This window comes from Seonamhaeicola maritimus (assembly GCF_008056315.1).
In the GTDB taxonomy this organism is placed as follows: Bacteria; Bacteroidota; Bacteroidia; order Flavobacteriales; family Flavobacteriaceae; genus Seonamhaeicola; species Seonamhaeicola maritimus.
In genome coordinates this window covers 1,788,059-1,845,729 of the sequence record NZ_VRKQ01000008.1, presented here as the reverse complement: position 1 = coordinate 1,845,729, position 57,671 = coordinate 1,788,059, and the positions used below count along the sequence as shown (strand labels likewise).

General features: G+C 32.5%; 58 protein-coding genes and 1 pseudogene (2 of these 59 running past the window's edge). 26 read left to right on the top strand and 33 right to left on the bottom strand.

Translation table 11 applies throughout. The features are described 5' to 3' along the window. From FUA22_RS07725 to hisIE, 10 genes and pseudogenes are all read left to right on the top strand, one after another. Positions 1 to 1,073: the 3' portion of a VWA domain-containing protein gene (locus tag FUA22_RS07725; RefSeq protein ID WP_241664784.1), read on the top strand. 841 nt of this gene lie to the left of the window's left edge; only the last 1,073 of its 1,914 coding nucleotides appear in the window; the start codon falls outside the window, past its left edge; it ends in the stop codon at positions 1,071 to 1,073. A 13-nt stretch (positions 1,074 to 1,086) separates the two neighbouring features. Next, a complete protein-coding gene (locus FUA22_RS07720) occupies positions 1,087 to 1,902 on the top strand; it encodes a prohibitin family protein (RefSeq protein ID WP_147767315.1) in 816 nt (271 codons plus the stop codon). Positions 1,903 to 2,212: 310 nt separating this feature from the next. Further along, positions 2,213 to 3,070 (top strand): ATP phosphoribosyltransferase, encoded by an 858-nt coding sequence (gene hisG, locus FUA22_RS07715; protein WP_147767314.1) that lies wholly within the window; start codon positions 2,213 to 2,215, stop codon positions 3,068 to 3,070. A gap of 1 nt (position 3,071) precedes the next feature. Beyond that, entirely contained in the window at positions 3,072 to 4,355 is a 1,284-nt protein-coding gene (hisD, locus tag FUA22_RS07710) for a histidinol dehydrogenase (RefSeq protein ID WP_147767313.1), read from the top strand. Beyond that, entirely contained in the window at positions 4,355 to 5,389 is a 1,035-nt protein-coding gene (gene hisC / locus FUA22_RS07705) for a histidinol-phosphate transaminase (protein WP_147767312.1), read from the top strand. The genes hisD and hisC overlap by 1 nt, the downstream gene beginning before the upstream one ends. Beyond that, complete coding sequence (gene hisB, locus FUA22_RS07700) at positions 5,389 to 6,525, top strand: bifunctional histidinol-phosphatase/imidazoleglycerol-phosphate dehydratase HisB (protein WP_147767311.1); 1,137 nt, start codon at positions 5,389 to 5,391, stop codon at positions 6,523 to 6,525. Before hisC ends, hisB begins: the two co-directional genes overlap by 1 nt. Positions 6,526 to 6,576: 51 nt before the next feature. Further along, positions 6,577 to 7,158: an imidazole glycerol phosphate synthase subunit HisH gene (gene hisH / locus FUA22_RS07695; protein ID WP_147767310.1), complete on the top strand. Its 582-nt coding sequence runs from the start codon at positions 6,577 to 6,579 to the stop codon at positions 7,156 to 7,158. Positions 7,159 to 7,176: 18 nt separating this feature from the next. Further along, positions 7,177 to 7,911, top strand: coding sequence for a 1-(5-phosphoribosyl)-5-[(5-phosphoribosylamino)methylideneamino]imidazole-4-carboxamide isomerase (gene hisA / locus FUA22_RS07690; RefSeq protein WP_147767309.1), 735 nt, complete (start codon positions 7,177 to 7,179; stop codon positions 7,909 to 7,911). Continuing rightward, complete coding sequence (gene hisF, locus FUA22_RS07685; RefSeq protein WP_147767308.1) at positions 7,911 to 8,666, top strand: imidazole glycerol phosphate synthase subunit HisF; 756 nt, start codon at positions 7,911 to 7,913, stop codon at positions 8,664 to 8,666. Before hisA ends, hisF begins: the two co-directional genes overlap by 1 nt. 64 nt (positions 8,667 to 8,730) lie before the next feature. Next, positions 8,731 to 9,327, top strand: a pseudogene (gene hisIE, locus FUA22_RS07680) (bifunctional phosphoribosyl-AMP cyclohydrolase/phosphoribosyl-ATP diphosphatase HisIE); the annotation flags it as partial. A gap of 55 nt (positions 9,328 to 9,382) precedes the next feature. Here the strand turns inward: hisIE and FUA22_RS07675 are convergent. Beyond that, on the bottom strand, positions 9,383 to 9,802 hold the full coding sequence (locus FUA22_RS07675) for a hypothetical protein (protein ID WP_147767306.1): 420 nt from the start codon (positions 9,800 to 9,802) through the stop codon (positions 9,383 to 9,385). Positions 9,803 to 9,900: 98 nt separating this feature from the next. Here FUA22_RS07675 and FUA22_RS07670 point away from each other — a divergent pair, with 98 nt between their 5' ends. Further along, positions 9,901 to 10,677 carry a tRNA pseudouridine synthase A gene (locus FUA22_RS07670; protein ID WP_147767305.1) on the top strand — a complete coding sequence of 259 codons (777 nt, stop codon included), beginning with the start codon at positions 9,901 to 9,903 and terminating at the stop codon, positions 10,675 to 10,677. A gap of 80 nt (positions 10,678 to 10,757) precedes the next feature. Next, a complete protein-coding gene (locus FUA22_RS07665; protein ID WP_147767304.1) occupies positions 10,758 to 11,441 on the top strand; it encodes a DUF2461 domain-containing protein in 684 nt (227 codons plus the stop codon). Here the strand turns inward: FUA22_RS07665 and FUA22_RS07660 are convergent. Beyond that, a complete protein-coding gene (locus FUA22_RS07660; protein ID WP_147767303.1) occupies positions 11,438 to 11,854 on the bottom strand; it encodes a glyoxalase in 417 nt (138 codons plus the stop codon). The genes FUA22_RS07665 and FUA22_RS07660 overlap by 4 nt on opposite strands. A gap of 169 nt (positions 11,855 to 12,023) precedes the next feature. Between FUA22_RS07660 and FUA22_RS07655 the strand changes: the two genes are divergently transcribed. The 5 genes from FUA22_RS07655 (at position 12,024) to leuB (ending at position 17,770) form a co-directional block, all read left to right on the top strand. Next, complete coding sequence (locus tag FUA22_RS07655; protein WP_147767302.1) at positions 12,024 to 12,896, top strand: DUF72 domain-containing protein; 873 nt, start codon at positions 12,024 to 12,026, stop codon at positions 12,894 to 12,896. A 239-nt stretch (positions 12,897 to 13,135) separates the two neighbouring features. Beyond that, positions 13,136 to 14,536: a 3-isopropylmalate dehydratase large subunit gene (gene leuC / locus FUA22_RS07650; RefSeq protein ID WP_147767301.1), complete on the top strand. Its 1,401-nt coding sequence runs from the start codon at positions 13,136 to 13,138 to the stop codon at positions 14,534 to 14,536. A gap of 10 nt (positions 14,537 to 14,546) precedes the next feature. Beyond that, complete coding sequence (gene leuD, locus FUA22_RS07645; protein ID WP_147767300.1) at positions 14,547 to 15,146, top strand: 3-isopropylmalate dehydratase small subunit; 600 nt, start codon at positions 14,547 to 14,549, stop codon at positions 15,144 to 15,146. Positions 15,147 to 15,181: 35 nt separating this feature from the next. Then, positions 15,182 to 16,699: an alpha-isopropylmalate synthase regulatory domain-containing protein gene (locus FUA22_RS07640; protein WP_147767299.1), complete on the top strand. Its 1,518-nt coding sequence runs from the start codon at positions 15,182 to 15,184 to the stop codon at positions 16,697 to 16,699. A 12-nt stretch (positions 16,700 to 16,711) separates the two neighbouring features. Next, entirely contained in the window at positions 16,712 to 17,770 is a 1,059-nt protein-coding gene (gene leuB, locus FUA22_RS07635) for a 3-isopropylmalate dehydrogenase (RefSeq protein ID WP_147767298.1), read from the top strand. 78 nt (positions 17,771 to 17,848) lie between these two features. Here the strand turns inward: leuB and FUA22_RS07630 are convergent, their stop codons facing one another. From FUA22_RS07630 to FUA22_RS07620, 3 genes are all read right to left on the bottom strand, one after another. Further along, positions 17,849 to 18,637, bottom strand: coding sequence for a hypothetical protein (locus tag FUA22_RS07630; RefSeq protein ID WP_147767297.1), 789 nt, complete (start codon positions 18,635 to 18,637; stop codon positions 17,849 to 17,851). Between the two features lie 147 nt (positions 18,638 to 18,784). After that, positions 18,785 to 20,074, bottom strand: coding sequence for a mechanosensitive ion channel family protein (locus tag FUA22_RS07625; protein ID WP_147767296.1), 1,290 nt, complete (start codon positions 20,072 to 20,074; stop codon positions 18,785 to 18,787). Then, positions 20,071 to 20,361, bottom strand: coding sequence for a DUF3817 domain-containing protein (locus FUA22_RS07620; protein WP_147767295.1), 291 nt, complete (start codon positions 20,359 to 20,361; stop codon positions 20,071 to 20,073). The genes FUA22_RS07625 and FUA22_RS07620 overlap by 4 nt, the downstream gene beginning before the upstream one ends. Before the next feature lie 236 nt (positions 20,362 to 20,597). Between FUA22_RS07620 and FUA22_RS07615 the strand changes: the two genes are divergently transcribed. From FUA22_RS07615 to FUA22_RS07600, 4 genes are all read left to right on the top strand, one after another. Then, positions 20,598 to 22,706 (top strand): elongation factor G, encoded by a 2,109-nt coding sequence (locus tag FUA22_RS07615; RefSeq protein WP_147767294.1) that lies wholly within the window; start codon positions 20,598 to 20,600, stop codon positions 22,704 to 22,706. 21 nt (positions 22,707 to 22,727) lie between these two features. Continuing rightward, a complete protein-coding gene (locus FUA22_RS07610) occupies positions 22,728 to 23,108 on the top strand; it encodes a hypothetical protein (RefSeq protein WP_147767293.1) in 381 nt (126 codons plus the stop codon). Between the two features lie 259 nt (positions 23,109 to 23,367). Beyond that, the gene (locus tag FUA22_RS07605) at positions 23,368 to 23,907 is read left to right on the top strand and encodes a DUF4251 domain-containing protein (protein WP_147767292.1); all 540 of its coding nucleotides are present in this window, start codon (positions 23,368 to 23,370) and stop codon (positions 23,905 to 23,907) included. Positions 23,908 to 24,079: 172 nt separating this feature from the next. After that, complete coding sequence (locus tag FUA22_RS07600; protein ID WP_147767291.1) at positions 24,080 to 24,643, top strand: DUF7486 family protein; 564 nt, start codon at positions 24,080 to 24,082, stop codon at positions 24,641 to 24,643. Between the two features lie 2 nt (positions 24,644 to 24,645). On the opposite strand, the gene FUA22_RS07595 is transcribed toward FUA22_RS07600, so the two are convergent. The 11 genes from FUA22_RS07595 to FUA22_RS07545 all read right to left on the bottom strand — a co-directional run bounded on the left by FUA22_RS07595 (position 24,646) and on the right by FUA22_RS07545 (position 35,103). Continuing rightward, positions 24,646 to 25,266: a YqaA family protein gene (locus FUA22_RS07595; protein ID WP_241664783.1), complete on the bottom strand. Its 621-nt coding sequence runs from the start codon at positions 25,264 to 25,266 to the stop codon at positions 24,646 to 24,648. Positions 25,267 to 25,625: 359 nt separating this feature from the next. Then, entirely contained in the window at positions 25,626 to 26,186 is a 561-nt protein-coding gene (locus FUA22_RS07590) for a hypothetical protein (RefSeq protein ID WP_147767289.1), read from the bottom strand. Between the two features lie 39 nt (positions 26,187 to 26,225). Further along, positions 26,226 to 26,420: a hypothetical protein gene (locus FUA22_RS07585; protein ID WP_147767288.1), complete on the bottom strand. Its 195-nt coding sequence runs from the start codon at positions 26,418 to 26,420 to the stop codon at positions 26,226 to 26,228. Positions 26,421 to 26,477: 57 nt separating this feature from the next. Then, on the bottom strand, positions 26,478 to 27,203 hold the full coding sequence (locus FUA22_RS07580; RefSeq protein ID WP_147767287.1) for an NAD(P)-dependent oxidoreductase: 726 nt from the start codon (positions 27,201 to 27,203) through the stop codon (positions 26,478 to 26,480). A 39-nt stretch (positions 27,204 to 27,242) separates the two neighbouring features. Continuing rightward, positions 27,243 to 28,097, bottom strand: a complete 855-nt coding sequence (locus tag FUA22_RS07575) for a CPBP family intramembrane glutamic endopeptidase (RefSeq protein ID WP_147767286.1) — start codon at positions 28,095 to 28,097, stop codon at positions 27,243 to 27,245. A gap of 65 nt (positions 28,098 to 28,162) precedes the next feature. Beyond that, complete coding sequence (locus tag FUA22_RS07570) at positions 28,163 to 29,218, bottom strand: serine hydrolase domain-containing protein (protein ID WP_147767285.1); 1,056 nt, start codon at positions 29,216 to 29,218, stop codon at positions 28,163 to 28,165. Between the two features lie 390 nt (positions 29,219 to 29,608). Continuing rightward, positions 29,609 to 30,451, bottom strand: a complete 843-nt coding sequence (locus FUA22_RS07565) for an NmrA family NAD(P)-binding protein (protein ID WP_147767284.1) — start codon at positions 30,449 to 30,451, stop codon at positions 29,609 to 29,611. A gap of 49 nt (positions 30,452 to 30,500) precedes the next feature. Beyond that, positions 30,501 to 30,890, bottom strand: coding sequence for a DUF5367 family protein (locus FUA22_RS07560; protein ID WP_147767283.1), 390 nt, complete (start codon positions 30,888 to 30,890; stop codon positions 30,501 to 30,503). A gap of 90 nt (positions 30,891 to 30,980) precedes the next feature. Further along, positions 30,981 to 31,835: a helix-turn-helix transcriptional regulator gene (locus tag FUA22_RS07555; protein ID WP_147767282.1), complete on the bottom strand. Its 855-nt coding sequence runs from the start codon at positions 31,833 to 31,835 to the stop codon at positions 30,981 to 30,983. A gap of 220 nt (positions 31,836 to 32,055) precedes the next feature. Then, positions 32,056 to 33,213, bottom strand: coding sequence for a DUF7486 family protein (locus FUA22_RS07550; RefSeq protein WP_147767281.1), 1,158 nt, complete (start codon positions 33,211 to 33,213; stop codon positions 32,056 to 32,058). Between the two features lie 147 nt (positions 33,214 to 33,360). Next, the gene (locus tag FUA22_RS07545; RefSeq protein WP_170309868.1) at positions 33,361 to 35,103 is read right to left on the bottom strand and encodes a chondroitinase-B domain-containing protein; all 1,743 of its coding nucleotides are present in this window, start codon (positions 35,101 to 35,103) and stop codon (positions 33,361 to 33,363) included. 243 nt (positions 35,104 to 35,346) lie between these two features. Here FUA22_RS07545 and FUA22_RS07540 point away from each other — a divergent pair, with 243 nt between their 5' ends. Beyond that, positions 35,347 to 37,545 carry an amino acid permease gene (locus tag FUA22_RS07540; RefSeq protein WP_147767279.1) on the top strand — a complete coding sequence of 733 codons (2,199 nt, stop codon included), beginning with the start codon at positions 35,347 to 35,349 and terminating at the stop codon, positions 37,543 to 37,545. 23 nt (positions 37,546 to 37,568) lie between these two features. Here FUA22_RS07540 and FUA22_RS07535 read toward each other — a convergent pair whose 3' ends face one another. Continuing rightward, positions 37,569 to 38,840, bottom strand: a complete 1,272-nt coding sequence (locus tag FUA22_RS07535; RefSeq protein WP_147767278.1) for a hypothetical protein — start codon at positions 38,838 to 38,840, stop codon at positions 37,569 to 37,571. Between the two features lie 15 nt (positions 38,841 to 38,855). Next, positions 38,856 to 40,310, bottom strand: coding sequence for a DUF3360 family protein (locus tag FUA22_RS07530; RefSeq protein ID WP_147767277.1), 1,455 nt, complete (start codon positions 40,308 to 40,310; stop codon positions 38,856 to 38,858). A gap of 278 nt (positions 40,311 to 40,588) precedes the next feature. On the opposite strand from FUA22_RS07530, the gene FUA22_RS07525 reads away from it, so the two are divergent. After that, positions 40,589 to 41,485, top strand: a complete 897-nt coding sequence (locus FUA22_RS07525; protein WP_147767276.1) for a M23 family metallopeptidase — start codon at positions 40,589 to 40,591, stop codon at positions 41,483 to 41,485. A gap of 49 nt (positions 41,486 to 41,534) precedes the next feature. Here the strand turns inward: FUA22_RS07525 and FUA22_RS07520 are convergent, their stop codons facing one another. From FUA22_RS07520 to FUA22_RS07505, 4 genes are all read right to left on the bottom strand, one after another. Then, positions 41,535 to 42,158, bottom strand: coding sequence for a peptidase associated/transthyretin-like domain-containing protein (locus FUA22_RS07520; protein ID WP_147767275.1), 624 nt, complete (start codon positions 42,156 to 42,158; stop codon positions 41,535 to 41,537). 108 nt (positions 42,159 to 42,266) lie between these two features. After that, positions 42,267 to 43,064, bottom strand: coding sequence for an SDR family NAD(P)-dependent oxidoreductase (locus FUA22_RS07515; protein ID WP_147767274.1), 798 nt, complete (start codon positions 43,062 to 43,064; stop codon positions 42,267 to 42,269). Beyond that, positions 43,064 to 44,038 (bottom strand): LLM class oxidoreductase, encoded by a 975-nt coding sequence (locus FUA22_RS07510; protein ID WP_147767273.1) that lies wholly within the window; start codon positions 44,036 to 44,038, stop codon positions 43,064 to 43,066. The genes FUA22_RS07515 and FUA22_RS07510 overlap by 1 nt, the downstream gene beginning before the upstream one ends. Before the next feature lie 18 nt (positions 44,039 to 44,056). After that, a complete protein-coding gene (locus FUA22_RS07505) occupies positions 44,057 to 45,046 on the bottom strand; it encodes a zinc-dependent alcohol dehydrogenase family protein (RefSeq protein ID WP_147767272.1) in 990 nt (329 codons plus the stop codon). 226 nt (positions 45,047 to 45,272) lie between these two features. Between FUA22_RS07505 and FUA22_RS07500 the strand changes: the two genes are divergently transcribed. After that, entirely contained in the window at positions 45,273 to 45,638 is a 366-nt protein-coding gene (locus FUA22_RS07500) for a winged helix-turn-helix transcriptional regulator (RefSeq protein WP_147767271.1), read from the top strand. Between the two features lie 65 nt (positions 45,639 to 45,703). Here the strand turns inward: FUA22_RS07500 and FUA22_RS07495 are convergent, their stop codons facing one another. Then, positions 45,704 to 46,588, bottom strand: coding sequence for a chromosome partitioning protein ParA (locus FUA22_RS07495; protein WP_147767270.1), 885 nt, complete (start codon positions 46,586 to 46,588; stop codon positions 45,704 to 45,706). A 111-nt stretch (positions 46,589 to 46,699) separates the two neighbouring features. On the opposite strand from FUA22_RS07495, the gene FUA22_RS07490 reads away from it, so the two are divergent. Then, on the top strand, positions 46,700 to 47,713 hold the full coding sequence (locus tag FUA22_RS07490; RefSeq protein ID WP_147767269.1) for a formimidoylglutamase: 1,014 nt from the start codon (positions 46,700 to 46,702) through the stop codon (positions 47,711 to 47,713). After that, on the top strand, positions 47,710 to 48,177 hold the full coding sequence (locus FUA22_RS07485; protein WP_147767268.1) for a GNAT family N-acetyltransferase: 468 nt from the start codon (positions 47,710 to 47,712) through the stop codon (positions 48,175 to 48,177). Before FUA22_RS07490 ends, FUA22_RS07485 begins: the two co-directional genes overlap by 4 nt. On the opposite strand, the gene FUA22_RS07480 is transcribed toward FUA22_RS07485, so the two are convergent. The 10 genes from FUA22_RS07480 to FUA22_RS07435 all read right to left on the bottom strand — a co-directional run. Then, on the bottom strand, positions 48,174 to 48,515 hold the full coding sequence (locus FUA22_RS07480) for a hypothetical protein (protein WP_147767267.1): 342 nt from the start codon (positions 48,513 to 48,515) through the stop codon (positions 48,174 to 48,176). The two genes, FUA22_RS07485 and FUA22_RS07480, sit on opposite strands and share 4 nt — an antisense overlap. 275 nt (positions 48,516 to 48,790) lie before the next feature. Further along, on the bottom strand, positions 48,791 to 50,080 hold the full coding sequence (locus tag FUA22_RS18410; RefSeq protein ID WP_170309867.1) for an Ig-like domain-containing protein: 1,290 nt from the start codon (positions 50,078 to 50,080) through the stop codon (positions 48,791 to 48,793). Between the two features lie 160 nt (positions 50,081 to 50,240). Further along, positions 50,241 to 51,020, bottom strand: a complete 780-nt coding sequence (locus FUA22_RS07470) for a hypothetical protein (RefSeq protein WP_147767266.1) — start codon at positions 51,018 to 51,020, stop codon at positions 50,241 to 50,243. Between the two features lie 10 nt (positions 51,021 to 51,030). Continuing rightward, entirely contained in the window at positions 51,031 to 52,716 is a 1,686-nt protein-coding gene (locus FUA22_RS07465) for a hypothetical protein (RefSeq protein WP_147767265.1), read from the bottom strand. A 4-nt stretch (positions 52,717 to 52,720) separates the two neighbouring features. Next, the gene (locus FUA22_RS07460; RefSeq protein WP_147767264.1) at positions 52,721 to 52,909 is read right to left on the bottom strand and encodes a hypothetical protein; all 189 of its coding nucleotides are present in this window, start codon (positions 52,907 to 52,909) and stop codon (positions 52,721 to 52,723) included. After that, complete coding sequence (locus tag FUA22_RS07455; protein ID WP_147767263.1) at positions 52,906 to 53,442, bottom strand: hypothetical protein; 537 nt, start codon at positions 53,440 to 53,442, stop codon at positions 52,906 to 52,908. Before FUA22_RS07455 ends, FUA22_RS07460 begins: the two co-directional genes overlap by 4 nt. 41 nt (positions 53,443 to 53,483) lie before the next feature. Next, entirely contained in the window at positions 53,484 to 53,864 is a 381-nt protein-coding gene (locus tag FUA22_RS07450) for a four helix bundle protein (protein WP_241664782.1), read from the bottom strand. 44 nt (positions 53,865 to 53,908) lie between these two features. Then, positions 53,909 to 55,144, bottom strand: a complete 1,236-nt coding sequence (locus FUA22_RS07445) for a DUF6638 family protein (RefSeq protein WP_147767261.1) — start codon at positions 55,142 to 55,144, stop codon at positions 53,909 to 53,911. Between the two features lie 3 nt (positions 55,145 to 55,147). Then, positions 55,148 to 55,762 carry an NUDIX domain-containing protein gene (locus FUA22_RS07440; protein ID WP_317132084.1) on the bottom strand — a complete coding sequence of 205 codons (615 nt, stop codon included), beginning with the start codon at positions 55,760 to 55,762 and terminating at the stop codon, positions 55,148 to 55,150. Continuing rightward, positions 55,725 to 57,671, bottom strand: the 3' portion of a protein-coding gene (locus tag FUA22_RS07435; RefSeq protein ID WP_147767260.1) for an AAA family ATPase. 15 nt of this gene lie beyond the right edge of the window; the window shows 1,947 of its 1,962 coding nt (coding positions 16-1,962); its start codon lies off the right edge, out of view; its stop codon occupies positions 55,725 to 55,727. The genes FUA22_RS07440 and FUA22_RS07435 overlap by 38 nt, the downstream gene beginning before the upstream one ends.

Sequence of the window (57,671 nt, the reverse complement as noted above, 5' to 3'; positions counted from 1 at the left end):
CTATTTTAAACCCAAATGAAAATTTAAATCAAATCAATGATTTTCAACTGGTTATTGTTAATCAGCCTAATAATAAGTTTAAGTCATTATTTGAAGAGTTAGACAAGTTAAATAAAAATAGATTTGTAATTGTTGGCACGAAAACAGATTTAGGGTTTCTAAATGCTATCAACAAAAATTATTCACATGAAATAGTTCTTCAAACTGAAGAATATCAAACAGATTTTAATTTAAATTTCACTCCTTTTCAAATTGAAGATATCGACTTTGAATCTTTTCCTCCTTTGAATTCCAATTATGGTGGCATTACATTTAATGTTCCTTCTCAATCAATTTTAAATAAGAGAATTGGGAATGTTTCACTAGAACAGCCTTTACTGACTACTTTTGAAATTAGTAGCCGAAGAGAAGCAGTGCTTTTTGGAGAGAACATCTGGAAATGGCGTGCGCAAAGTTACTTGAACTCTAAATCTTTTAACGAATTTGATAATTTTATTGGTAAGCTTATACAATATCTTGCTTCTGGAAAACGAAGAAATCGTTTAAACTTAGATTATGAGTCATTTTATATTGGGAATAGAGGGGTTATTGTAAATGCTCAGTTTTTCGATAATAACTATGTTTTTGATGATCGTGAAACGCTTAACATTACGGTAAAAGACAAACTGTCTAATAATGAAGTAAGGTTTCCTTTCGTTTTAAAGAATAATAATTATCAAGTAGATTTAAGTAGTTTGCCTGCTTCAGAATATAATTTTACTGTTAAAGCAACAAACGAGAATATTAGTAAATCCGGAGCTTTTTCAATTCTAGAATACAATGTGGAACAACAATTTTTAAATGCCAATGTAACAAAGCTTAAACAGTTGGCTACTAATAGTGATGGCAAGAGTTATTTTGTTGACAATACGGATGCATTGATAAACGATTTAATTAGTGATAATCGATATGTTTCTATTCAAAAAAGCCATAAAAATACCATACCTTTGATAGATTGGAAATACCTCTTAGCAATTATTGCTTTGTGCTTGTCTGCTGAGTGGTTTTTAAGAAAATATAACGGATTAATATAAATTAAATATAAAAATGGAAAAATTACCAAAAGTAGCATTACCCTTAATTATTGCTGCAATTATACTTGTAATAGTACTAGCTAAATCTGCTGTAACCATAGATTCTGGTGAGGCTGGAGTGCTTTTTAAAACCTTTGGAGATGGTGTTGTTACAGATGAGCCACCAATGGGAGAAGGTTTTCATATTGTTGCACCTTGGAACAAAGTTTTTGTTTATGAAGTGCGTCAACAAGAGCTTTTTGAAAAAATGAAAGTGTTATCTTCAAACGGATTAGAAATTCAAATTGATGCTTCGGCATGGTATGAGCCTGTTTATAACGATTTAGGTAATTTACACCAATCTCTTGGACAGAATTATTTGCAACGTGTTATTCAGCCTGCAATTCGTAGTGCAGCAAGAAGCGTTATTGGACGTTATACGCCAGACGATTTGTATTCAACCAAACGTGACGCCATTCAAGTTGAAATTTATGAAGAAACCAAGAAAATACTGGATAAACAATATGTTCAATTAAATGAGGTCTTGGTAAGAGATGTAACTTTACCTCCAACAATTAAAGATGCCATTGAACGTAAATTGAAACAAGAGCAAGAATCATTAGAGTATGAATTTAGATTGGTTACTGCTGCTAAAGAAGCGGAAAAAGTAATTATTGAAGCTCAAGGTAAGGCAGATGCCAACCGTATATTAAGTGCTTCATTAAATGATAAAATTTTACAGGATAAAGGTATTGAAGCAACTATTAAGTTATCTGAGTCTCCTAATAGCAAAGTAATTGTTATTGGTTCTGGTGATAGTGGGTTACCTATTATTTTAGGAGATCAATAAATTAAATATTTCAGTTTTTAGAATGATATTTTAAACATTAACTAACAATATCAATACTTAATTGTAAAATAATTAATAGTTGCAAAAACTAAGTTCAATATTTGGAATATTAGTTATTAATTGTAGATATTTGCAGAAACAAAGAAAGACATGACTTTTATTCAATTACATCATCATTTTCATATTTGCTCTCAAGCGAAGTGAAAATGTATTGAATAAAATCAAAATATTTAAACCCGTTTGAGTCAATCAAGCGGGTTTTTCATTTCTAAAATCAACAAGATTGTCTCAAACTCATAACAAAAAGAAAATGAGTAAACTAAGAATTGCAGTACAGAAATCGGGTCGCTTAAATGACGACTCAATGAAAATTTTAAAAGACATTGGTATATCCATTGATAATGGTAAAGACCAATTAAAAGCCTCGGCAAGAAACTTTCCATTGGAAGTTTTTTACCTTAGAAATGGGGATATTCCTCAGTATTTAAAAGATGGTGTAGTAGACCTAGCTATCATTGGTGAGAATGTTTTAATTGAAAAAGGACAAGACATTGAAGTAGCAGAAAAACTTGGCTTTTCAACTTGTCGTGTTTGTATTGCCGTACCTAAGACGACTGAATATGAAAGTATTAAGGATTTAGAAGGAAAACGTATTGCTACTTCGTACCCTAATACCGTACAAATGTTTCTTGATGAAAACGGTGTTAATGCAAATCTTCACATTATTAATGGTTCTGTTGAAATTGCTCCTAATATTGGTTTAGCCGATGCTATTTGTGATATTGTATCTAGTGGAAGTACGTTATTTAAAAACAATTTAAAAGAGGTTGACAGTATTCTTAAATCTGAAGCAGTATTGGCAGTTTCGCCACTTTTAAGTGAAGAAAAGAGAGTGATTCTGAATAAAATTCAGTTTAGAATTCAATCAGTATTAAAAGGTAGACAATCAAAGTATATTTTATTGAATGCGCCAAATGATAAAATCCAAAACATCATTGATGTGTTACCAGGAATGAAAAGCCCGACGGTATTGCCATTAGCGCAAGAAGGTTGGAGCTCAGTGCACTCAGTAATTAGTAAAAACGAATTTTGGGATGTCATTGACGAACTAAAAGCCAATGGTGCCCAAGGAATCCTAGTTTGTCCAATAGAAAAAATGGTGCTGTAAGATGCAGATTATTGACAATCCAAATAAGGAAAACTGGTTAAGCATTTTGCAAAGACCAACGCAAACAGTTGACGATATTGAAGGTATTGTTAATGAGGTGTTTGTTGACGTTAAGCGAAATGGAGATCAGGCAATCAAACAATATACTGAGCGTTTTGACAAGGTTTCACTAAAGACTAACTTAGTTTCTACTAATGAGATAGAAGATGCCGTTGCAAGTGTTCCGCAAGTTTTGAGAAATGCTATAAAGAATGCTAAACAAAATATAGAAGCATTTCATGCAGCTCAAAAAACATCAAGAGTAGAAATTGAAACAGCTAACGGCGTTAAATGTTGGCAAGAAAAAAGACCAATAGAAAGTGTTGGTTTATATATCCCAGGAGGAACGGCTCCCTTGTTTTCAACCGTTTTAATGTTGGCTGCTCCTGCGCAAATTGCAGGATGCAAAGAAATTGTATTATGCTCACCACCAAATAAGGAAGGGAAGTTAGCTCCAGAAATTTTATATGCTGCTCAATTATGCGGTGTCACTAAAATATTCAAAGTAGGAGGGATACAAGCCATTGCAGCTATGACCTTTGGAACGGAAACGATTCCTCAAGTATATAAAATTTTCGGACCAGGAAATCAGTTTGTGACCGTTGCAAAACAATTAGCAACAAAACATGGTGTTGCCATTGATATGCCTGCAGGACCAAGTGAATTACTAGTAGTTGCTGATGAAAGTGCTAATGCAAGTTATATTGCTTCAGATTTATTAAGTCAAGCAGAACATGGTACTGACAGTCAAGTAATTTTAGTTTCTACTTCAAAAGAACTTATTGTTAAAGTTTCGGAAGAAGTCGATAAACAATTAGCTGTTTTACCAAGAAAAGATATAGCTGAAAAAGCAATTGCAAATTCTAAATCAATTTATATTGAGAGTGATGATTTGGCTCTTGATTTGATTAATGAATACGGACCAGAGCACTTCATAATTTGTTCTTCAAATGAAGGTTTTTATATGGATGGTATTAGAAATGCAGGTTCGGTATTTATAGGCGATTATACTCCTGAAAGTGCTGGTGATTATGCCTCAGGAACAAACCACACATTGCCAACAAATGGATTTAGTAAAGCATATTCAGGAGTTAATTTAGATAGTTTTTTAAAGAGTATGACGTTTCAGAAAATATCTAAAGAAGGTATTTTAAATATAGGAGAAACCATAGAGTTAATGGCAGAAGCTGAGGGTTTACAAGCACATAAAAATGCAGTTAGCATTAGATTAAAGGATTTGAAATAATGAATGTTTTAGATTTAATAAGACCAAGCATAAAGGCACTTAAACCTTACTCATCTGCAAGAGATGAGTTTCAAGGAGCAACTGACGATATGGTATTTTTAGATGCCAATGAGAATCCTTTTGAAAATGGTGTTAATAGATATCCAGACCCAAAACAAGGAAATGTTAAAACTCTGCTTTCTAAGATAAAAGGTATCCCCGTTGAAAACATCCTATTGGGTAATGGAAGTGATGAAGTTTTAGATTTGATTTATAGGGCTTTTTGCGAGCCTAATGTAGATAATATCATTACATTACCGCCAACCTATGGTATGTACAGTGTATTGGCAAATATTAATGCTGTGGATATTAGAAAGGTTCAATTGACAAGTGATTTTCAACCAAACGTTAATGAAATACTCAAAATAGGAGACAGAAATAGTAAATTATTGTTATTATGTTCTCCTAATAATCCAACTGGGAATAGTTTTTCAGAAGAATCCATTGAAAAGCTGTTAAGAGAGTTTAAAGGAGCTGTGGTTATAGACGAGGCCTATATTGATTTTTCAAATAACCCAAGTTGGTTGATAAGATTAAACGAATTTCCAAATTTAGTTGTTACTCAAACCTTGTCTAAGGCTTATGGAATGGCGGGCATTAGATTAGGGATATGTTATGCTTCAAAAGAAATTATTGCTGTTTTAAATAACATTAAGCCACCATATAATGTTAATGAGTTAACCCAACAACGCGCAATTAATCAATTGGAGAATGAAGAGCAAACTCAAAACCAAATTCAAACCATTTTGGAAGAAAGAGAAGTTTTGGTTTCAGAATTGAAAACAATTTCGTTTGTATCAAAAATATATCCATCCGATGCTAATTTCATTTTAGCAAAAGTAGATGATGCTACCAAACGCTATAATGAGTTAATAGGAAAAGGAATAGTTATTAGAAACAGAACCTCACAACCAGGGTGCGAAAACTGTTTGCGTTTTACAGTTGGAACACCTGATGAAAATAAAATATTAATAGAGACTTTAAAATCTATATAATGAAGAAGGTACTTTTTATTGATAGAGATGGAACATTAGTTTTGGAACCACCTGTTGACTATCAATTAGATAGTCTAGAAAAGCTAGAGTTCTACCCAAAAGTTTTTCAATACATGGCGAAAATTGCCAGTGAGTTGGATTATGAATTAGTGATGGTAACCAATCAGGATGGTTTAGGAACCGATTCTTTTCCAGAAGACACTTTTTGGCCAGCCCAAAACAAGATTATAGATGCTTTTGAAAAAGAAGGCGTAACGTTTTCTGCTATTCATATTGATAAAACGTTTCCGCATGAAAATGCAGATACACGCAAGCCAAGAACAGGGTTGTTAACCAAGTACTTTACAGAAGAATATGATTTGCAAAACTCTTTTGTTTTAGGTGATAGGATTACCGATATGGAGTTGGCAAAAAACATGGGTGCAAAAGGTATTTATCTTTCAGAACATCCAGATTTGGGAGCTGAGGAAATTGAAACTTCTGAGAAAGAAATTCAGGATTGCATTGCTTTAACTAGTACAGATTGGGAAGCAATATATGAGTTTTTAAAACTTGATGATAGGGTTGAAGAAATAACACGTAACACTAATGAAACTCAGATATATATAAAATTAAATTTAGATGGCTCGGGGAAGAATGATATTGACACAGGATTATCTTTTTTTGATCATATGTTGGATCAAATTGGGCGTCATGGAGCTATGGATTTAACCGTAAAAGTTAATGGCGATTTAGAAGTTGATGAGCACCACACCATAGAAGATACCATGATTGCTTTAGGGGAATTATTCAATAAAGCCTTAGGTGATAAATTAGGTATTGAACGATATGGATTCTGTTTGCCAATGGATGATTGTTTAGCTCAGGTTGCTGTAGATTTTGGCGGAAGAAATTGGCTAGAATGGGATGCTGAGTTTAAACGCGAAAAAATTGGTGATATGCCAACAGAAATGTTTTTCCATTTATTTAAATCGTTTACAGATGGTGCTAAATGCAATTTAAATATAAAAGCAGAAGGGGTAAATGAACACCACAAAATAGAAGGTATCTTTAAAGCATTTGCAAAAGCAATGAAAATGGCGGTAAAAAGAGATGCGAACAAGATGTTTTTGCCAAGTACAAAAGGAATGTTATAAAAATTGTCGCTTCAGGTGATTCCGAAGTATGAGAAATTGTATCGAGAAGAAATGAAATTAGTAATAATAGATTACGGCGCAGGAAATATTAAAAGTATTCAGTTTGCATTTAATCGATTGGGGTATAATGCAGTGTTATCTAAGGACCCAGAAGAAATTAAGGCAGCTGATAAGGTAATATTTCCGGGTGTTGGAGAAGCAAGTTCAGCAATGAAAATGCTTAAAGAAAGTGGTTTAAATGAGTTGATTCCAAATCTTAAACAACCTGTATTGGGTATTTGTTTAGGAATGCAATTAATGTGTTTGCATACAGAGGAAGGTAACACTGAAGGTTTAGGAATATTTCAAACTAAAGTGAAGCGCTTTACAAGTGATGTGAAAGTACCACAAATGGGATGGAATGTTATAAAAGAACTGAAATCTGATTTGTTCAAAAACATTAAAGAGAATGAATACATGTATCTTGTACATAGTTATTATGCAGAACACTGTAATGAAACCATTGCGGCAACAGATTATGAGATAAATTACGCATCAGCTTTACAACATGAAAATTTTTACGGTACACAATTTCATCCTGAAAAAAGTGGAAATGAAGGAGCTAAAATTTTAAAGAACTTTTTGAATTTATAAATAGCCAAAAGCTAAAAAATGAGAATAATTCCAGCAATAGATATTATAGAGGGTAAATGTGTACGTCTTACAAAAGGAGATTACAATACTAAAAAGGTATATAACGAAAACCCTTTAGAAGTTGCCAAAATGTTTGAGGCTTCAGGTATTGAATATTTACATTTAGTAGATTTAGATGGTGCTAAAGCAAAACATATAGTTAATTATAAAGTGCTTGAACAGATTGCTACAAAAACGAAATTGAAAATTGATTTTGGTGGTGGTTTAAAAGCTGATGAGGATTTACACATCGCATTTAATTCTGGAGCAAGACAAATTACAGGCGGGAGTATAGCTGTGAAAGACCCTGAAACTTTTGAAAATTGGATATCTAAATACGGAAGTGAAAAGATTATTTTAGGAGCCGATAGTAATGCAGGTAAAATTGCAATTGCTGGTTGGCAAGAAAACAGTTCTGAAGATGTAATTCCTTTTATAAAAGAATATCAAAAGAAAGGTATTCAATATGTGATTTGTACAGATATTTCTAAAGATGGTATGTTAGAAGGTCCTTCTTTTGAATTGTATGATGAAATTATATCTGCTTGCACAAATAGTAGTCAAGGTCAATCTATAAAGTTGATAGCTTCAGGAGGTATTTCTCATATAGATGAATTACCAAGGTTAATTGAGTTAGGATGCGAAGGTGTAATTATTGGAAAAGCTATTTATGAAAATAGAATTAGTTTAAAACAACTTGAAAAATTTGTGTAATGCTTACAAAAAGAATTATCCCTTGTCTAGATATAAAAAACGGTCGCACGGTAAAAGGTGTTAATTTCGTTGATTTACGAGATGCAGGAGACCCTGTTGAGTTAGCTAAACAATATGCTGACTATGGAGCTGATGAATTGGTTTTTTTAGATATCACAGCAACCCTTGAAGCTCGTGCAACCACTTTAGAAATGGTATTACATGTTGCGGAACAGGTTAATATCCCATTTACTGTTGGAGGAGGAATTTCTTCAGTGGAACACGTTGATGCACTATTAAAAAATGGAGCTGATAAGGTGTCTATTAATTCATCGGCAGTGAAACGTCCTGAATTGATAAATGAATTGGCAGATAAATTTGGAAGTCAATGCGTGGTGGTTGCAATAGACGCTAAACAAGTAGGTAGTGAATGGAAAGTGCATTTAGCCGGAGGAACTATTCCAACAGAAATAGATTTATTTGAATGGGCTAAAGAGGTTGAAGAACGTGGAGCAGGAGAAATTCTTTTTACATCTATGAATCATGATGGAACCAAAAATGGATTTGCAAATGAAGCCTTAGCCAAATTATCAGAATTGTTGAATATACCAATTATTGCCTCTGGAGGTGCGGGTAATGTACAGCATTTTATAGATACTTTTATCGACGGGAAATCCGATGCGGCTTTAGCGGCGAGCGTGTTTCACTTTGGTGAAATTCCTATTCCTGATTTGAAAAAGGAATTAAAAGAGGAAGGTATTGAGGTGCGAATTTAATACGATACTCACCGAAATTATAATAATATTAAATTGATTCCTTAATTTAAAGGAAAGACGAACTAAAATGGAAATAAAATACGATTCAAACGGATTAGTACCAGCAATCATTCAAGATGCTATAACCAAGAATGTTTTAATGTTGGGTTATATGAATGAAGAGGCTTATCTAAAGACTAAAGATACTAAACAAGTAACCTTTTTTAGTAGAAGTAAACAACGATTATGGACTAAAGGTGAAGAAAGTGGTAATTTCTTGAATTTAGTAGATATTAAGAACGATTGTGATAATGATACATTATTGGTTCAGGTAAATCCGGTTGGACCAACTTGTCATAAAGGAACAGATAATTGTTGGGGAGAAGAAAACGTTTCTAAGTATGGATTCTTTTCAACTTTAGAGGATGTGATTTCAGAACGTGTTGCTAATAAAGATACTGCCAAATCTTATGTCGCAAGTTTGTTTTCAAAAGGTATTAATAAAGTAGCTCAAAAAGTAGGAGAGGAAGCTGTTGAAACAGTTATAGAGGCTATGGATAATAACGATGAATTATTTTTATATGAATCGGCAGACTTGTTCTTTCACTATTTAATGCTACTTCAAGCTAAAGGTTTTACATTAAAAGATATTGAAGTGGAATTAAAAGGTCGTCATAAATAAAGAAGGCACTAGATAGTTAACTCTAATGCCTTCAAACAAATTTGGTGGTTATAAATTATTTAAGCCATCCTTTAGATCCTGACATTTTGGAAAACCAATAAAACACGACTGCCAAAACAATAATCATAATAGTCATCCCTATACTTGACGCATAACCATTGATTAAAACATATCCCATTTGAACAATAACTGCAATTAGGGATAATAGCCAAAGTTTAGTAGCCCAAGATTTACGTACTAAAAGTCCTATTGCTGCTAATGCTCCAGCAAATACTGCAATTGCAAAAGCCGCAGTAACCCATGATGGCATGTTGGCGGCAATTTCTTGCTGTTCTGCCGTATACATTTCTTGGTAACCTGCTGTATTATAGGCTTGTTGTAGATAGGCATTAACACCCATTCCGTTCCAAATAAGAGCAATAACACTCACAATCCAAAACCAAATTGGAGGCTTGTTTGTTGCTGAATCTGTCATAATTAATGAATTTTTAGTTAGTTATTAGATTAACAAGTTATAAAAATTTTGCCACAATTAATAAAAGAGTGTACTTTTCGGCAGGTTAAAAACTTACAATGAAGAAGTATTTTTACGTCATTAATATTCAATATTTAGGGTATAGATTTCACGGTTGGCAAAAGCAACCAAATGTAAAAACCTTGCATTTAATGGTTGATAGAACACTGAATTTTATTCTGGAAGGCAAGCGTTTTAAAAGTTTATGTGCAGGAAGAACAGATGCTATGGTTTCTGCTGAAAACGCCGCTTTTGAACTTTTTCTACATCATGAAATTGAAGATTTAGATGCTTTTTTAGAATTATTTAATTACAATTTACCACAGGATATTCGAGCCTTGAATATTAGAGAGGTTAATGAGAAGTTCAATATTATTAATCATTCAAAAACTAAGGAGTATTTGTACCTTTTCACATATGGAGAAAAGTGTCATCCGTTTTGTGCACCGATTATGACAACCATTCTAGATGATTTAGATATTGAGGTTATGAAAGAGGGAGCTAAGCTTTTTGAGGGTGAACATCACTTTAAGTCTTATTGTTATAAACCTAGTGAAACCGGAATTTACAATAGGAAAATTGATTTGTGTGAACTTGTTGATAACACCATTTATACGGCTAATTATTTTCCTAAGAAATCATTTGTTTTGAGAGTACAAGGAAAAGGGTTTATGAGAAATCAAATTAGATTAATGATGGGGACACTTATTGATTTAGGAAAAGGAAAAATAGCTTTGAATGATATTGAACACAGTTTAAAACCTGATGTTTTTGTAAAAATGGACTATATTGCTCCAGCATCTGGCTTAATTCTTAACAATATCGAATTTGAATAACCAAATGCTTTTTGTAATTTTCAAATTACATAGCGGACTACTTAATTCTTATTACTAATTAATCAAAAAATAATTCCAAAATGAGTATTACTGTACCAAAATCAGCCTTAGATTTTTTTAAAAAATTAGAAAAGAATAACAATAGAGATTGGTTTAATGAACGTAAAAAGGAGTTCAAATCTATTGAAGCAGATGTAAAAGGTGTATATAACTCAATATTTGAAACCCTAAATACGCATGACGAAATTGATAAAATGAAAATGTTTCGTATTTATCGTGATGTCCGATTTTCAAAAAATAAGCTACCTTATAAAACACATTTTGGAGGTTCCTTTCATAGAACCAAACCTAAATTAAGAGGAGGTTACTATTTACATCTTCAGCCAAATAACGAAAGTTTTATTGCTACAGGGTTTTGGGAGCCGGCTCCTGCTGATTTATTGCGAATTAGGAAAGAGTTTGAAATGGATGATAGTGAAATACGTGAGATTCTTGCTAATAAAAAATTCAACAGTATTTGGGGTGACACCTTTGTTGGTGATGAAGTGAAAACTGCTCCAAAGGGATTTAGTAAAGAGCATAAAGCCATTGATTTAATAAAGAAAAAACAATATATCTTTATTAAGAAGTTTACAGATAAAGAAGCGCTTAGTGCTGGTTTTATTGATGAAGTGAATGCATCATTTAAAGCCATTCGGCCATATTTTGATTATATGAGCGATGTGCTGACTACAGATTTAAATGGGGTCTCGCTTATTGACTAAACCGCGGCTAATAACTCTGGTTTTTCAAACAGTTGAATCTGACTTAATAAGCGTTCTTTAACAATATTCATCATACGTTTGTTCAACGCAGAAGAGTTTTGTGTGTACATGCTGTACTCCTCAACGGTAAACAAGCCTATTATCATACCTTTTACTGAATTACGAAATTTCATGTCTTTATGAATTGCATTTTCAATATAATCAATGCGCTTCTCTAAAGTTAAGTCGTAAAAAACAGATTTGTGCTTAACTATATAATTTTTAAAAACAACAATCAATAAATCATTCTGAAGCTTAATTACGGGCCTTAAAACTGAGTTTTGAAACCACTCATCACTACTCATATCATCATTTATTGTTGTTGAAGAAATCTCCGGACGGATGTCCTTTAGGTTAATTTGTCTTGGGCTCATGACTAATTGGTTTTAATAAATGTAGATAATTATAACCCCAGAAAAATATAGAGGTAAGTATAGTTTTTAACTGGGTTATTAACAATTAACTTTAAAGTGTTTGCTTTCAGTATATTATATTTTGGGTTTTTGAAGAATTGAAATTGTTACTTTTGAATAAATTCTTCAAATGAAATTCGGTAGTGTAGATTATCCTCAAAATATTGATTTCACTTTGCCTAAAGACCATCCTAAAACTAAACATGTTTTGGGTAAGGTAAAGGACGATAATGTTACAGATGTCTATGTTGGTTGTGCTAAATGGAATAAAACAGATCTAAAAGGTTTTTATCCTAGAGGCACTAAAGACGTATTGGGATATTATTCCAATCAGTTTAATTCTATCGAATTGAACGCTACTTTTTACAGAATTTTTCCTCCCGAACAATTTGCCACTTGGTATAACCAAACGCCTAAAGGTTTTAAATTCTTTCCAAAATTAAACCAGGAAATTAGTCATTGGAAACGTTTAAATGAAGTTAAAGAAGTGGTAGAGCAATACTTGTATAATGTTTCAAACTTAAAAGAAAAATTAGGGACTATTTTCTTGCAGATGAATAGTAATTTTGCGCCTAAAGATTTTAACCGAGTAGTAAGTTTTGTTGAAAGTTGGCCTAAAGAAATTGCTTTAGCAATTGAATTCAGACATACTAATTGGTATAATGATGAAATGGTAGCTAATGAATTATTTAATCTTTTAGAAACAAATAATATTTCAAATGTAATTGTAGATACCGCAGGAAGACGTGATTTAATGCATATGCGATTAACGAATCCTACCGCTTTTGTACGTTATGTTGGTGCTAATCATAAAAGTGATTACACCCGATTGGACGATTGGGTAGACCGCTTTAAATTATGGCAGAATCAAGGGGTCAAAGAAATTGATTTTTTCATACATCAGAATATCGAAAAAGAGTCACCATTGCTTTCGGCGTATTTTATCAAAAAGTTGAATGCCTCATTAGGCTGTTCATTAAAAATCCCTAAAAAAGTTGACTAACAAATTTTAAGTTAAACTTCACTTTTTCATATTTAAAAATTATAGGTGATTACAGCTTTATGTTGAATAAAATATAATTTATACCCGTTACTTTATCAATTTTATAAAAAGTATACAACAAAGCATTTGAAAGCTTTAAAATACTGCAATAATATTATAACTTTGTCAACCTTTGTAAGCTTCCAAGGCTTCATTTTAGATAGCATAAAGCAGTATTAAAGAATTAATTAAAGATATTTATGAGCAAGACATTATTTGATAAAGTATGGGATTCCCATGTTGTCAGAAATATAGAAGACGGGCCTGATGTGTTTTTCATCGATCGTCATTTTATTCATGAAGTAACAAGTCCTGTTGCTTTTGTAGGTTTAAAGAGTAGAGGAATTGGAGTTATGTATCCAGAGAAAACATTTGCAACTGCAGATCATAACACGCCAACTTGGGACCAACATTTACCTGTAGCAGATCCATTATCGGCAAACCAATTAGAAGCTTTAGCAACTAATGCTGCAGAGCATGGCATTTCTCACTGGGGATTAGGACATCGTAATAATGGTATTGTTCATATTGTAGGGCCAGAGAATGGAATTACATTACCAGGGTCTACAATTGTTTGTGGTGATTCACATACATCTACACATGGTGCTTTCGGTGCTATTGCATTTGGTATTGGAACTTCTGAAGTTGAAATGGTATTGTCAACACAATGTATCATGCAACCTAAGCCTAAGAAAATGCGTATTAACGTTAACGGTAAGTTAGGTTTTGGTGTAACACCTAAAGATGTTGCTTTATATATTATTGCTCAACAAACCACATCTGGTGCAACTGGATATTTTGTTGAATATGCAGGTGATGTTTTTGAAGATATGACTATGGAAGGACGTATGACCGTTTGTAACTTATCTATTGAGATGGGGGCTCGTGGTGGTATGATTGCTCCAGATGAAAAGACTTATGAATACATAAAAGGAAGAAAACATACGCCAAAAGGAGTAGATTGGGATAGAGCCATGGAATATTGGAAAACTCTTAAAACTGATGATGACGCTGAATTTGATGTGGAATTCAATTATGACGCATCTGATATAGAACCAATGATTACTTACGGTACCAATCCAGGAATGGGGATTGGAGTAACACAATCAATTCCATTGGCTGAAAACGTTGAAGGTGGTGTTGCTACATATAAAAAATCACTTGGTTATATGAAGTTTAATGAAGGTGATGACATGATTGGAAAACAAGTAGATTATGTTTTCTTAGGCTCTTGTACTAATGGTCGTATTGAAGATTTTAGAGCATTTTGTTCTATTATTGAAGGACGTCAAAAGGCAGATAACATTACTGCTTGGTTAGTACCAGGATCACACAAAGTGGTTGATCAAATTAAAGAAGAAGGTTTAGATAAAATACTAGATGCTTCCGGTTTCGTTTTAAGAGAACCAGGGTGTTCAGCATGTTTAGCTATGAATGATGATAAGGTGCCAGCCGGAAAATTAGCGGTTTCAACATCTAACCGCAACTTCGAAGGTCGTCAAGGACCAGGGTCTAGAACATTACTAGCTTCACCTTTAGTAGCTGCAGCCACTGCAGTTGAGGGTGTAGTAACAGATCCAAGAACATTAATTAACGCTTAAAAAAAAGAAAATGGCTTACGATAAATTTGAAGTATTAACAAGTACAGCTTATCCATTACCAATTGAAAATGTGGATACAGATCAAATCATTCCTGCACGTTTCTTAAAAGCTACGGAGCGTAAAGGATTTGGAGATAATTTTTTCCGTGATTGGAGATATGATTCAGAGGGAAATCCAATTGCAGATTTTCCATTGAACGATTCAAAATATAAAGGTTCTAAAATATTAGTAGGAGGAAAAAACTTTGGTTCAGGATCATCAAGAGAGCATGCTGCATGGTCTGTTTATGATTTCGGATTACGTTGTGTGATTTCTTCATTCTTTGCAGATATTTTTAGAAATAACTGTTTAAATATTGGTGTTTTGCCTGTACAGGTATCAACTGAATTTGCACAAACTCTGTTCGATGCTATTGAAGCTGACCCGAATACTGAGATTAAGGTTGATTTACCTAATCAAAAAGTAACATTAGTTGCTACGGGAGAGTCGGAATCTTTCCAAATTAATGGATACAAAAAAGGTAATATGCTTAATGGTTTTGATGATATAGACTATTTACAAAGCATGAAAGAAGAGATTGCTTCCTTTGGGGAGACAAGACCTTTCTAAATAATAAATTAAATATAAACGCCTATTCATTTTAAATGAAAAGAATAGAAATAATGGATACGACATTACGCGATGGTGAACAAACCTCGAGTGTGTCGTTTTCTGCTTCTGAGAAGCTTACCATAGCAAAACTTTTACTTGAAGAACTAAAGGTTGATAGGATAGAAATTGCATCAGCCCGAGTATCTGAAGGGGAATTTCAAGCTGTAAAAGCTATTACAGAATGGGCAAGAGAGAGTGGGTATTTAAATGCTGTTGAAGTATTGTCTTTTGTTGACAATGGTACCTCAATAGATTGGATAGTTAAAGCAGGAGCAAGGGTTCAAAACCTATTAACAAAAGGTTCATTAAATCATTTAACTCATCAGCTTAAAAAAACTCCAAATCAACACTTTAAAGAAATAGAAAGCAATATAGCTCTGGCAGAAGAACAAGGTGTTGCTACTAATGTTTATTTAGAAGATTGGAGTAACGGAATGCGTAATTCTAAAGAATATGTATTTGAGTTTTTAGACTTTTTAGCTACTCAACCTGTTAAACGTATTATGCTTCCGGATACCTTAGGTATTTTAACGCCTTCCGAATCTTATGAGTTTGTAAAAGAGATAAAAGAAAAGTATCCAAATTCACATTTTGATTTTCATACCCATAACGACTATGATTTAGGAGTTTCAAATGCTATTGAAGGGTTAAAGGCAGGCGCAGATGGTTTACATCTTACTATAAATGGTATGGGAGAAAGAGCAGGAAATGCACCTATGGCAAGTACTATAGCTGTGATTAACGACTTCATGCCTAAGGTTGAGATTGGTGTAAATGAAAAGTTTCTTTATACTGTAAGTAAACTTGTTGAGACTTTCTCGGGCATTATTATTCCGGCTAACAAACCTGTTATTGGGGCAAATGTTTTTACCCAAACTGCTGGTATTCATGCCGATGGTGACAATAAAAAGAACTTATATTTTAGTGAATTATTACCAGAACGTTTTGGAAGAACTAGAAAATATGCCTTAGGCAAAGCTTCTGGAAAGGCTAATATTCAAAAGAATTTACAAGAATTAGGTCTTCAGTTAAATGATAACGACTTAAAAAAGGTAACGCAACGTATAATTGAATTAGGAGATAAAAAGCAGGTGGTTACCAAAGAAGACTTACCATATATTATCTCAGATGTATTGGATAGTGGATCTTACGAAGAAAAAATTAAAGTAGATTCTTATGTGCTCACACATTCGAAAGGTTTAAAACCTTCTACTACAGTGGCATTAACTATTGAAGGTGATGCTTATGAGGCCAATGCACAAGGAGATGGTCAATTTGATGCCTTTATGAATGCTATTAGAAAAGTATTTAAAAAGAAGAATTTTATACTACCTGATTTAATTGATTATGCAGTGAGAATACCTCCTGGGAGTCGTTCAGATGCTTTATGTGAAACTATAATTACTTGGAAAAATAAAGAAACTGAGTTTAAAACTAGAGGTTTAGATTCAGATCAAACAGTGTCTGCAATAAAAGCCACTGAAAAAATGCTAAATATTATTAATAATTAAGAATAAAAATAAATGAAATTTAACATAGCCCTTTTAGCCGGAGACGGTATAGGACCAGAAGTTACGGAACAAGCTGTAAAAGTTAGTGAAGCAGTAGCAGCAAAATTTGGACATGAAATTACGTGGAAACCAGCTTTAACCGGTGCAGCCGCAATTGATGCTGTTGGTGAGCCTTATCCAGATAGCACACATGAAATTTGTGCATCTTCTGATGCTGTATTATTTGGAGCTATTGGTCTTCCAAGATTTGATAATGACCCGTCAGCTCCAGTACGTCCAGAGCAAGGTTTACTAAAAATGCGTAAAAAATTAGGGCTATTTGCTAATTTAAGACCAACGTTTACGTTTCCGTCTTTATTAGATAAATCACCATTAAAACAAGAACGTATTGAAGGTACAGATTTAGTTTTCTTTAGAGAATTAACTGGTGGTATTTATTTTGGAGAAAAGGGAAGAAGAGATGAAGGTGAAACCGCTTTTGATAACTGTGTTTATACTAGAGCAGAAGTGCAGCGTTTGGCTAAGAAAGGTTTTGAATTAGCTATGACTCGAACAAAAAAATTATGTTGTGTTGATAAAGCTAATGTTTTAGAAACTTCAAGACTTTGGAGAGAGACAGTACAGGCTATGGAAAAGGATTATCCTGAGGTTGAAGTATCTTATGAGCTTGTTGATGCTGTTGCAATGCGCTTGGTACAATGGCCAAATAGTTATGATGTTTTAATTACTGAAAACTTATTTGGAGATATTTTAACAGATGAAGCTTCTGTAATATCAGGATCTATGGGGTTAATGCCATCGGCATCTATGGGAGAAGATATTTCATTATTTGAACCTATTCACGGATCTTACCCACAAGCAACAGGATTAAATATAGCAAATCCAATGGCTATGGTTTTATCTGCTGCCATGATGTTTGAAATTGCATTTAATTTACCAGAAGAAGGTAAAGCTATCAGAAACGCTGTTAATGCAGCACTTGCTGAAGGTATTGTTACTGAAGACTTAGCAGATGGAGGTAAAGCCTACGGAACTTCAGAAGTAGGCGATTGGTTAGCTGCAAACATCTAAAGTAAAGTTTATAAACTAAATATAACTTAAAAAGACCTGTCTATATTGATAGGTCTTTTTAATTCTATATAAGCCTTATTAATTTAATAGGCTTCTATTATAACTTGTAATTATAGCATCTAACTTTTTATCTATATCACTAGAATAATTGCTAGATAAGCTAATTTTTCCTTTATATTTTTTTTGAGATGCCACTTTATTAATTGGATATTTTTGCAAAAAATCGGGGTAAACCATGTAAATCACATTGGTCCTAACATTTTGAATAACTTGAAATACATTTTGTAAAAAAAACTGTTCGTTTGTTAGTCCGTTTTTTTGTGCATTAGCAACCGATATTAGATTTCTTTCTTTATAACCATCAGAATCTTTAGTAACATAATATTCTCCTAAATATTTAAATTTTCCAACTACTATATTTTGCGGTTTAAAAATACTTCGTCGCATTTTTAAATCTTCGTGTTTTTGAAAGATTATATTACTTGGTATAATCTCATACTTCTTCGTGTTTTTTAAAACTCTCTCTGCTGTTCGTAAGCGATTATATACCTCAGAGACATTAAGTTCTTTTAACTTTTGAGGAGTTAGCTTTAATTCTTTTTTTAGTTGTTCAATTTTTTTAATGTCTTTCCTAGCTTTATCAGCATATACTAAAGCTTTTTTGTAAAATTCAGATATTCTTTTGGTAGAAGGCTTTTTTATACTAGTGGTATGTTCTTCTAATAAAACTTCAAAAACATAAGGTGATGCTCCTTCTTTTAAGGCAATTAGATTGTTTAATTCTTTATTAAAAACGAATTCAGATTTTTGCGCATTTAATTGAAAGCATACAGACAATAACGCTATTAATAAGCATAAATATTTCATCACAATATATAATATTAATTTTGAAATTTTAGTGCTGTAATTACAAACACTCACTTGAGGGAAGTGTTCAAATATATGATATTTTTCACAAATAAATAAAACTATTCGACATATGGAATAGTTTATTTTCGTGTAACATACTTATTTTTAATGCTTTATATCAAAATTAGAGCCGCTAGGTAATTCAAATATTTCTAAATCGAAATAAGGTGTTGCAGCAATGACGTGGTCAAAAATATCTGCCATAATATATTCATAGTTTACCCAACGTTTATCACTACTAAAAGCGTATATCTCTATAGGTAATCCTTGAGATGACGGTGCTAATTGGCGCACCATTATTGTCATATCCTTATTAATGGCTGAATGATTTTCAATATATTCTTGCACATACTTTCTAAACACACCAATATTAGTCAAATTCCGTCCATTTAAAGACACTTCCTTGTTTACCTTATTATTGGTGTTAAATGTATTAATATCTTTCTGTCTGGCATTTAAATAAGCTTCAATAAGATGGATTTTCTTAAGTTTATCTACTTCTTCAGAATTTAGGTATTTTACACTTTCCATTTTAATACTTAATGACCTTTTAATACGTCTACCATCAGAACTGGTCATTCCTCGCCAGTTTTTAAAAGATTCTGAAATTAAAGCATAGGTTGGTATAGTGGTAATAGTCTTATCCCAGTTTTGCACCTTTACTGTTGCTAATGTAATTTCAATCACATCACCATCGGCTCCAAACTTTTCAAAAGTAATCCAATCACCAATCCGTACCATATCATTTATAGACACTTGAATACTAGCAACAAAACCTAATATGGTATCCTTAAAAACCAATATAATAACCGCCGAAGCAGCTCCTAACCCTGTTAAAAACGTTAAAAATGGAATACCTGTTAAAATCGCTATGGCAGACATTATACCAGCAACCCAAGCAAAAATCATAAATACTTGAATATAACTATCTACAGGTTTATCTTTTAAACTGGGTAAGGTTTTTAAAAAGTCTTTTACGGTATTTAGGAGGCTTCTTACAACCCAAAGCGTTAGGATAATGGCAAATACTTTGAAGCCTTTTTCAACCATTATTTCAAAGTCTGGGAAATCTGAAAATATATCAGGTACAAACTCTATAGCTATTAAGAGCGGTATAATATGCGCCACATTTCTAGGTACTTTGTTCTTAACTAGTAAGTCGTCAAAATTAGATTTAGAAACTTCAGCAAACTTGGTAAACGCTTGTAGTAATATCTTTCTAATTAAAAAATCAACTATAAATACAATAATTAATAAACCAAGTAATAATCCTAGCATATTAAGGTACTGGGCAGTAGTATCAGCAACATTTAAATCTACCAATTCATTGTAAATCCAATGTTTCAATTCAAATGGTTCAGAAACAACTTCAGTATTTTTCACCTCTTGTATCATGATGCCGTTTTTAGATATTTACGCTCAATAAAGAAAGTTCCAAACGGAATAATAGAAGCTAATAGCACACCTTTAAATTGTTTGCTATCCCAATTAAAGTCTGGTTTTAAAATAAAAGCCAGAACAACATAGAGCATAAATAAAATACCATGAGGCATCCCTAGTAGCTTAACATATTCATCATTATCTGCGAAATATTTAATAGGTGTTGCAATAAACAATAAAAGGATATATGATGCACCTTCTAAAAAAGCAACTACTCTAAATACATTTACTAAAGAAAACATAGTTCAAAATTTTTAGCAAAAATACGGTAGACAGATTAATAAATAGCTTACATAATACAATTTTGTTGTAACTTTATGGAACTCACCAGATTTATCAATAGATACTTGCCTAAGAGCTGATAATAATCATATTTTTTTATAAATATTGAGGGTAGCTTTATATCATCTTTAAAAAACCTTATAGATTTCTTTTTGGGAAAAAGGTTATAAACCAATATAAATTAAACCAAAGGCATATGAAAGTATTTGATGATAAACACATTAAAAATGTAGTGTTTGTGGGGGCTCACAACAGTGGTAAAACCACCTTAGCAGAAACCATGTTATTTGAAGCAGGACTTACAAAAAGGCGTGGTACCATTGAAGAAAATAATACAGTTTCCGATTATCATGAAATTGAACATGAAAGACAAGCATCTGTATTTGCAACACCTATACATACGGAATGGCGTAACTATAAAATTAATATTATAGACACACCTGGTTTAGATGATTTTATAGGAGAAATTATTTCATCCATCAGGGTGGGAGACACCATTGCTACCGTTATAAACGGGAGACACGGCGTAGAGGTTGGCACTGAAATTATCTGGAATTACATAGATAAATATAACAAGCCAACCTTATTTATTATAAACCAAATTGATCATCCAGATTGCAATTTTGAAGATGCCTTTAAAAGCATAAAAACACTGGTTGGAAATAATGCGGTTCAAATTCAATATCCTATAAAATTAGACGGTGCACAGTGTATCATTGACGTATTAAAGATGAAATGTTACAAGTTTGGACCAGAAGGAGGGAAGCCAGAAAAACTTGCAATTCCAGACCATGAAAAGGAAATGGCAGAATTGTTACATAATGAATTAGTAGAAAAAGCGGCTGAGAATGATGAAGAACTCATGGAATTATATTTTGATAAGGGCACTTTGAATGAAGACGAAATGCGCCAAGGTATAAAAGCCGGTATGTTAAATCATGACTTATTCCCAGTATTCTGTGTATCAGCATTAGAAGATATGGGTAGTGGCCGATTAATGGGATTCATTGATAATGTAGCGCCAGCGGCAGCAGATTTAAAAGGAGAGCAGAGTTTAGAAGGTGAGGAGATTGTTCCTAAAGTAGATGCTCCAACGTCATTGTTTATTTTTAAAACCTTGTATCAACCTAATCTAGGGCAAATCACATTTTTTAAGGTGAAATCTGGTGAAGTTAATGTTAATGATAAATTAACGAATTCAAGAAATGATGAAACAGAGGTTATTAACCAGCTGTATATTATGGATGGAAAAACCAGACAGCCGGTTAACAAATTAACCACTGGTGATATTGGAGCCACCTTAAAACTTAAGTTTACAGATACTACAGACACATTATATAGTGGCAGTAAACCAATCACTATTAAACCTATTCAATATCCAGAACCTAGAATAAATAAAGCGGTTACGGTAACTGACAAAGCTGATGATGAAAAGTTAAGTGATGCACTAAAACGCATACATAAGCAAGATCCAACTGTTGTTATTAATTATTCCAAAGAATCAAAAGAACAAATTCTTGGATGCCAAGGTGAGCTGCATTTAGCAATTATTGATTGGACTTTAAAGAACAATTACGGTGTAACTGCTAATTACAATAAGCCTAAAATAAAGTATAGAGAAACTATTCAGCGTTCATCTACTGCCAATTACAGACATAAAAAACAATCTGGTGGTTCTGGGCAATTTGCACAAGTGCATTTAAAAATAGAGCCTTGGTTTGAAGGCATGCCAGAACCTGAAGGGTTTAATATTAGAGGTAAAGAAGAAGTTGATTTAGCCTGGGGCGGAAAACTAGTTTTCTACAACTGTATTGTTGGTGGTGTGATAGATTTACGCTATTTACCATCAGTAATGAAAGGTGTTTTAGAAGTTATGGAAGAAGGGCCATTAACTGGGTCTTATATTAGAGATGTACGTGTAATGGTGTATGATGGTAAAATGCACTCTGTAGATTCTAATGATATATCTTTTAAAATAGCCGGAGCACACGCCTTTAAAGAAGCGTTTTTAAATGCCAATCCTAAATTGTTAGAACCAACAAATGAACTAACAGTTAAAGTACCAGAAGATATGGTTGGTAATGTAATGACCGATTTACAATCTAGACGCTCCATCATTCAGGGATTTGATAATTTAGACCATTATCAAATATTAAAATGTACCATTCCTGCAGCTGAGTTATTTGGATATTCTACAGATTTACGTTCATTAACCCAAGGGAAAGCTACATTTAGCTCTAGATTCTCATCGTACCAACCGGTACCAAGTAACCTACAAAAACAATTAGTAAAAGAAGAAGTTTAATTTATAATAAGCATTATAACTATGATAACGAAAGCAAATTATTTGAGCGATCTAAAGTTTAATTTAGAAACATGGAAGAGAGAGTTACGTTTTCATTTTGATGAAATGGATACGTTTGAAGAAAAACTAGAAGAAATAGCAAGACGCGAGTTTGGAAAAAAAGCTACGGTGCCTTTAGAAAATTTTCAGAATAGAATTATGATTGAAAAGGATGCCATTTCTAAATTAAAACATCGTATTAGAAATAAAATGGCTAATATTCATAAAGCCGATTTTAATGAGAATATTGACGGTAGGTTACAAAATGAACAGCATACTTTAAAAGATGATATGCGTACCTATATCAATATGCATTATGATTTAAAAGAAGAAATGATGGATTATTTTAGAGAATGGTTATAGCCAATTACTAAACTAAATAGGCAGAAAGTCGGGATGTTAAAATATTCCGGCTTTTTTTTTATAATTAAAGTTTTTTGCTTTAGATCAGGTTCATCTAATCAAAATCCATTAATTTATACAGTAAGTATGATTTAAAGCCTTCTGAAAAGGATGTTTTAGACAAATGCCTAATGAAGCGTCTTTTTTTGGTGGTGAACTGACTTAAATGTAGTTGTCTTTAGACTAATTTTGTATATATGAAAATTAAAAATTGATAATTATGAGAACACAGATTTTAACCATATTAGTATTAGCATTGATCTTTGTAAACTGCGGATCAGGAAAGCAAGTTGTAAAGGCTGAGGCATTAGAAAAATTAAATGCCATAGTTAAAATGGATAACATTACCATTGAATCTGACCAGGCAAATCCACAAAACGCCTTATTAATGGCCAATACAGGATTATTACCAGTTGGAAGTACGGGCGGAAGTATCAATTTAATAGGAAACCCAAATCACTTAAAAATTATGGGAAACAGCTTGTCCATTGATTTACCTTTTTATGGTGAAATGCGTATGGGCGGTGGTTATAACACTGATAATGCGGGCATAAATTTCGAAGGGATTCCAGATGTTTTTGAGCATTCATTTAACTCCAAAAAGAGTACTCAAAATTATTATTTTGAGGTTAAGAATGAAAACGAAGCTTTTCAGATTAATTTAAGCATTTATCCTAGTTTAAGAACTGAAATACGTGTGAATAGTAGCCATAGAACCTTTATTTCTTATAGAGGTCAGGTCATAGAAAAAAAGGAATAACCAACTATTGCATAAAGAATTATAATAATTAAAGAGGTTGTCTAAAAAGTGCATTTTTAGATGCCTCTTTTTTTTGTTCCAATGTTAAGAATACGGTTTCTTGATTTTTATCATATTATTTTGGCTCTCATAGCCTTAAGTTTATAATAATATAACCAAAATAAGCACTGTCATGAAAACTAAACTTATACCAATTATCATAATAATATTTGCTGTATCATTCAGTTTTAATGGATTTAGTCAGGAGAAAATAAAAGATGTTATTTGGCATGTTAAAGCCTTTAAACCAAATGCGAAGATTTTAAAAATAAAAGCTTTTGATGCTAAAGGTAATACCTATAATGTAAAGGCCATTCAAAATTCAGATCAAACCAGTTTATTAGATGTAAAAGCATTTGTAAAGGGAAAGAAATTGCCCATTAAAATGCTGGTAATGAAAGGCGAGAAGTACTATCCTGTAAAAGCTATAGGAACAGATGGTACCATTTACGGCATTAAGGCTATTACAGAAGAAGGTTTAATTTTACCAGTTAAGGGCGTTAGTAAATCTGGTAATATTGTTCATATAAGAGCTATTTATAATGACAGCATTTTTTATAACGTTTTAGCCATTTCGCCAAAAGGAAACGCTAATGTGGTAAAAGGTATAAAAATGAGCACTGAGGAAATAGAAACTACTATTAATGGTATTGAAGTATTCGCTCATATTAAAGCCATTCCTCAATCAAATTATTAGTTTTAAACAACATTAAAAATTACTAATCCGTAAATAACAAAGCGTAATAAACGTAAAGAACCAAAGGAAACCACACCTTTAAACGGAAAGTTAATAATACCAGCTGCTAAGCATGAAATTGAAAAGGGTAGCGGCAATAGGGCGCCAACTACAATTAAAAAGCCACCCCATTTTTTGGAGTTTTTTAACTGCTTTTGCATTTTATTTTGCAAGTAGTTATGCACTTTAGGAATTCTGGTAATAATGATACCCAAATAATAGGTTAATAAACCACCTAAATAAGACAAAAAAGCCAGTAAAATAAGGTACCCCCAAGGATTATTTAGTTTTCCAGACCAAGCTATAAAAAGCTCTGGTGGTACTAAACCTAAAAGTGTTTCTGAAGCAAAAAAGAATAATAAAACACCATACACAGGAAGTGTTTGCGTTATAGTTTCTAAAGCTTCGTTTATATTGAAAAATTTATTTAATGCGTAAATGGCGGCAACAGCTATAATAATATAAGGCAGCGCCTTTAAAACACTTTTACCAACAAAATTATAGAAACCCGTATAGCTGTAATATTGATGTAACAGTCTCAGACGAGACTTGTCAGATTTAGGTTTAGATTTTGTAGGTTTCAATGGGTGCATATAAAGGTGACAAATATAAGTTCGATTTTTAGATTGGGAAAGTATAAGGCTATATTTAAACATACTTTAACATCTACAACGAGAGAACAGGTATTAAAATAGTCTATTTGACATAATATAAATTATAGTACATTTTACAGCAATTTGCGTAATAGCGCTTTTAGGCGATATTTGACATAATCATAGTTATAACAACACGCAGGTGTTTTATATCGTTCATGATTATGTTCAAGCTAATTGTGGCTTCATTATTATTATATAGTTACGTACAATAAATTCTCTTTTTCGAATAACCCGGCAACATTTTTTGAAATATGCGATTTTCAGCGATTAGGATTAGCTACAATGTACTATTTTGATTTCTTAAAAAAATTAATAAAAACTAATATCAAGACTACCACCAACGCAATAAAAAACACACTGGTAGAAATACTTTTTATAATTGAAAAAGTACTAATTGTATTAACTGTGGTTTCTGTTAAATTTGGATAATTATTAAGCATTGAGATAATTCCAATATTTTCGATATAATCTGCAATTCCTGCAATAATGGGCAAAAGAGATAAATAAATAAACGGTGTATTAAGTTTGTTTATTTTATTTAAAAAATACGCCATTACTGCGGCATAAGAAACTCCAAATAGGAATGGATAAATCATATCCACAGGTATTTGATTTGTTAGATAAATGTCACGTCCGTTGTTACCAAGAGCACTGAATAATGTGTTTACATAATTGAAATCATATCCTGCTGGCATCATATCTAACAACTTCATTCCATTAGCGAAGCTCATTGTTTTAGGAATGGTAACTATTAGCATGAAAGCATACACTAGGTTTGTTAGAATGAAAAGCCCTAAAACTTTCTTTCCTGACACATTTTTATTAATAAATTTACTCAAAGTTTTCATTTACTCCATTTTACAGTTTAGATAACTATAGATATAAAACTATAGGCATGATGTGTTTAATTTTTGGTATTCAGAAAGAGTTACTGTTGGTATGTTTTGTTCATTTTCAATTTTGATACAAGTTAATTCTGGGTTCCTATCTACCCGCAAATCAATTAATCCAGAATTATGACTTACATCAAGCCCGGTAAGCAAATTACTCGAACTATATAAATGTGTCAACCTGTTTTTCATTATATATTTTAAGTTGTTGGATTATAGTTTTAGGAGGCCTGAGTTTTTATTCTTCTGTTATGTTGATTTACTGTAGATTACAGGCATCTGCCCTTTCCATTTAGCCCATAAGTTATCATCAGTAATTAAACTAGCCATAAAATGAGCTACGTTTATCCTACTCACTTTACCTGCGTTAAAAATGGCGCTTCTTGTTGGAGATTGATAAATTTCATATTCAGTCAAATGGTCTTCATTAATTAATCCATCTGGCCGTACGGCAGCCCATTCCAAAAAATCATGGTTTTGACCAATTTGAGTTCTTAAAAAATCTGCTGCTTTTTCATTATCTATATGTGGTGGTAACAACAATCGTAACAATCCAATAACACATTTTTGAGCAAAGGAAATTGGCTCTTTCAAATCACGATTACGATTTCCAGTGGTATTCATTAAAACAAACTTTGTTTTTCTATTACTATTGTTTGCTATTATGGCATTGCACAATCGGCTTGCCGCTTCTGTAACTAGTCGTCGTGGTTTACCATACATGCCCTTAAAGTTTATGTTATGTCCCAGGCATGAAGCTACGGCATCACAATCACTAACAATAGTGCGCATTTCTGCATCACTCAAATCTAAAATACTTGCAGCGATAATTTTTAAACTGTTATTAGTTTTCCATGAATCCGGTAACTTTTCTGGTGATCTTACAATTACTTTTACTTTCTGATTTTGAAGTAAAAGTTGCTCTACTAATTTACTTCCGGTGGTTCCACTTGCTCCTACTACTAATACTGTCATACTGTTATTTAATTGATTGGTTGATGATGTTTTTTATTTCTATAAATGCTCTTTTCTTGCTTTCCTCCAAAATACAATAGCAAAAATACTAGCGACAATTGGAATCATCATACCGTATTCATCTACCCAAAATGTACTAGCTTTGTTGGTTGTTGTTATTGGTGTAAAAACCTTTTGAATGAAAATATTATGTACGGAATGAAATAAAGCTGCTGGCCACAAACTATTAGATTTAATTGTGTAATAGGTCATAATAACAGAAATGGCTACAATCATTATTGTAAACGCAGTAATATGAAAGATTAACTGACCGCTTCCGTTATACATTAACCAAATTATAGGCCAATGCCAAATAGACCAAATGAGTCCGCTTATTATGGATGTACTTCCAAAGGGTAATATTTTTCTAAGTTCAAAAACAAAAAATCCACGCCATCCAATTTCTTCACCTAAAGTTGAACCTATATTTTTAACCACACCAACTATAGCCAGTAGCAAAATCATGGCTAAAATGGTCAAAGAGGTATTAAATCCTGTGAGTCCTAATTCTTGCGACCATTCAGTTATTGTGTTTTGATTTCCTAAATTTCCTAATCCAAACATCCAAATAAATATATAAGAAATAGTGATGTAGCCTATTGGCAACAAGTAAGATAGTTTTAAATACTTAATGTTTTTTAAACTCCAAGGTATACTAGTAATAGAACGTTTTAAAATTTTTAATGTGATAAACGAAGCTATGGCGGGACACATCATTAAAGCACCTATATAAATACTGGTTGGATTTAACTTTAAAATGGCATAGTAACAAATTGAACTAAGTATAGTAAGAATACCTAAGAATAAGACTATTGCTTTCCAGGTTTGATGATTAGCTTTGATTGATCTAGTCATGATTGATTGGTTGTTTTTTAACGACGAGATATTGTAAAACTTGTTACTCTATTACATTCAATAATTTACAAATTATTTGCTTTACGCAAGATTTTAACAACCCGACTATGTGTTATTTGTAACAAATTCCATTGATAGCCTTCAAAATCGGTGGTATTCATAAATTGAATAACAACAGCATCAATATCTTTATGGTATTCTGCCATACATTGGTAACCTGGAGCCAATCCGCCATGATTAAATTCATAAATTGATGAATAGATTTCCATTTCGTCTTCATTAAGTAATGAACCATCATTTAAGGCTCTTAAAAAAATACCAACATCTTCCGCTGTAGCTATCATCATTCCATTATTCTCATTTTTAAAGTCCTTATCAATGCCGACATAATAACCGCTCATAACATCGTCTAGATTAACCTCATCAATGGAGCCATAGGTGTTTTTCAATCCAAGAGGTTTTAAAATTTCTTTTTTGAAATAGTCTTGACGACTGCCTCCTATAACTTGTTCAATGACTCTTGAAAGCAACAAATAATTGGTATTTGAATAACCATGACTTTTGTTTGGCTGGAAGTTTGCCGGTAAATCAAGTGCATATTCTAGTACATCTATATTCGTGTTTGGTTGATTTTTCCAAAAATCTGGATTATCTGTGAAATTAGGAATACCACTACGGTGTTGCACCATCATTCTCAAAGTGATTTTATCAGCATTTTCAATTCTTCCTAATAGCTCAGGAAAGTAATCTGCTACTGTTTTATCTAAAGACAATTGATTATCATTAGCCAACATAGTGATAGCAACTGCTACATATAACTTGTCGATACTTGCAATTTTGAATAAAGCGTTTGGTTTAGCTGGTATTTTTTCTTCTTTATTATGATAACCTGCAGTATAGAATGCTGGTGGTTTACCGGCTTCATCTACATATACAATGACACCATCAAAACCATAACTTAATGTTTGATCAACTTGTTCCTGAACCGAATCTGGTAAAGGTAGTATCCATGCTTTTACCAATATCCATGGCACAAACCATAAGGAAATAATAGTTCCAGCAAATAAAATGATTCTAAAAATCTGTTTTCCTTTACTGGTTTTTGGTTTGGTATTTTCCATAACTATACTGTTGTTCTTAATTTATAGTACAAATATATTTTGGATTCCACTATAAATAAATTGTGAATTACTGAACTGTTATATGTTATGGATGAATTGATTTTAAATTTGTTTTATGAAGCTATACTAATGCCGCTGTTTTCAATTCTTTAAAGAGGATTGTTAAAGACTAAATATATGCATTTTATCTTTTGAAGTATTTCCTTCTAGTTTTCAAGTATAGAGATGTGAGTCTTACAGGTTTTGAGCCACTACTCTATCCTTCAAGAGATAGTTCATGGCTCAAGTTATAATATACAAGAACATTATGATACAAATTTGAATTATAGAATTTAAAAGCAATATTATTAATTGTACCATAATGTTTGTTTTTGATAAATGAAGTTTTAATTATGCCAAGGTTTTAGGGTGCCATACGCCCTTTGCTGAAGTTTCTCTTACATAGTCTAAAAAATCTATTGGCTTTCGGCCTAATACAAGCTCTATATCATTGGTGATTTCAGAATTACTAGGATTACCTAAAACCTCTGAGAACAAGTATTCTATTAGCCATACAAAATCACTTGGAACACCCTGTTGCTTCATCACATTAACGTATGCAGGTAAAGCAATTGGTGTAAAAGCAATATCTCTACCTGTAACCTGCCCAATCTCCGAAATGACATCTTCAAATGTTAGTGCCCTTGGCCCAGTAAGTTGATATATCTTTCCATTATGCTCATTGTTTAATAACGCTGCAACAGCTACTTCGGCAATGTCTTCTGTATCAACGTATGGTACTTTTACATTGGCTTGAGGCAAAGCCACAAATCCTTCAAGAATAGGTTCTAAAAAGAAGCTTTCACTAAAATTTTGATTAAACCAACTAGCACGAACAATAGTGAAATCTAAACCAGAATGGATAACAACTTGCTCACATAGTTCTGCTTCTCTTTCTCCTTTTCCTGATAACAGTACCAGTTTTTTAACACCACATCTTTTGGCTTGTTTGGTAAGTTCTTCTATGGCTTTTAATGCCCCAGGAACCGCTAAATCTGGTTGAAATGTAATGTATACTTTATCTATGTCTGTAAGTGCATTAGACCAAGTTGTTGAATCATCCCAATTGAATGATGGTGTTGCATTACGAGAACCAATTCTTACTTTATGTCCTTTTTCTGTTAATTTTTTAGCTACTTTTCTTCCTGTTTTACCAGTTCCGCCTATTACTAAAACTTTACTTTGATTTTTCATTTTTTAATGTTTTTAATTTTTGAAATATTTCGAATTTGATACTATTTTGTTATTTTTTTTTTGAGTATACACAAGCGTACCAGTACAATGTTGCCACTGCTATAAATTCAAAAGCAATGATCCAGAATCCTAATGATGTAAAAAAGCTATAATGGCTCCCTCCGTTAGGTATAATAAATAATGGAACTGTAATTAAGGCATCTAAGGCTACTGCTGTTAGTAGTAGTGTTTTACCAATTTTTAACCCGTGAGTTTTCGTATCGGTTTTGTAATAGAAATGACAGCCAAACCAAACTAATGGCATAACCACTATAAATAATAACACATTGGCTTGTGTATCGGCATTTTCTAAAATGGATACAGAATAAGAAATTAAATAAAATAGGATGCCAATTATCCAAATGGCAATGCCTAATAAAATTGCGCGTTTTGTTTTCATATCTTTATAAGTTTTAATTACAAGACAAAATTATGCTGAAGACAAATGAATGATTTGTCTGGAAAGGATAAAGATTTGTTCGAAAAGTTGTTACTTAATTTGACTTGGGCGGTAACCAAACTTTTTTTCAAAGGCGTTTGAGAAGGAACTTAAACTATCATAACCTACATGCCATGACGCTTCCTGAACACTCATTTCTTGATTTCTAATCATTTTATGAGCTAAGGTAAGTCGCTCATTTTGAAGGTATTTAAAAACAGGGACTCCAAAAAAAGCTTTAAATTCTTTTTTCAGTTTAAATGTATTTAATCCAATTTCCTTTGAAATTTCATTTAAAGATGGTGGGTTGTCAATGTTTTGTAATAGAATATCTCTAGCTAGAATTAGTTTTTTCCTTTCATAAGTTTTAATTTTTTCAGTTTTAAGAATTGCTAACTGACCAAAAAAATGTGATAACAAGGTGGTGATTTGACTTCTGAAAAACATCATTTTTGTTTTTCCTTCATATTTAATATTGAACAAAGAATCTACTATAATTTGCATTTCTGGCGTCATTATAAAACTAGGGCCTTCTACATAGTTTTTGGAAGGATTGACAAGTTCATTGAGCATTTCTCCAAAAAGTTCACCTTCTTGATTAGGTAGATTATCAATTGTTTTAGTAGAAGTTGCTATAACTAAGCACTGTAATGGTTTAGATGCAGAAACCGCATGTACAAACTTTACTTTATCATCTGCAAAAAAAGAGAGTGCCAAACCTTTAGTGTGGTTAAATACCTTTTCTTCGTTGGTGTATTTTACGGTTAAATCTACATTCCCCTCACCATAAAATGCTACAGCAATTATAGGCTCATCAAAAAAACATGAATCTAGTGTAGGCTCATTTACTTTGGCTTCTTCAACCAAAATGGTAAAATCATTTATTTCTATAATATCTCTAAGCATATACTGTATTACAAATATATAGAATAAAGAATTTTACTGTTTGATTCAATTTTGATATTTAATTTAACTAAAGTGCCACTTACTCCCTATTTATTAAATAGTTTTTCCTTAAATGAAAAAAGAAAGTAATAATAATGAAAAAGCTACCCCAAATCTAGTTCGGGATAGCTTTTAGCTTTTAGCTTTTAATTATATAATATTAGTTTTTGTCTTTAATAGATTATTTAATAGCTTTTAAATGTGCGTAAACAGGATTTCCTTGTACTTTCATTTCTACTTTTCTATCAAAAATCTTAATACCTTTTACCTGATTAAGTGTTCCGTCTGGAGCAAAAGCTTTAACAGCTAATAATTCTCCATTTTCATTTATAGCTTTAACATTAATAATATTACCTGATCTGCTAACGCCTTTAATATCAAGTTTTATATCTTCTTCGGTTATGGCCTTAATATCAAAAATAGTACCGTCTGTTCCAATAGCTTTAATTGGCGCATATTCGTCTTCACTATCCATTATTTTAATTGGTAGTTCAGTTCCATCTACAAAAGCTTTAATATTCATAAAACTATGTTGTTTAGAATCTTGTATTGCTTTTACGTCAAATATATTCCCTTCGGCATCAATAGCTTTTACATCTAGATTTTTACCATCAGTGGTTACCGTTTTGATATTCCAAATTACTTTTTTAAAATTATTCTTAAATACTAGTTTCTTGTTAGCCTCTTTTTCCCTTAGTTTAGGAATTTTAAATTTGTCTTCATTGGCTGATGGATGCATTGCTTTAACATGTGCATGTATACTTAATCCTCTAGAGGTCATTTCTCTATCTTGATGGTTGATTTTTATACCCTTAACATCATTAAGTTTTCCGTCTGGTGAAATAGCTCTTATTGGATATAAAACTCCTTTTTCAGCAACTGCTTTCATAAGAACAACATATCCAAATCTGTGTACGCCTTTAACATCTAGTTGTTCACCTTCTGGAGTTATTGCTTTTAGATCATAAGCAACGCCTTGTTTACTTATAGCTGTTACAGGTGCATACTGATCATTACTAACTAACATCTTAACAGGTAATTTTTCACCACCTATAATAGCTTTTACATCTAAAAAGTTGTCTTGATCAGAATTTTGAATAGCCATAATATCAAAAGATTTACCTTCTTCGTCAAATATTTTAATATCTAAGCTTTTTCCATCTGGTTTAAGCGCTTTTACATTCCAAAAGATTTCGTTAACCTTTTCTACCTCTTCTGTTACGGCCTTATCTGTTTTATCTTTTGAAGCATTATTACAGCCGGATAACAAGAATAAAAAGCCAAGAATAAATATATTATAGCAAATGGTTCTAATGAATGAATGGTTTGAATTTTTCATAATTAAATTAACTTTTGAATTATCTAAAATTAAAAAAAGATGAACCCATTTTTCATGATATTAGTCATAAAAAGGCATTGCTGTATGGATTCTACAACAAGAAGCATTAATAAACTTAGAATATATTTTAGCTTTTAATTAGTTCTGCTAGTTAATAACAAAACGCACGGTGTCTTCAAGAGTTCTTAAAACATAAATACCTGATGATAAATAACTAACATCAATTTTAGTCCTATTCTGTTCTATATGCTGTTGGTGAAGTAGTTTCCCTTGCATATCAAATATCCTAATAGATCCTATATTATCATTGTTTTTTGAAATGGTTAACTCACCATTTGTAGGTATAGGGAATAGTTTAATAGTTTGCTGTTTAAAATTCATATCTCCAACCGACAATGCATTTAAGGCGCCAAAACCTAAAGTAATACCTACATCGGCTACATCATATGGCCCCACAGTACCACCAGCTCCAAATTCTTCTGCACCAGCATCAAAGGCTACTTCTCTATTGCCATATAAAATATCTTTTGTTAAAAAGGAATATGTACCTACTCCCGCATCAATGGCAGCACTTCCTGTTGCTAATCTATAAAAATCACTTCCGCTTGTTAATAGTCCAGAACCTACAGTTTGATTTGAATTTACACCATTGGTTAAATCCCAACTTCCGTTCTGATTAATGTTTCCTTCGTATAATGAACTACCCGTTGGTGCATTAACTTCCTGAAACGCAGATTCACTAGAATTCAACATAATATTGTTAGCAACAATTAAATTCTCTGGAGCAAGCGTTGCACCGCTTAAACTGGTTCCAACTCTTATTGCTAAATCGCAGTTAACAAGCGTATTATTTACAATTTGTACATTTTTAACTTGAAAATATTGATTTAACTCAGAATCCTGTATACCATTCATAACATTTATACCACCTGTTGCACTAGAGCCTGAACCTCCCGGTTTTCTATGATTAACACCTTCAATATAATTGTTGTAAACTTTATGATCTTCACCTATAACCCTAATACCTCCTGAAAAATCATTGTTTTCTGCAAAAAAGAAATTATTAAATACTTCAGAACCATTTCCATGTCTTAAAGTTAAAATACCCTGATAATCCCTAAAAGTGTTATTGTAATATTTATTACTACCACATTTATTCGAGATAATTTCTACTTCACCAGACCAATTATAAAAGAAATTATCATAAACTTCTGTAAATGAATCTGACAGAGATGTGGTACTAACACCTATTCTTATGGCATCTTGATCATTCAATCCATTTATATCATTATTAACTGGTACTCTGTCGGCAAAATAATTATGATGTATTTTAGAATAATCGGGGGTTGAATTATTATGATTATCGTTAATTATACTTCCAACACCATTTTTTCCAATGAAAGAACAGTAACTAACTTCATTATACTCACCGTAGATTATAATCCATTTGAATTTGAGAGTCTCTTGACTAACCGCTCCGTTATATGAATCAATTTTAATATTTCTAACATGACAATTAGTACAATCATTATTACTTGTATCTCTAAACTCTATAATAGGTTCTATTTTATCACCATCAGTAATTAACCCACTAGCATTTTGGAAAACAACACCTTCGAAAATGATATAAGACCCTCCTAAACTTATATTTGATCGCCCTTCAAAAAAAACATTTCCCGGATTTTGAGCTTTAATAATAAAAGGCTGAAGTTCAGTAGCATTTACGTTTATAGTTATTTGTACATCAGTCCAAGTGCCATCCGCTAACTCTATAATTGTTCCTGGAGCAGCACTAGATATGGCATTTTGAAGTTCTGTGTTGTTCGTTACAACTTGTGAGTTTGTATGAATTACAAGTAACAGACATAAAAAGCTAAGGTAATTTTTCATAGAATTATTATTTAATTGGATAACCAAATTGGTTAACCAATTTTCAAATATAGCAAATTCTAAGTAAGTAGCACTTATAAAATTAAAATAACACCAAATCATATTATTGTAATTTGTACAAAAATGGATAGTTGTAATTTCTAAAAAACATTGAATACATTATATCAATAAAAAAGAAATTTATTCCTCATTTAAATAGATAGATAATTAGTAAATTAATACCAATATTCCTATGCTACATTTATGAAAGGAGATTCTTCTAAAAAAATTAAAAAATTCGGAACTTTTGGTGGTGTTTTTACGCCAACTTTACTTACTATACTAGGTGTAATAATGTATTTGCGCTTGGGTTGGGTTGTTGGTAACGCAGGTTTATTAGGCGCATGGCTTATCATTCTAATTTCTTTTTTAATCACCTTATGTACTGCTTTATCTATGTCTGCTATAACAACCAATATACGTATTGGGGCTGGTGGTGCTTACGCCATTGTTTCTCAAGCATTGGGTTTAGAAGTTGGTGGTAGTTTAGGGATTCCTAGATACATTTCACAAGGATTAGCAGTTACCATGTATATTTTTGGTTTTAGGGAAGGCTGGTTAGCTATTTTTCCTGAGCACAATGCTTTTTTAGTAGATATTGTTGTGTTTGTTTCGCTTTTCACCATTGCCTATATAAGCGCAAATTTGGCTATTAAAACTCAATTTATCATTATGGGGGTTATTTTCTTGTCATTTGTTTCAATAATTGTTGCTGCTTATAATGGGTCTATGGAATTACCTTTAAGCGATTCTTTAAGCTGGGGTTCTTTTAAAGGTTCGGTTGAAAATGGTTTTAAGGGTAGTGATTTTTGGATTGTTTTTGCAGTTTTTTTTCCCGCCGCCACAGGTATTATGGCTGGTGCTAATATGTCTGGAGAATTAAAAAACCCAAAGAAAAGTATTCCTAGTGGTACACTTTGGGCCATTGGAGTGAGTTTTGTGATTTATATGTTATTAGCTTTTTGGATCTCCAGAAGCGCTTCTGAAGAGGAACTCCTAACCAATTATTATGTTATGGTAGATAAGGCCTACTTTGGACCATTAATTATTGCTGGTGTTTTAGGTGCTACGTTCTCTTCTGCATTGGCTTCTATTGTCGGGTCTTCTCGTATTCTGTTTGCTATGGGTGAACATCAGGTACTACCCTACTCAAAAATACTATCAGGAACTAGTGATACGGGGCAACCACGTAATGCTATGATAGTTACTGGAATATTGATTTTCCTAACGCTTTTACTGCGCAATATTAATGCCGTGGCACCTTTAGTTACCCTCTTTTTCCTCATAACATATGCCATGATTAATATAGTTGTGATTATAGAACAACGCTTGGGGTTGATAAGTTACCGTCCTATTTTTAAAATTCATAAATGGGTGCCGTGGCTTGGGCTTATTTCTTCCATATTTGCTATGTTTATTATTAACCCATCAATAAGCTTAATCTCATTTGCTATTGTACTTATGGTTTATTGGTACCTATCTCGACAAAACCTTAAGACGCCGTTTGAAGATGTACGTTCTGGAATATTTGTGTCATTTGCAGAATGGGCAGCAAAACACACTTGGGGTATGAAAAAAATGCAACAACGTGCGTGGAAAGCAAATCTTATGGTGCCTGTTAGGGATGTAAATGGTTTAAAAGGTAGTTTTGAGTTTCTTCGGAATATTGCTCGTCCTAAAGGTTCTATTAAATTATTGGGAATTGAACGGTTTACAGAGCATAGCACATTGGCCTTAGAATTGGAAAACATTTCAGCTTCTTTTAGAGAAAAGGGAGTCTTCTCTTCTTCTACAGTTATCAATACAGATCAATTTGCTAATGGCATTAATTACGGAAGTCAGGCATTACAAGGTGCATTTTTTAAACCAAACATTATGTTTTTAAATTTACAAGATCATGATGATTACAACAATGAAATTAAACCGGTAATGAAGGAATCAATGCGTTTAGAAATAGGTATTCTACTTTTTAATTTGCATACCACTGCTTTGTTGGGTCAACGAAATACTATTAACGTTTGGGTGAGCAATAGAAAAGGAAACTGGGAATTAGGTGGTTGGGATATTGGCAATTTAGACCTGTCTCTTTTGATAGCATACAAGTTAAAAATGAATTGGGAAGCCAGTATTCGTATGATTATTGTTGTAGACGATCCCAAAGAAGAAGATAACGCCAAAAATTTCCTAAAAAGATTGAAAAGTCTTGCTAGGTTACCAAAAACCTTAACCGAAGTGCATGTTGGGATATTCGATGAATTTGTACTAAAAGCTCCTTCGGCAGATTTAAATATCTTTGGAATGCAAGAAACCTTACCTTTTGATTTTATTAAAAATATGACTACTAAAACTAACAGTAGCTGTCTATTTGTAAAAGATTCTGGTCACGAAAGTATTTTGGCATAACTGGGTTATAAAACTATTGCCAATTAAAACTTATATGTAACATTTAATAAAAACTTTAAGTTGTTTGCTGCTTCATAGTTTGTAACTAAACCCTTGCTGTTATAACCTGTTATTTCTTCATCTGTTAATCCATCTGGATTTCCTTTATTATAATTAACAGATGAGTATTCTATTTCAGTACCAATAATAGTTGAACCTGAAATAAATATTAATCTAGGTGATATTCGCATCATGTCTTTTACATTTCCCCACCTTCCTGTGTACGTACTAATATCTACATTTTTAGATGCTCCCAAATTCTTAGAATAGCCACCAAAAATACCAGCTATTATCTTTTTGCCGTTTGTATGGATATCTAACCAGGACGTGAAATTGTTGTATGGTGTATATTCAACAATACCTTTATTTATTTGATCTGAGGTATAGGTTTTTTCTACAGCGGCATATCCCCCCATCATGACTAAATTGTCATTATTCTGACCATACATACTATAACTTTTTAAGGTCAACATTGAGGAAGTGACTTTAGCAAAAGCTAGAACGGTATTACTATGTACTTTTTCTTTGGTAATGTAATTGTTTGCCGTTACTATTTCGGGTCTTAATATTTGATGTCCGTAACCCAAACCACCAACAAACTTGTCAGCTTTATACTGTAGTTGAAAATGAAGCTCTGGAACTAAGGAGTTAAATTGAGCATCTGCAGCTCCCTTATTAGTAAAATGGCCATTAGTTAATTGGGTTAAGCTAATTGTAGTTTTCCCTAGTTTATAGGAATATCTAAATTGTGGATTTCTTGCTAGCGGATTAAATGGTGATCCCGCACCAAAAGAAACAGTGCCAGGGTAACAATCTACTACAAATGTAGGATGCCAATATTGACCTACAAGTAATTGAGATTTTTCCCAATCTAGTTTCATGAAGGCATGTCGAAGTCTAAAATTAAATTTAGAATCTGTGTTGACACCCAAAAAGTCGCCTTCAATCATACCGGAAGTTTTGGCTCCAAAGGCATCCGGTCCTGTGATTTTTACTCTAATTCTCGAATTAATTCCTACAAAATTAAATGAAGGTGTATTATTAATATCATTCCCTTCATTATCTAATTCAACAGGTTTAGGCGCCAAAACAAATAAACCTTCTCCCCTTGCCGATATACTTTGACGTGTATTTAAACTAGCATCATTACTTATAAATCCACTAAACTTTAATTTGAATTTAGAGTCCTTCTCTTGCGCCATCAAGAACATTGGAATCAGCAACATTATTGATATAATAATTGTCTTATTACCCATAACTAACATCATTTTTTAGAATATTCCAGGAATACCAGGAAGCTGACCAACTAGGGCAAGTGCCACAATACATACTAAAAACATAACACCTGGAATGATTAATCGTTCTTTCAGCGTTAATTTTTTTGCTCTTTCTCTATCACCAATCAATCCTAAATTATCAAGTAGCATGGTTAATGCCCAACCAAAAACTGGGTTCACAAATGCACAAGCAAAAATACATGTGCCTGCGCTCAATGCGTCATTCTGTTCTTTTACCATTTGCATTCCTGCCTCAAGTAACGGCAGAAATACGCCAACAATTAAGGCTACTCTTAATACAGGCTCCCACATAGCTAAATCCATTGGGTACCCAAAAACAGAAGCTAAAATGCAGAGTATAGCAGTAAGTAATGCACCTCCTGGTATTGGTCTTTTTGCAATAGCCGCTGGAATCATATAAGTACCCCATGACGATGCAATATTACCACCACCTAAGAATGCACCAACCATTTGTCTAATTGATGATACAGTCATAGTATCATCAACATCCATTAGAACATCTTTAGCCTTTTTAGGGTAATTCATTTCTTGAAATACGCGGTGTCCTAAGTAATCTGGTGACCACATGGCTACCGCTAAAATTGCAAACGGAATAACCGCTACGTAATGCCCAAAATCTGGCCAACCTAATTGCCAACCTGTATTTTCTCCCCACCACCAAAGCGGATTCATATGAGGTAACCCAGGTTCTGTGGTAAACTCAAAACCGACGCCCATTACATAAGCAGTAATACCAGCAATTGCAGAACACAAAGGAATTGCTAACCATCTTTTCTTGATCCTTGCTAAATAGGCATATACAAAAACCGTAATTGCAATTACCACAAAAGAAACGGTGCTAGCATTTTCATTAGAAGCCCAAAGTTCAAATTTAGATATTTGCCCAATTAAACCAACGGCTCCTAAATATATAAGTAGTCCTCCACGAACACCTACTCCAGTCAACTCCATTAATTTAGAACCTCCTTTTGTAATACTCAAAAAGAGTCCAAAAACACCAATTAAAATACCTAATGCCAGTGGATGCCCTCCAGCTGCAGCTATGATAGGAATTAAAGGAATCATAGGACCGTGGGTACCTGCTAAATTTGCTCTTGGGTTTAAGATTGCAGAAAAAATAAGCACAAAAATACCACCGGCAATTAGTAATTCATATCTAACATTCTCCGCAACAAACTCAGGAGAAAGCCCAAATTGAACTGCAAATGCCGCCACCATAGCTGTTACCATAACTACTTTTCCTATGGTCGCTGCTAAAGCTGGCACTAAATCTTCAAATTCTACATGGAAATCTCTAAATGGTAAGTGAACTCTCCATCGCTTAAACTTCATACTCAGCAACTCGTGTTCTAAATACTCTTCTCTACTTTCAAATTCTTGTGATTTCTTACGTTTTTCTTTGTAAGAGTTTTGGTTGTTTTCCTCCATTTTTGGTTAGTGATTTTCCGGTTTTAATTCTTTGAATCAACAAAAGTACTTCCCAAAAGAGTTTACAAATATGAGAATTGTCAGGTTAGGGATAATTTTATCCTTTATGAAAAATATAACCACTCTAAAATGGTTTACTACTAAAAAGAATCATCATAAGCTATTCAATATTAATTTCTTAGAGCAAACCATTAAAACTCTAACAATAAGTTAACAATGTTTAGCGTTATTTTTCTTTAAATTCGCAATTCCAAAAATTAAATTCGATTAGTGCATTAATGAGGTTTTTTATTACTGTTTTCTTATTTATTATCTCGTTAAATGCTTTTGGTCAAAGACGAATAAATGAAATATTAGAATTTTCTAAGGCAATCGAGTTAATTGTTAAAGATTCTACTCAAAACAACGTTGTATTTGTAAAACCAGATATAAAATCTGAATATTGGGACCACACAGTTTATAATCCTTATAAAGAAGTAAAACTTCAATTCCCTTTACAAATTCAGTTTGATGATTCAACTTACTTCTCTCCTATTGGAAAACATAAGGTAGTAACATCCCGTTATGGTTGGCGAAGAGGTAGGCCTCATAAAGGTATAGATATTGATCTGATAACTGGAGATAGTATTTTTGCCATGTTTGATGGAGTGGTTAGAATGTCTAGATACACAAGCGGTCATGGTAGAACTGTTGTTGTAAGACATTACAATGGATTAGAAACGGTTTATGCTCATTTATCAAAATATGGCATAAAGGAAAATGATACCGTTGCTAAAGGTGCTTATTTAGGTAAAGGGGGGACTTCTGGTAATGCTAGAGGTAGCCATTTGCATTTGGTTATTAATTATCAAGGTATGTCTATTAATCCTGAATATTTGTTCAGGTTTGATGATAACAACGCTATTAGAGCTAAAGAACTTTGGGTTACGAAAAAATGGACTCAACCGGTATTCCATAATTCTAAAAGACAAAGCCAAATAAAGCCTTTATTGTCTGAACAGGAAGCGATAGCAAGTTTAATTAAACAGCGTTCCATTTATGTGGTGAGGTCGGGGGATACATTATCTAGAATATCTAAAAACAATAATGTTACCGTTGCTTCAATCTGTAAAGTCAATCATATTAGAAGGAACTCTGTTATTAAGATTGGACAGAAATTATTAATAGAAAAATAAAAAGTGTCTTAATAGACACTTTTATTTTATATCATTAAGAGTATTTAATTTAATAAGAATCAATTTCTTTTCCAAGTACAATATCCCTAGTAGCAACCCATAAACCTTCTTTTTTATCCAATTTTAAGATTCTTTGAGGGTCCGTTTCTTCTACTTTTACACGACATTTTCCGGTTAATAAAGGGTCGTCATCAAAAAGAAAGGTTTCAATTTTATATTCGGGCTTATTTGGTTCTTTAACTATAGGGTAAATTTGTTTTAATTCTCTACCGTAAATATAACTACCCGGCACAAAAGTATAGAGAGTGTATTTACCATCAGCATCAGTTCTTACCCATCCTCTGTGATGTACATAGCGTTTTTTGTTTTGTCTCTTTAATTCAAAATTTCCATTTTCATCCGTTTGATGAACAAAAAGCAAAACATTTTTAGCAGGTGTAATACCATCACTTTCATAGATTGTTCCTGTTATTTTAAGCTTATTCTTTTTTGAAGAAAAATCTGGAATAGTATCGGTATTATTCAATTGCTTTTCCGAATAATCATAAATAGGACTTCGCTTTTTAAAATCTTGAGGAATATCTTTTAAAACATCAGATGTTTCTTGTGAAAAAACCGTCCAACAATTTGCTAATATTAAAGCCGTAGCTAAAAAAGCGATTAAATATTTCATGGGACAAAAATTTAATTTGCTTAAAATTAAGTAACTACCCACTTGAAAATGAAAAATAATCGATTGAACAACTAAATTTTACGATAAATAGATGAACGGTAATCTACTTTAATTTATAATACCTTCAGTAAGGGTAATTAAATTACTAATTTTCTCAGTTTCATATGCATCAGGATGCGCTTTTCCAAAACCACCTTTGTCATTGTTAAAATACTGTCCGCTAATTCCATTAAATTCTTCGGATAGAGCTAAGTTATATAGAATTGAAGCCCCTTTATCGGCAGAAGACCAATGATGACCAAAAGCCTCCTTTACCATATTTGTGTTAAGTAATGATCCTGGATTAACGGCAATTACTTGAATGTCTCTATCAGAATTAGCCAAATAGAAACTCCACATAGTTAAGGCCAATTTACTTTGGGCATAAGCTTCATTTTCAAAGACTTGCCTTTTTCCTAATAGTCCATCAATTGAAACAGATGATTGGGCAGCTGAACTTAAATTAATAATTCTGTTTTTATCACTTTTTTTTAATAATGGTAATAACATATTAGTTAAAGTATAAGGAGCTAAATAATTAACCACAAACCTAATATCTAAACCTTTAATAGTTTTATCTATTTTGCTTTTATAAACACCGGCATTGTTAATCAAAACGTCAAGTTTTGGTAATTCTTCACTGATGGCAGCGGCAAGTGCTTTTACTCCTTCTAAATCAGATAAGTCTGCCATAAACCCATCTACAAAATCATTATTTGATAATTCTTTTATTTCTTTGATAACAAGGTTTAACTTCTCAGAATTTCTACCATGTATATAAACGTGATGACCATCTTTTGCTAGCTTGATAGCAGTGAGTTTCCCAATACCATCAGTACTGCCTGTTATTAATATTGTTTTTTTCATTATGCTGTAACTTCTTTTTCGTTAATATGGAAATGAGGTAATACCTTATTGCCTAGTATTTCTAAAGTTTTATCAATGTCTAAATTGTTAAATCTTAAATTTAAGGCTATGTGGTTAACCCCTATGTTTTCAAGTTTTTGAAAATAATCAATCAGAAAATTTGAACCTATTCTAAACCCTAATGGAATAGGCTGAGGTTTATAATCGTCTTCTTCTTGTAAATCTAAATACAAGGGTTGCATGAAAGGTTTATCAAACTCTTGAGAATCTTTGATTAATTTTCTCCATGCATCAATAGTTTGCTTCTGATTATACAAATCTTTCGGGTAAGACATCCAGCCATCTCCATGTTCTACATTCCATTCTAAGGATTGCCGACTACTACCAGTTATTAACATAGGAACCTTTGTCCCTTTTGGCTTTGGTAAAACATCTATATGACTTTTCAGTTCACCATAATTATTTGATTTTATTAATGGGAAACTTTCTTGTGCTTTTCGGATATAATAAAATGATTCGCGGAAGAGTTCTCCTCTATTTTCATAATTTATACCCATGGCTGGATATTCATCCGGTCTATCCCCTGAAGCTATTCCTAAAATAAATCTCCCATTTGATAATTGATCTATGGAAGCAGCACTTTTTGCAACATGAACTGGATGATGCAACGGTAAAGCAATACTACTAACCCCAAGGGCAATATCATTGGTTTGGCCTGCTAAAAAACCTAAATATGTGAATGGGTCGAATAACTGTCCAGCATCACCAAATGAAGGTACATTAAACGGAATATCTCTAACCCATAAGGCTTTAAAACCCAATTGCTCTATCTGTTGAACACGATTTAAGTGATTTTCCATAGTAGGTATTGGACCAAGGCTATAGTTTTCAATAGGAACAACGAGACCAATGCTAAGTCTATTAGGTTTAAAAATCCCGTTATATGCTTTATTTATTGATTCAAATTGTGTCATGTCGCAATTTTGAAAAAGCTATTGGTTTTTAACTATAACCTTACCTATGGCTTGTCCACTTTCTAAACGTGCATGAGCTTTACCCGCTTCCTCTAATGAGAATTTTTGTTCATCTAAAATTGGCTTTAACTCACCATTCTCTACTATTTTAGCAATTTTTCTTAGAATTTCACCATGTGCTTCACGTTTATAATTATGCAACATAGGAATGAGCATAAAAACCACATGAAGAGATAAACCTTTAAAATGTGCCAAGGATAAATCTAGTTCAAGCAAAGATACTGTTGTAGCTATATGCCCATTAAGAGCTGCAGCATTAAACGAATTGATTAAATTTCCTCCTCCTACGGAATCATAAACTATATCAAAACCATTACCATTAGTATGTTCTTTAACATATTGTTCTACGGTTTCTATTTTATAATTTATAGGTGTTGCTCCAAGATTTTTAATAAGTGTTAACTGCTTTTCACCTCCACCAGTAGAATAGACCTTGGCTCCAAAGTGATTAGCTAATTGTAATGCTATATGCCCAACACCACCAGAACCTCCATGAACTAAAACCTTCTGCCCTGCTGTAATTCCTGCACGCACTAGACCTTCATAAGCAGTGATACCGACTAATGGAATGGCTGCAGCTTCTTTCATCGATAAGTTTTTTGGTTTATGAGCAATTAGCTTAATATCAGGAGCAATATATTCTGCCAATGTTCCTGGTAGATTTGCCAACCCACCAGCACATCCATATACTTCATCTCCTACAGCATACTCTTTTACATCTTCTGCAATTGCTTCAACTGTTCCCGCAAAATCCATCCCCAAAATAGCTGGAGTCTCAGGTGATAAAGGCAAATCTTCACCCATTTTCCTTATCATAGTATCTACAGTATTCACACTAGATGCAGCTATTTTAACTAGAACTTCTCCACTTTTTAAAGTTGGGGTTTGTACTTCTTCTAAGTTGAATACCGAGTCTTCTCCGTATTCGTTAATAATCATTGCTTTCATTTTCTATTTAAATTTATACTATCATTTTTATAGTGACAAAAGTATATATAGTATTCGTTTCTCACAATAACGGTCAAAAATGATAGCTCAAAAAAAATTATTTATACATCTGATAATCAATAATATAAATTAAATAATTTTTACTATATTTTTTATAGTGACTACATTAAATATAGTTTTATTAACTTTACCAAAATAATGCTAAAGTTGGAGTAAGTTAAAGTAAATGGAACATAAGAAAAGATTGATAAAGTATAATGACAAAATGTTTTCCTGTGCTACTAGTATTGCAATGGAATTAATTGGTGGGAAATGGAAAAGTGTCATACTTATTTATTTAATTGACGGTAGTAAACGCTATAGTGAATTACGAAAACTTATATCTACTATTACAGAACGTACCTTGAGCTTACAATTGAAGCAATTAGAAAAGGATGGATTAATTACGAGAAAGGTTTATACCAAAAAACCTCCTCTTAAAGTAGAATATTCCTTGACAAAATTTGGAGAAAGTCTTGCGCCGGTATTAAATGCTATAGCCCAATGGGGAATGGCTGTAGCCGAGGAAAAAGGTGAAGTTATTGAGGGTTAGACATTGCATAAAAAAAGCCCCAAGTACAACTTGAAGCTCTTTATTTAAGTGTTATATATTAAAATTTATTTCAATGTAAATTCTGAGGTAGAAACTAAATCTTTATTATTAAAAACATTAACTACATAACGACCCTTTTCAAACTTATCTTGTCCTTTGGCAACTACGAACTCACAAACATTAAGGTTAGCATTTTCATAGTTAAATTTACTTATTATACTATAATTTAAAGTTTTTTCTTCAAACTGCACTTGTTCATTTAAACCTAAAGTATTGTTTTTTGGATCAACAACTTGTACATATAATTCATGATCTCCAGCTTGTACTAAACTATTCTTAGCAACTGTAAAGCAAACTCTTAGTTTATCAGTTCTACTTGCTCTTTCAGTTGGAATTAACTTTCCTGAGGTTCTTTCAATTACTCCAAATCCTTTTAAACCAACGGTACCAAGAACCGAAGCATTTTCCACAACTTCAGCTAAAGCAGTATTTTGAACCAATAATGAATCGGTAAATATAGTACGCTCCTCTAAACGAACTCTTGTACTATCAAGTGATGTTGCTAAATAAGAGTTCTCTACACGTAAAGAATCGTTTTGAGCCAATAACACGTCCATTTCTTTTTGAAGAGAAAGATACTTTTTCTTATATCTCCATAAACTTCTAACATTTGTTTCAGAAATTTTTAATGAATCCATCAAACCTTGAATTCTTTCTCTGGCCTCAACTAAATTTTCATTAGCAACTTTGTTTTCACCAATAGCCTCATCATATTGTTTAGCCATTGCATCTAAATCGTTCATTACTAGCTGTTTCTCCTGTGTTAAATCATTTTGAATTTCTTTACTACTACTATAAAGGTTCATAGTATAAAACCCAACTCCTAAAAATAAAGCTAACGCAATTCCTAACGCTATTTTAAGGCCCATGTTACTTTTGTTTTCTTCCATAATTACTTGTTTTTAATGTTAGATTAAGTTTAAATTTTCCTGGTTTTTTAATTTATTTTTTATAATGCTATAAATAAATATTGATGTATTTTTAATCAAATTTATTACTTAATGGACAAACTGGTTTTATTTAATAATTCTTCTAGAAATAAGCTTTTAAACAAACGCCAAGGCGAATCCAAATTTGGTCAACATATTAAATTATTGACCCGCATTTCTAACATATACGAACAACTTAATAATTTAGATGTTAAGTATGTGATATTTGGTGTCCCTGAAGATGTAGGGGTTATTGCTAACCTTGGAAAAACGGGTACAGCAAAGGCTTGGGAAGCTTCGCTTAAAGTTTTGTTAAACATTCAGAGCAATAAATATACCAAGGCAAAGGAGGTTTTAATTCTAGGTCATTTAAATTTTAGTGATGAAATGGAACAGATTTCTAAGCTTGATGTTACGAAGAAAAGAGACTTAAAAAAGGCTAGAGATTTAGTTGAAATAATAGACGTACAAGTAACTTACTTGGTAAGTCAGATTGTTATGGCAGGTAAAAAACCTATCATTATTGGTGGCGGACATAACAATGCATATGGTAACATTAAAGGAACTTCATTAGCTGTTAATTCCCCAATTAGTGTTGTTAATTTTGACGCACACTCTGATTTTAGACCGGAAGAAGGGCGCCATAGTGGTAATGGCTTTAGTTACGCCTTCGCGGAAGGGTTCCTAAACAAATATTTTGTTTTTGGTATACATGAGAATTACACCTCAGATAAAACGTTAACTACGCTTAACAAAGTTAAGGCAGTTAAGTATAATACATTTGATAGTATTGAAATTAGAAATGAATTAAAGTTTAACTCTGAAATGGTAAGGGCTTTGAAGCATATATCAAAAGATGCTTTTGGAATTGAAATTGATTGTGATGCTATTGAAAACATTACAAGTAGTGCCATGACACCTAGTGGGTTTAGTGTAAACCAAGCTAGAAAGTTTGTTAATTATTTTGGTGAGAATGAAAATGCCAAATACTTACATATTTGTGAAGTCGCACCTAGTAAAAGAGTGGCATCACAAGTTGGCAAACTAATTACTTATTTAATAACAGATTTTATTAAGAGTTCGTGAGTTTAGAAATAGTTTCTTTTAAAAATGAATATTCAAATACATTCTATGAACTTAACAAAGAATGGTTACAAACCTTTTTCTATGTTGAACCTTTTGATGAAGAAGTTTTAAGCAACCCTAATAAATATATAATTAACAAAGGCGGACATATATTTTTTGCTAAATTGGAAAATGAGGTTGTTGGTACGGTTGCTTTAATGCCACTTAAAACTGATGGACTATTCGAGCTTGCTAAAATGGCTGTTTCAACAAACCATAGAGGAAAAAAAATTGGTCAGCAACTATTAGCGTATTGTATTGATTATGCCAAAAGTATTATGGAGTTACCAAAGCTCCTTCTCTACTCTAATACTAAATTAGAAAACGCTATTCACATCTATAGAAAATTTGGTTTTTTAGAAATACCTGTTGAACCAAATTCACCTTATGTTCGTAGTAATATTAAAATGGAATTGGTGTTCTAGTAATCATTCAGCAAGAACTCATCTAATTCATCACAATAAATATTTTCTTTTTCACAAAGAATATTAAGAGTTTCAATAAGTAAATTATTCAACGCTTCATTTTCTGGATAAATTGCATGCGCTAATTTAAACTCTTTATATGCACTACTTATTCTAGCCTCTAAAAATCTATTTTTTCCAGAATTTATCAAGAAATTAAATGCTACTCTATTCTTGTTTTCATAAGCAGCGCTAGTTGCCTCAGTCTGCCTATTAGAATATTCTCTGAAATTTGAAATAATAGGTTGGCATAGAACTATTGTGGTACTAATAACCACAACCAAAGTTATAAAGCTCATGTAAACATTTTGCATATTACGGCTAAACTTTAATTTATAGTTTATTAAGAGATTTGAAAACAATAATAAGAGTGAATTTTTCTTTCTTTCATATAGTTTCCTTTTAGGGTTTACTAGACCCCTTCTTCTTTTTACTTCATATTCTAACTCCAGATAATCAAACATAATAGGCTTTACCTATAAGTCTATAATCAATCAGGGTTGTTACGTGCTAAAAACAAAAAAACCGAAGATTTATCTTCGGTTTTTTCGGCTATTAATCTGGTTTTAAGGAATTATTCATCTTCCAATTTCCAGGTTCTTACCCAATCAATACGCATAGTATTAATGGTATTATCATTTAAATCAGATTTAGGTGGCAAACCTCCTAGCCACCCCGCCTCATTTGTCCATAAATCAAATATTATTTCTAAATCTCTTGTGAACTCTCTATTGTAAGTTTGTCCGTCGTTATGTTCACCAACAACTACGCTTCCTGCTGGTTCTCCATTTAGGTAAAATTGTATGTTTTTAGAATCTTTCCACCATACACCATAAGTATGATAATCTTCATTCCATCCTTTGTTTTTTAATGGGTTAACATCAGATAAGCCAGATCTAAGAAAAGTACCTTTTTTTCTAATGGTGGTAGGGTTTTCATTTTCATCGGCTTGAAAATATTGAGAATTCATTCTTTCAGGAAATATTTCTGCATCACAATTTGTGCAAGTTGGTTTTGAATTATTCTCAATAATATCAATCTCATCTCTATTGTTTATATCCCCATTATTTAACCAATACGTGTTATAAGCAGAAATATGTGCTGTTTTAATTCTGGCCTCTGTATACATAGGATACTTTGTTTCTGCTTTTGAATGAATTCTAGCAGATTGAAACCATCTCCCGTCAGAATTACTTTCATTTAGTGTAGCTTTTATCCAAAGCTTTCCATCTGATACGCCTGAATTGGAACTAGAATTTGAAATTTCAACAGGAACCCCATAATTCCAAGTTGACTTAAACCATTTATTAGAATCCCAAGCATTAAACTCATCTGACATACTTTCAAATTTCACCCATTTTTTACCATTTGGTGTGGTGTCATCAATAGAAACAAAAGAGGGCAAACTAGCGTCTATATTATTGAAGTCTTCTGCTGTTGGCCCTTCTGGAACATCATTTACAGTAATGTTAACCGTTCCAATTGCATTATCACCATCTTTGTCTGTAATAGTATATGTAAAGCTATCTGAACCATGATAATCTGCTGTTGGTATATATTCAAAAACACCATCACTTACTTCTGTTACAGAACCATTACTTGCATTGGTTGCTAAACTGTAATTATCTGTATCTCCCCCATCATCACCTAAGTCATCATTCTTAGAAACATCTATCTGATTTGCAGATCCTGATGTACTATCTTCATTTACAATTAAACTATCATCTGTAGCTGATGGAGAATCATCAACAACTACAGGAGGTGTGTTATCTGGTTTTGGATCACTAGAACCACTGCTACAACTTACAAGTACTAAGATTAGGGCCGTCAATAATGCCCAATTAGATTTTTTATTAGAAAACATTCTATTTGCTTTTAATTTATTAAAAAGCAAAACTAAACGACTAAATGCTGCAGTATGAGAACGTTTGGTTTATGGAGGGCAACATATGTTCAAGCCAGTTATTAATAAGACTTGACAAAAACTTGACATAGAGTAATTACTTATACCATAATTAAGTAAATCACTCTCTGGGTATTAAAAACTCAATTCTAGAATTTCCAAACCTACCTCCTGAACTATCAGAAAAAGGTTTTCTTTTTGCATAATTAAACTCAAGTACATTGTCAATTCTTTTAACCATATTTCTTAAAGAAATATTGCCTTTTAAAGAAACATTATAACTGTTGGTGATAGAATCATGCTGCAGTTTCAATCTAGGAATGTAAATAGGTTCAATCCAAACTCTATATTTATAATGTGTACCCAGTAAATGATAATCTTCCTCAAATTTTAACCATTTATACTTGGAAACATATAAATCAAATATTTTAAGCAAAACCCTCTTACCAGGTAATAAATAGGAATCTGTAGCTCCAATAAAAAAATCAAATGTTTCCGTAATTAATTCGTGAAGGTGAACCTTAGATTTTTGTTTGATATAAAGTTTATTAAAAATATTTAAAATGCTAGAAGAAAATAAATCATCTATTTTAGCTTTTTTCTCAGGCTCTAAAAGAAAATGCCTTGTTTTAAATTCAAAGAGATTACCCAAATAAGATTCTTTGTATTCAATAGAATTTACCTTAATTAGATTTTTTACAATTAAATTGAATATAGCTAGCCTAAAAGTTATAAAAACAAGTCGTTCCCAATCAACATCATCATTTAAAGAAACATGGTTATATTCAAAATTATGATATTTACTTAATGTACAAATTCCAATATCTTCACAATGAAATTCTGTTTGAACATCAGTAATTACATCCTCTGAAAGAATACTTTTTGAATAGAAGAATTTCAACACAGATATTTTACTGTCCGGAAGCTTTTAAAGAATCTATCTGTTTTTGTAGTTCGTCTATCTGAATTTCCTTTTCAGTTTTAATGACTAAAGAATCTGTAGGTTTCTGAATTACATCAATATCCTTGTTTTCTTCAACAAAATAATAGCCAATGCCTTCACTAGATCTCCACGCCTCGTTTAGTTGATCATAAACTGTTTTATCCCATTGGCTAGGGTGTTTTACATCTATCCAAACTACATCTCTATATTCGCTATCAACAAGTGCTAAATCTGGTGTAGCCGAACCATCAAACTTTTCAGCTTCATTTTCTCTAATAGCAGAAATGGTTCCTAAAAAAAACATGCGCTTTTTACCTGCAATATCCTTTATATAAGGCCTAAATTCTACAGGTTTGTTAACTGACCAATCAAATTCTTTTCTTGATTCAATAACTTTTAAAGGCATTGCAGAGACACCAGCATATCCTTGTTTCTTAGTTGCATGGTCATAATAAAACAATCTATCCGAGCCATCCGCTGGGATAAAAACACTGAAGGTTAAGCTGGTACGCTCATCACCTACAGGCTCTAAACCAAACCAATGATAAAGGCCACTATAAGCATCAGAATCGGTATCAGAAAAATCAAAATCAGTCACAAAAGGTTGCTGGTTTTGGTCATCAGCTAAATCTGGTATTTTCACTGCAGTTTCCATATTCCATGGTAGTGGGTCGCTAAATCCTCCTAAAAATTTTAAGGATTCTGCTTGTAAACGTGATACCTTTTCTGCCAAAGTATTTTGACGTGTTAAATACGGATATTCACCCATGTTTTCTGGACTTATATAAGTTCCTTTCCCAATAAGAATTCGCTCTATATAATCCCCAAAATCATGCTCACCATTATCAACTACCATAACACCTCCAAAAGTTGGATAAGGAAACAAGAATCCTTTCCATTTTATTAAACTTACCACTTGTACCCATTTTCCTGAATCATTCTTCATATAATACGTGTCACTGGGTTCTAAAGTGAATAGCTGAAAGACATTAAACCGTTGAACTACGGCATTATAGGTGTTTCTACTAAACTTTAAAGACTCTCCGATGGAAAAAGTTACAGGAATTCTATTTTCACTAGAAAAACGCGGAAACGGTGTAGTACTAGAAACAGAAAAGACTTCTTCAGTATTATCGGTAATACCCTGCCAAACGTACTTTTCGGTAGGTTGAATAGCCATGGTCCATTTGTTTTCATCATCAACACGAACTAAATGCGGTAATGAGACATCTTTAGTCTCTCCTACACTTTCATTAGCCATAGAAAAGATATTACGCAATGGCTGAATACGTTCGTTTTGCGTTAATGGTAACTCATTAATTTCAACTTTATTTAAACTATTGAAAACATTATATGTTTTCATATAATCATACATTTTAAAATGCCAGCCCACCATGTATAATAGCCCAAAAAACAATACCAAAATCCCAAGAAGTCCTAGCCTACCTCCAGTTGTGGCAGATTTTCTAAATTTACGGAGACCAAAAAACAATATTATTCCACTTAAAAGAATTATAAAAATGAACTTTCTAAGGAACAATAAAAATGGTTGATAATCATCTCTTAAAACAAATAAAAGAATAAGAAGAATGAATCCGAAAATGATGGTGTTTCTTTTTTGTTTTTTGCCTTTATTCCAGTAAGATTTTATCATAGTGTTAGTTCTCTCCGTGTTTATTTACATGCTTTATACTCATTACCATAGCTAATATCATTAAAACTGGTGCTAATATGCCTAACCAATTTCCCCAATTCCAAAAATTATCATAATCCATAATTACAATCTCTACAATAATAAGTGCCGCAAATATGATTATTAGGACATATCTAAACTTATTTGATATCATTTCAAGTATCCTTTATCTTTTAAACGTTCTCTGGCGCTTTTACCATCCTTTTGAGGAGCTTCTTCTTTAATTTCTTCCTTTGGTTTCACATCCTCATCTTTGGTTTTTATATCTTCTATAATATCTTTCCCTTTTTCAATAGTATCTTGAACTATATCACCTAAAGAATCACTTTTTTCTTCAATGACTTTACCAGACTTTAAAACAAAATTTGCTAAATAGGTTCCTATTAAAGTCCCAACGGAAATTGAAGAAAAGGCAGAAATACCATTATAACTAGTAAAAATTTCAAAAGGCGATAAAAATTGAACTCCTAACCCTACTAACAAAAAGAAGCCAACAACATAAACCAGTCTTGGTAAAAAAGCTTGCTTAAATACAAAACCCTTTTTGTTATCTGGTTTCATCTGCAATTCTTTGCTATTGAAAACCTTATTAACAAATTTGTACAGTCTATTTCCTTGAGACTCTCTCCAATAAATAAAAATCCCAAATAAAATGGCTGCAATAAAAATTACTAAGTCTAGTCCCATAATAATAAAGTTTGAAGCTCGAAGCATGCGGCTTGAAGCAATTAATCTTTGATTTTATTTCTGAATGCAATAGTCATATTCATTAAGTCAAAACAATCTTTATAATACTTAGAAAACACCTCTTCCGAAAAATACTTTCTTCTTCTTGCTTTATGCAAACAAGTAACAACTTCTGCTATCGATCTGATAGAATAACCCAAAAACCTTCTATACTCTGCACCTGATTGCAATATTGAGCCTTCTGAAATGTTTAAAGCGATTGAATCAGATGCTCTTCGCAGTTGAGATGATAAATTGTAAAGCTCTTCTTTAGGGAATTCAGAAGCTATGATATTCATTTCCTCTCCTAAATCCATTCCTTTTTGCCAAATAATTAAATCTTCAAATTTGAATTTCATATTCAATAAAGTTACTTTCTTCATACTTCTAACTTCAGTCTTCCAGCTATATAGTTAGTCTATACTTTTTAAATATTGTTACTAATAGTCTCTATTACCCATTCTTTTAGAGAATTATCCCAATTTTCAAAACTATTATAAAAGTCCTCTTTATCATACCAATACCAATACAAAACATCCTTAGGCGATACATTTACCAAAAGTTTCCAAATTAAATCCTGATGTCTAGCCTCTAATGACGAATGCGGCTTGTGAAGCGCTTCAAACAATTTAGGATCTACTATATCGCCAATTTTATACTGATTACTCGTTTCTAACTTCTCTAAATAGCGCTCAACACTCATTACTTTTTTTCTAGCGTCTATATCAAGCTTATTCAAATAACTTTTATAAAGAATAGGGTCACTCAAAATATCTTTTATAGGATGCTGCGTTTTCTTTAAATGAAGTGACATTTCGTATTTTTTGATACGTTGATATCTAGCAGTATTAACAGCATTTTCAAGATTATATTCAATGATAACATGATCTCTTAGTTTTACTAACAATTCCTTCTGATGAATATGATAAATTAACACCTCATAATTGGTGTCTTTAATAGCCTCTTTATGCCACTTTTCATCTTCAAAAATCACAATAGGTGATATGAAATCTCTAAGCACATAAACACCGCCAAAAGCACGCGTATAAAACGAATCTGTTGTGAATTGTAGTTCATGTAAATCTAAATCACGTTCTCTTAAATCGCCATATTTATTAGCTGAATCTAATAACTTTTGATGTAATGTTTCATCTATAAAATTATGGTCTCGTTTAAAAGTTTCAACCAATTCTAATTGCTCTTCTTTAATCTTATCTAGATTGTTTATTAGATGAAAATGAATATTAACAGTATTGTATTTTAAAACATCTAAAGGTTCATAAAACACATCAATATTTTGATCAAAATCAATACAAATAGCACAATCGCGTGTTATATCTTTAATTCTATTACCATGAACAGAAAAGATATATTTCATCATATCCCTATCAAAGGTGTGAAATGGCAAATACACTGGTTTCCCCTTTTGTAATGGGGTTATAAGAATACCATGAGGATTAGCCTCACCATTATTTAAATAATGTAAATCTTCCTTTTCTTCAGCTATTTCAGGACTCCAACCTATACCATCAATTAAGAATGTTTTAAGTTTGGTTGGTGTAAAACCAAGTTTAACCAAACATTTATTATAACGTTCTACCAACTTCCCACTTACCGGAATAAGTTCACTTCTATATAAATTGGCTTCTATTAATTTTTGCATCGTCTAATCTAACAACTTATGAATTATAGTATATTGCAACAGTACAATAGTTCGTGTATCGACTATTTCTCCATTATTCAGCATACTTACTGCTTCTTTAAATGGGATTTCTAATACCTCAATATCTTCATGTTCACTATCTAAACCACCACCTTCGTTAACCTTCATGTCATCAGTATATTCACCAACAAAAAAGTGCATTTTTTCGGTCATTACACCTGGTGAAGAATACGCTTCATAAACCTTTTTAACTTCTTTTAATCTATAACCCGTTTCCTCCTCTGTTTCTCTAATTACACAGGCTTCAGGGTTATCTTTATCTAACATGCCTGCCGCAATTTCAACTAAAAAGCCATTTTCATTATCATTTAAAAAGGTTGGCATTCTAAATTGTTTAGTTAAAATTACTGTTTTCTTTTCTTTATTATACAGTAGAATACCAGCACCATCTCCTCTATCATATACCTCTCGCATTTGATTCACCCATATGCCACTTTTCATTAAATAGTCAAAATTGACTTTATTCAGAATATAATAGTTATCTGAAAGTAAGGTGTGTTCTATGTTTTTGATTTTATCACTACTCATTTTCAAACGTTCTTCTAGCTTCTGTTTCAATATTTAACTGATTTACTCGTGCGTCTACTTTTCGTTTAAAGTCAGTATCAGCAATGGTTGCTACATTATCTAGATATCGCACCACTTCTTGCCTTCTAATTTCAGAAAAATCTAATCCCTTCATATTCGCACGCATCAATTCTTGCAGCATATTAAATTTGGTATCGTATTCTTGTTTGAAATAAATTTCTGGGTTCTCAAACCAATCTTCTTCTAAATCAAAATCTGTTAAACGTAATGATACCGCACTTTGAATGTTTCTAACATCTCTAGATGAGAAGAAAGGAAATGCTTTCTGCATGTCTTTATAAAGATTCGCATAAAATAAGTGCTGATTGGTTTTAAATTGTTTTTCAACCTTATCATAAATTTCATGTACACGTTCTTCTGATGGCTTATCTGTAACATTAAGAATTTCTCCCATATTTTTAGCCAATCCTTGGTCTTGCAAATAGCTATAGTTTTCTGGTCCTTGCATATTTACAAAATCAGGCATGGTATCATCCAGTTTACGCCACCATAAATGATCTTGATCTAAAAAATCATGCTCTGTGCGGGCTCCATCTATTTTAAAACGTCCTTGAACTCTAGAAATAACAGCTTTATCTAACATCTCTGGCAAATTAGTGAATAGGCCAATAGAACTGTTGCCATAGTTAACAGCATAGGCGCCTTCAGTATATCTTAAAAACACACCAATCACCTCTTTTACTCCTGCTGAAACACCTTGAGCTGTGCGTTCTTGTAAATTATTTTCAGCATCATCAATAGGTGCAAAAATTAATTTTGAAGGATCTTGTAAAGGCTTCATCCACTCCACCATTTTTTCTGCGGAACCACCTTGAAACGTGCTAATCAACGTATCAGGCATAGGATGAAATAAAAACGGAATATCTAAAGTATCACAGTGTTCTTTAAGTCTTGTGGCTATGGCAGCAATTAACATACTTTTTCCGGTTCCAGGAATTCCATACCCCATAAATACCGGCATAAAACCACCCAGTTCTTGAAACGGATTCTTTTTTGCAACAAAATCGTAACTTAATAAACGTTCGGTTAAACGACGTGCAAAATGTTTTGCATCGCGATTACCAACAATTTGTTCGAACTGAATTTTATTGAACTCAACACTTTTAGCAGTTCCGGCAAATACATTGCTCCATCCTGAAACTGCAAACTCTGAGTTTTCAAGTTTAAAGGTTCTGTCTTCAATGGTTTCTGTGTACTCTAAGGAACTTTTACGTAACTGAATTTCGTCAATCAATGCTTCAAAGTAAACCACCGTAAAATCGATAACATCTTTATCAGATTTAATGATTTCAGGGTGTCCTAAATATTTGTCATAATAAAATAAACTACAGGATATTCCTTTGATTGGCGACATTAAAGAAACCTCTGGAATACCAGCAAATTTCTGCTTCATTACACTTAAATCATCTGAGGCATGTGGTTTTAAATCATGTAAAATCTTATATGCAGTAGAAAACAACATAAACGCTGTTGCAGTATGCATTTTGCTTTCAAACTCGCGTTTACCACTAGAGCTTAATGCAGATTTGTTTTCACTCAAACTAGATAATCCCGATGCATCATAGTAACTATCCTTTGCCCAAATTCCCAAAGTAATCCCTTCTTGAACCGCAAAAAGTGTTTGATTTAACAACACAGGAATTGCTACTGAATCTGGCAGCAATCTTTTCTTTAAAGCTAAAATAGTTTTGGATACCGAGGTGATTTCGGTAGCACTACTCCCATTATTAGCCCTAGATAAGTATAACAGAATTGAATCGTCTTTAGCATCTTTATCTCTGTTTTTAGCACGAGCTCCTTGCTCCCACTGGATGCTTTTTAAGTACGATGTAGCTTCATCACGAAGCATATCCAATTCAGTTTGTTTTATAGGGAATGT

What these genes read in the sequence shown, in the direction of transcription:
- FUA22_RS07720 (WP_147767315.1), top strand. Translation starts at nt 1,087, where the DNA reads ATGGAAAAATTACCAAAAGTAGCATTACCCTTAATTATTGCTGCAATT.
- hisG (WP_147767314.1), top strand. Translation starts at nt 2,213, where the DNA reads ATGAGTAAACTAAGAATTGCAGTACAGAAATCGGGTCGCTTAAATGAC.
- hisD (WP_147767313.1), top strand. Translation starts at nt 3,072, where the DNA reads ATGCAGATTATTGACAATCCAAATAAGGAAAACTGGTTAAGCATTTTG.
- hisC (WP_147767312.1), top strand. Translation starts at nt 4,355, where the DNA reads ATGAATGTTTTAGATTTAATAAGACCAAGCATAAAGGCACTTAAACCT.
- hisB (WP_147767311.1), top strand. Translation starts at nt 5,389, where the DNA reads ATGAAGAAGGTACTTTTTATTGATAGAGATGGAACATTAGTTTTGGAA.
- hisH (WP_147767310.1), top strand. Translation starts at nt 6,577, where the DNA reads ATGAAATTAGTAATAATAGATTACGGCGCAGGAAATATTAAAAGTATT.
- hisA (WP_147767309.1), top strand. Translation starts at nt 7,177, where the DNA reads ATGAGAATAATTCCAGCAATAGATATTATAGAGGGTAAATGTGTACGT.
- hisF (WP_147767308.1), top strand. Translation starts at nt 7,911, where the DNA reads ATGCTTACAAAAAGAATTATCCCTTGTCTAGATATAAAAAACGGTCGC.
- FUA22_RS07675 (WP_147767306.1), bottom strand. Translation starts at nt 9,802, where the DNA reads ATGACAGATTCAGCAACAAACAAGCCTCCAATTTGGTTTTGGATTGTG.
- FUA22_RS07670 (WP_147767305.1), top strand. Translation starts at nt 9,901, where the DNA reads ATGAAGAAGTATTTTTACGTCATTAATATTCAATATTTAGGGTATAGA.
- FUA22_RS07665 (WP_147767304.1), top strand. Translation starts at nt 10,758, where the DNA reads ATGAGTATTACTGTACCAAAATCAGCCTTAGATTTTTTTAAAAAATTA.
- FUA22_RS07660 (WP_147767303.1), bottom strand. Translation starts at nt 11,854, where the DNA reads ATGAGCCCAAGACAAATTAACCTAAAGGACATCCGTCCGGAGATTTCT.
- FUA22_RS07655 (WP_147767302.1), top strand. Translation starts at nt 12,024, where the DNA reads ATGAAATTCGGTAGTGTAGATTATCCTCAAAATATTGATTTCACTTTG.
- leuC (WP_147767301.1), top strand. Translation starts at nt 13,136, where the DNA reads ATGAGCAAGACATTATTTGATAAAGTATGGGATTCCCATGTTGTCAGA.
- leuD (WP_147767300.1), top strand. Translation starts at nt 14,547, where the DNA reads ATGGCTTACGATAAATTTGAAGTATTAACAAGTACAGCTTATCCATTA.
- FUA22_RS07640 (WP_147767299.1), top strand. Translation starts at nt 15,182, where the DNA reads ATGAAAAGAATAGAAATAATGGATACGACATTACGCGATGGTGAACAA.
- leuB (WP_147767298.1), top strand. Translation starts at nt 16,712, where the DNA reads ATGAAATTTAACATAGCCCTTTTAGCCGGAGACGGTATAGGACCAGAA.
- FUA22_RS07630 (WP_147767297.1), bottom strand. Translation starts at nt 18,637, where the DNA reads ATGAAATATTTATGCTTATTAATAGCGTTATTGTCTGTATGCTTTCAA.
- FUA22_RS07625 (WP_147767296.1), bottom strand. Translation starts at nt 20,074, where the DNA reads ATGATACAAGAGGTGAAAAATACTGAAGTTGTTTCTGAACCATTTGAA.
- FUA22_RS07620 (WP_147767295.1), bottom strand. Translation starts at nt 20,361, where the DNA reads ATGTTTTCTTTAGTAAATGTATTTAGAGTAGTTGCTTTTTTAGAAGGT.
- FUA22_RS07615 (WP_147767294.1), top strand. Translation starts at nt 20,598, where the DNA reads ATGAAAGTATTTGATGATAAACACATTAAAAATGTAGTGTTTGTGGGG.
- FUA22_RS07610 (WP_147767293.1), top strand. Translation starts at nt 22,728, where the DNA reads ATGATAACGAAAGCAAATTATTTGAGCGATCTAAAGTTTAATTTAGAA.
- FUA22_RS07605 (WP_147767292.1), top strand. Translation starts at nt 23,368, where the DNA reads ATGAGAACACAGATTTTAACCATATTAGTATTAGCATTGATCTTTGTA.
- FUA22_RS07600 (WP_147767291.1), top strand. Translation starts at nt 24,080, where the DNA reads ATGAAAACTAAACTTATACCAATTATCATAATAATATTTGCTGTATCA.
- FUA22_RS07590 (WP_147767289.1), bottom strand. Translation starts at nt 26,186, where the DNA reads ATGAAAACTTTGAGTAAATTTATTAATAAAAATGTGTCAGGAAAGAAA.
- FUA22_RS07585 (WP_147767288.1), bottom strand. Translation starts at nt 26,420, where the DNA reads ATGAAAAACAGGTTGACACATTTATATAGTTCGAGTAATTTGCTTACC.
- FUA22_RS07580 (WP_147767287.1), bottom strand. Translation starts at nt 27,203, where the DNA reads ATGACAGTATTAGTAGTAGGAGCAAGTGGAACCACCGGAAGTAAATTA.
- FUA22_RS07575 (WP_147767286.1), bottom strand. Translation starts at nt 28,097, where the DNA reads ATGACTAGATCAATCAAAGCTAATCATCAAACCTGGAAAGCAATAGTC.
- FUA22_RS07570 (WP_147767285.1), bottom strand. Translation starts at nt 29,218, where the DNA reads ATGGAAAATACCAAACCAAAAACCAGTAAAGGAAAACAGATTTTTAGA.
- FUA22_RS07565 (WP_147767284.1), bottom strand. Translation starts at nt 30,451, where the DNA reads ATGAAAAATCAAAGTAAAGTTTTAGTAATAGGCGGAACTGGTAAAACA.
- FUA22_RS07560 (WP_147767283.1), bottom strand. Translation starts at nt 30,890, where the DNA reads ATGAAAACAAAACGCGCAATTTTATTAGGCATTGCCATTTGGATAATT.
- FUA22_RS07555 (WP_147767282.1), bottom strand. Translation starts at nt 31,835, where the DNA reads ATGCTTAGAGATATTATAGAAATAAATGATTTTACCATTTTGGTTGAA.
- FUA22_RS07550 (WP_147767281.1), bottom strand. Translation starts at nt 33,213, where the DNA reads ATGAAAAATTCAAACCATTCATTCATTAGAACCATTTGCTATAATATA.
- FUA22_RS07545 (WP_170309868.1), bottom strand. Translation starts at nt 35,103, where the DNA reads ATGAAAAATTACCTTAGCTTTTTATGTCTGTTACTTGTAATTCATACA.
- FUA22_RS07540 (WP_147767279.1), top strand. Translation starts at nt 35,347, where the DNA reads ATGAAAGGAGATTCTTCTAAAAAAATTAAAAAATTCGGAACTTTTGGT.
- FUA22_RS07535 (WP_147767278.1), bottom strand. Translation starts at nt 38,840, where the DNA reads ATGGGTAATAAGACAATTATTATATCAATAATGTTGCTGATTCCAATG.
- FUA22_RS07530 (WP_147767277.1), bottom strand. Translation starts at nt 40,310, where the DNA reads ATGGAGGAAAACAACCAAAACTCTTACAAAGAAAAACGTAAGAAATCA.
- FUA22_RS07525 (WP_147767276.1), top strand. Translation starts at nt 40,589, where the DNA reads ATGAGGTTTTTTATTACTGTTTTCTTATTTATTATCTCGTTAAATGCT.
- FUA22_RS07520 (WP_147767275.1), bottom strand. Translation starts at nt 42,158, where the DNA reads ATGAAATATTTAATCGCTTTTTTAGCTACGGCTTTAATATTAGCAAAT.
- FUA22_RS07515 (WP_147767274.1), bottom strand. Translation starts at nt 43,064, where the DNA reads ATGAAAAAAACAATATTAATAACAGGCAGTACTGATGGTATTGGGAAA.
- FUA22_RS07510 (WP_147767273.1), bottom strand. Translation starts at nt 44,038, where the DNA reads ATGACACAATTTGAATCAATAAATAAAGCATATAACGGGATTTTTAAA.
- FUA22_RS07505 (WP_147767272.1), bottom strand. Translation starts at nt 45,046, where the DNA reads ATGAAAGCAATGATTATTAACGAATACGGAGAAGACTCGGTATTCAAC.
- FUA22_RS07500 (WP_147767271.1), top strand. Translation starts at nt 45,273, where the DNA reads ATGGAACATAAGAAAAGATTGATAAAGTATAATGACAAAATGTTTTCC.
- FUA22_RS07495 (WP_147767270.1), bottom strand. Translation starts at nt 46,588, where the DNA reads ATGGAAGAAAACAAAAGTAACATGGGCCTTAAAATAGCGTTAGGAATT.
- FUA22_RS07490 (WP_147767269.1), top strand. Translation starts at nt 46,700, where the DNA reads ATGGACAAACTGGTTTTATTTAATAATTCTTCTAGAAATAAGCTTTTA.
- FUA22_RS07480 (WP_147767267.1), bottom strand. Translation starts at nt 48,515, where the DNA reads ATGAGCTTTATAACTTTGGTTGTGGTTATTAGTACCACAATAGTTCTA.
- FUA22_RS18410 (WP_170309867.1), bottom strand. Translation starts at nt 50,080, where the DNA reads ATGTTTTCTAATAAAAAATCTAATTGGGCATTATTGACGGCCCTAATC.
- FUA22_RS07465 (WP_147767265.1), bottom strand. Translation starts at nt 52,716, where the DNA reads ATGATAAAATCTTACTGGAATAAAGGCAAAAAACAAAAAAGAAACACC.
- FUA22_RS07460 (WP_147767264.1), bottom strand. Translation starts at nt 52,909, where the DNA reads ATGATATCAAATAAGTTTAGATATGTCCTAATAATCATATTTGCGGCA.
- FUA22_RS07455 (WP_147767263.1), bottom strand. Translation starts at nt 53,442, where the DNA reads ATGGGACTAGACTTAGTAATTTTTATTGCAGCCATTTTATTTGGGATT.
- FUA22_RS07450 (WP_241664782.1), bottom strand. Translation starts at nt 53,864, where the DNA reads ATGAAGAAAGTAACTTTATTGAATATGAAATTCAAATTTGAAGATTTA.
- FUA22_RS07445 (WP_147767261.1), bottom strand. Translation starts at nt 55,144, where the DNA reads ATGCAAAAATTAATAGAAGCCAATTTATATAGAAGTGAACTTATTCCG.